This is a genomic window from Comamonas denitrificans (assembly GCF_042654745.1).
Lineage (GTDB): Bacteria > Pseudomonadota > Gammaproteobacteria > Burkholderiales > Burkholderiaceae_C > Comamonas > Comamonas denitrificans.
In genome coordinates this window covers 1-55,014 of the sequence record NZ_JBHSEY010000015.1, presented here as the reverse complement: position 1 = coordinate 55,014, position 55,014 = coordinate 1, and the positions used below count along the sequence as shown (strand labels likewise).

Genomic DNA, 55,014 nt, shown 5'->3' with positions numbered 1-55,014 from the left:
TGAGTTCGATGGCGAAGACGACCACGTTCACCTGCTTGTGAACTACCCGCCCAAGGTTTCGGTATCGATCTTGGTGAATAGCCTCAAGGGCGTGTCCAGCCGGATGATTCGCAAGAAAAATTACCCCAGCGTCCAAAGAAAACTTTGGGGTGGAGCGCTGTGGTCGCCCAGCTACTTTGCCGGTAGCTGTGGTGGCGCACCGATTGCTGTCATTCGCCAGTACATCGAACAGCAGCAGACGCCGCATTAAAACCAATCCAATCCACCAGGACGGCTTTGCCGTCCGCGCTCTTGACCCTGCCCTGAACGGCAGGGTTTGCCGCGCATCGGATCAACACATTGCGCTGCTTGTCGGCATTGGCATCCAGCACCTGTGCCAGCCGATCGGCCCCGCTGATGCGCACCGCGTTGATGGCATCGATGGTTTGCGTCAGTTTGTTGAAGTAATCGCTGGCCGGGTATTGCAGCAGATCGATTTCAAGCACCTCGGTGCGGGCCAAATGGTTGCTTTCATTGAGTAATTCTGTTGCTGTTTTGACCAAGCCACCCAGTTCTTGCTGGTAGGCCGGGTTCAAGGTCATGGCCCGCTGAATAAAGCGCCCGACTTGCTTTTGGAACGTCGTGGTTTGGCTGATCAAGGCCCGAAACGCGCCCCGATCGTCCACACTTAAAAACGCCTGGGTCAAAAACCCCGTGCCCATGGCCTGCATTTGCCCCACCCCTTCGGTGAGCTGCGGCGCTTGCACCAAGGCGGCCTGCAGCAGCGCCACATTGGCCGGGTCTTCGTTGGACTGCAGGCGGTAGGCCACCAGCAGTTCTTCGTTGATCATCATCAGCTCGGCGATCAAATCGGTATGGCGGGCAAAGCTATCGGCCACCTCAACCTTGTTGGCGGCCACCGCCTGCTCCAGCGCCTGCCAGGTGGTCTGCCATTTTTGCAAGCGCTGCTGCTCTTGCACCGGCGCATTGTTTTGCACCAGTATCGCTGCGGCATTGCCCAGGGCCTGGTTCACGGCCTCTTTGGCCGTTACGCGCCGCTGCTGCATGCCCTCATTGCCACTGAGCACCCCGGCCGACAGCCCCCGATGCACCTGGGTGTGCTGTATGACCATGTTCAGCGCCATGAGCACCGGCACCCCCTCAGCCTGGCGGTGGGCCTGGCGCACGTCGGTGATGGTTTGTTTTAAATACAGCGCTGAAGGAAAGGCCACCATCGCCAAGGTGAGTAACCCCAGCAAAGTAAATTTTTGTGCCAACCGCAGTTGAGTGAGCCAGTGCAACATAAAGCATCGCTCCCAAAGAAATAATTCCAATCCTTAAGTATAGAGAGGACGGTGCCAAAGGCCCCCACAAACAAAAGCGGGACGGTATTATTTTCTAGGTATAAAAAGAGCAAGCAGGCTCTAGGCTCACACGCGCATATCGCCCGTATCCAGGAAGCGCTGGTGCCAGGAGAGCGCCTCGGTCAGGAGGTGCGGCGTGTGCAGCGCCCCTTTGGCGCAGGCGCGGTCGAAGTAGTCCTGCAGCATGGGGCGGTAGCTGGGGTGGGCGCATTTTTCAATCACCACCTTGGCGCGTTGCTTGGGGGAGAGGCCGCGCAGGTCGGCCAGGCCCTGTTCGGTGACGATGATTTGCGTGTCGTGCTCGGTGTGATCGACGTGCGAGCACATGGGCACGATGCAGCTGATCTTGCCGCCCTTGGCCACCGACGGCGTGACGAAGAACGACAAATAGCCGTTGCGCGCAAAGTCGCCGCTGCCGCCGATGCCGTTCATCATGCTGCTGCCCATCAGGTGGGTGGAGTTGATGTTGCCGTAGATGTCAGCCTCGATCATCGAGTTCATGGCGATCACGCCCAGGCGGCGCACCAGCTCGGGGTGGTTCGATATTTCTTGCGGGCGCAAGATGATGCGGCTGCGGTAGAAGTCCAGATTCTTTTCAAAATCCTCAAACGCCTGGGCGGAGAGCGAAATCGCCGTGGCCGAGGCGCGGCTCATCTTGCCGGCGCGCAGCAAATCGAGCATGCCGTCCTGCAGCACCTCGGTAAAGCCCAGCAGCTGCTCGAACGGGCCGTGCAGCAGCCCGGCCAGCACGGCATTGGCGACATTGCCCACGCCGGATTGGATGGGCAGCATCTGCTTGGGCAGGCGGCCGGCCTGCATCTCGTGCGTCAAAAAGTCGATGATGGCGCTGGCAATCAGGTTGGAATCGGCATCGGGCGCGTTGAACACGTTGTTGCGGTCGCTGCCGTGCGTTTCCACCACGGCAATCACTTTGGCCGGGTCCACCTTCAGGTAGGGCTCGCCAATGCGGTTGTCGGCGTGCGTCATGGAAATGGGCATGCGCCGGGGCGGGATGGCCGTGCCGTAGTAAATGTCGTGCATGCCCTCCATCGCGCCGGGCAGCTTGGTGTTCACTTCCAGGATCACCTGGTCGGCAATCTCCAGCCAGGTTTTGTTGTTGCCAATCGCCGTGGAGGGGATGAGCAGGCCATCGGCCGTTACGCCCAGCACCTCGATCACCGCCACGTTCATCTTGCCGAAGAAGCCAAACCAGGCGTGCTGGGCCACGTGCGACAGGTGCATGTCGATGAAGTCGATCTCGCCCGCATTGATCTGCTGGCGGGCGAGGGGGTCGGTGTTGAACGGCAGGCGCTGACCAATGGCGTGGGCTTGCGACAGCGCCCCATCGCACTCCGGCGCGGTGGACGCGCCCGTCCAGAGGTTGATCTTGTACGGCCTGCCCTGCGCGTGCTCGGCTTGGGCGCGCTCGGCCATGGCTTGGGGCAGCGCCTTGGGGTAGCCCGCGCCGGTAAAGCCGCTCATGCCAACCGTGGCACCGTGGGGGATGAGGGCGGCTGCCGCAGCAGCGTCCATGATGCGGTTATGAAATTGTGAAAAGCGCACGCGCTCGGCGATACCCATAGAAGTCTCCAATCCAAAAAAAAGCCAAGCCGCCTTAAAAGGCGGCTTTTATAGGGAGAAATACTATCGGTACTAACCCGTATTTGCCAGCGCTTCCGATTCCTTAAGTAGCTGTTATTGCCCAGACCTCTGGATGCGTTTGCCTTCCATATCCTCACGCAGCTTTTGTGCTGAGACATGCACGATGCGCCCATCTTGCACGATGACGATACCGGTATCGGTCTGAATCGCTGTTTGACGCGCCAGCGCCGCTGCACGGTGTATCGCGGCCATGGAGGCGCGCAAATCCGGATTTTTAGCAGTGGAAATATCAACCGGCTTCATGTGTTTTCTCCCCATTCCAATAACTGTGGTGCAGGGCCTGCTGCTCCCAATCGACGGCCCATCATCAAGCAGTCCTTCCCCGGCTCAGCAGCCAATGCAGGAGGATCGCCCCGAAGGTTGCCGTGCCGATGCCGCCCAGGGCGAAATCGCCAAATTTCAGCGTGAACTCCCCGGTGCCCAGAATCAGCGTGATGGCGGCGACGACGAGGTTTTTGGTGTCGGAAAAATTCACCCGGTTGTCCACCCAGATGCGGGCCCCGGCGACGGCGATCAGGCCGAAGACGACAATAGAGACCCCACCCATCACCGGCAGCGGAATGGCCTGGATCAGCGCCCCAAACTTGGGCGAAAAGCCCAGCAGCAGCGCCAGCAGGGCCGCCACCAGGAACACGGCGGTGGAATAGATGCGCGTGGCCGCCATCACGCCGATGTTTTCGGCATAGGTGGTCACGCCGGTGCCACCGCCCGCACCGCTAACCATGGTGGCGATGCCATCACCGATGAAGGCGCGGCCCATGTACTGGTCGAGGTTTTTGCCCGTCATGGCGGTAACGGCCTTGATGTGGCCCAGGTTCTCGGCCACCAGGATGATTACCACCGGCACGATGAGCAGCATGGCGTTGGCGCTGAACACCGGCGTATGCAGACTGGGCAGGCCCAGCCACGGGGCGGCAATGACACCGCCCATGTCCACCGGCTTGCCCCAGCCCAGGCCGTTGGTGAACACGGCGTAGAGCAGGCTGGCAACAATCAGCCCCAGCAAGATCAGCAGCCGCTGCAGCATGCCGCGCGTGAACACGGCCACCAGCGCCACGCAGGTGAAGGTCATGGCCTGCATCCAGGCCTCGAAGTTGTTGGCGGCCATGTTTTTAATGGGAATGGCTGCCAAGTTCAGGCCAATGATGGCCACGACAGCGCCCGTCACTACCGGCGGCATGAGTTTTTCAATCCAACCGGTGCCGATGGCCTGCACCAGCAGCCCCACCAGGGTATAGACCGCGCCGCAGGCAATGATGCCGCCCAGCGCCAGGCCGATATTGGCGTTAGCCCCCTGGCCTGCGTAGCCGGTGGCGGCAATCACCACGCCAATAAAGGCAAACGACGAGCCCAGGTAGCTGGGCACCTTGCCGCCGGTGATCAAAAAGAAAATCAGCGTGCCAATGCCGCTCATCAGCACGGCCAAATTGGGGTCAAACCCCATCAGGATCGGGGCCAGCACGGTGGAGCCAAACATAGCGATGACGTGCTGCACGCCCATCAGGCCGGTTTGCGCCCAGGGCAGGCGCTCATCGGGGCCGATGACCCCACCGCCCTGCAGTGCCGAGGAAGGTTTTTCTGACCAGGTAAACAGGCCCATTGCATTCATCCTTGAAAAAAAGTGGCGCGATATTAAACCGGCAGATGCACTTTTTGGGACTGTGCCCCGGGGTGGCCCTGGGTTCCCCAATCTTTCTGAACGCAACGCTCTGAACGCAAACGGGCGCGGCCCTTTGCAGAGCCGCGCCCGCCAGACAGGGCGTGTGGTTGCGCCCTGAAACGCAAGTCCGTGCTTACTTGGCCACGGCTTCCAATGCAACGGTGATGGTCACCTCGTCGCCCACGTTGGGGACGTACTTGCTCAGGTTGAAGTCAGAGCGCTTGATCACGGTTGTGGCATTAGCACCCACGGCTTCTTTTTTCATCATGGGGTGCAGCTTGGTGGCGAAGTGGGTCACCTTCAGCGTCACGGGCTTGGTGATGCCTTTGATGGTCAGGTCACCTTCAATGGTGGTGGGCTGGTCGCCTTCAAACACCACTTTGGTCGATTTGAAAGTGGCGGTAGGGTATTTGGCAGTGTCAAAAAAGTCTTCGCCCTGGATGTGGCCGTTGAACACGGTCGAGCCGGTGTTCACCGAGGTGGTGTCAATCACCACATCCACCGAAGCCGTTTTGGCCGCTTGGTCCAAGGTGATCGTGCCGGTGGTTTTGTCAAATTTTGACAACTGCATCGACAAGCCCATGTGCTGGTACGAGAAGTTGGGGAAAGAGTGGCCGCTATCGACGGCGTAAGTCACGGGGGCCGCAATGGCCGAGGTTGCAAAAGCGCCAGCCAGGGCCAGGGCAGCGGTCAGTTTTGTCAGATGACGCATGGTTTTCCTTTTCAAAGGGTTGCAAAAAAAGAGAGGAATAAACAACCAGGGGGTTATTTGGCAGTGAGCTGGAAATGCACCACCACATCATTGGCAACAATGTCAAACGCTTTCCAAGCCCCCTCGCCAATGGAGAAAGCACCGCGTTGAATGGTCAGCTTGCCTTCAAACACGCCCTGGCCCGCTTTTTCCGTGAAACGGGCGGGCACGGTGACGGTTTGCTTTTGGCCTTTGATGGTCAGGGTGCCCACCACTTCGTACTGGCCGGCCGTGGGCAGGGCTTTGACGCTGGTGGATTCAAACCGGGCTTTGGGAAAGGCGGGGGTGTTGAACCAGGTCTTGGTGGCCAGCTCGTCATTGGCCTCGTCGTTATCGACATCGACGCTGGCCAAATCCACTTCCAGCACGGCGCTGGCTTTGTCGGCATGCGCGGGGTCAAAGCGCAACTGGCCGCTAAAGGTTTTGAACACGCCTTGCATGCCCACACCCATTTGTTGGTAGTCAAAAGTGATTTTGCTGGCCTGGGGCTGCAGCTGGGTGTATTCGGCCGCTTGGGCGCTGGTGGCAAAAAGCAGGCCGACCGCCCAGGCAAAGCTAAAAATACGGAACGGTTTGAGTTTTTGCATAAAAAATCCTTTTCAAAATAGACGGCTGGCCGGGCGAGAAAAGCCCCAACCGCTGTTTTACGTGCGCCGTGGCAGCATGCGGGTGAGCACATCGTCTTTGTCAAACCAATGGTGCTTGAGCGCTCCGGCAACGTGGGCCAGCAGTACGGCAATCAGCGTCAGATTCAAAACGGCGTGCAAAGTTTGCAAGGCATTGCCAATTTCTTTGTTTTTCTCCAACAGGTCGGGCAGCGGCAGCACGCCAAACCATACCGTCTGGATGCCTTTGGCCGAGCTCATCAGCCAGCCCGACAGCGGAATGGCCACCATCAGCGCGTACAAAGCAAAATGGCCCAGCTTGGCACCCCAACGCTCCAGCGTGCTCATGTGGCCAGGCAAGGCCGGCGGTTGGTGGGTGGCCCGCCAGACCAGGCGCAGCAGCGCCAAGAAAAACACCGTCACCCCAGCCCATTTGTGCCAGGAATAAAACTGCAATTTTTGCGGCGACAGCGGCAAGCCTTGCATGTAAAAGCCCAAGCCCAACAGGCAGAAAATCATCAGCGCCATCAGCCAATGCAAGAGTTTGGCAGTGGCGTCGTAATGGGCGGAAGGGGTGTGGAACATAAGCACAGATCGCAACGATAACAGTTAAAAAGAGTTGAAACTATAGAGGATTCAACTTTAAAGAAATAGAGGACAATCGCCAAAACTTTATTGCCAGGGTAGCAACAATGAGCCGCTTCGATGCCATGCAACACTTTATCCGGGTGGCCGATTTGGGCAGCTTTGCCGCCGCCGCTGACCAATTGGGCGTGGCCCGCTCGGTGGTCACCCGGCGCATTGCGGCGCTGGAAGAGCATTTGGGGGTCAAGCTCATTACCCGCACCACGCGCAAACTCACGCTGACCAGCGCTGGGGTGGTGTACTTAGAGCGCTGCCGGCGCATTTTGCAGGCCATCGATGATGCCGAGTCCGAGGTCATGGCCTCCAGCCAAACCCCGCGCGGCCAAGTGCACATGGGCGTGCCGGTCAGCTTTGGCGTGCGCTGCATTGCCCCGCTGCTGGCGCGGTTTCACCAAGCCTACCCGCACATGGTGCTGACGCTGGACTTCAACGACCGCACCAGCGATTTGATCGATGAGGCCATGGACTTGGCCATTCGTGTCAGCACCGAATTGGCCCCCGGCATCGTGGCGCGCAAACTCAGCCAAGGGCGGCTGTTTACGGTCGCCTCGCCGGGGTATTTGGCCCAGCACGGCACCCCTGAGCACCCCGATGATTTGCTGCACCACCGCTGCCTGGGTTACACCGGGCGGGCCCATAACCGGCCCTTGTTGTTCCAAGTCAATGGCCAAGCGCATACGGTGGCCCCGCCCTATGTGCTGCAAGCCAACAATGGCGATGCCCTGGCCTTGGCCGCCGAGCAAGGCATGGGCGTGACCACACAGCCGGACTTTATCGTTGAAGAGGCCCTGGCCAGCGGCACACTGCAACCCATCTTGCAAGACTTTGCCCCGCCACCGTTTGGCATTTATGCCGTGCTGCCCAGCAATCGCCTGCTCACCCAGCGCCAGCGGGTGGTGATGGACTTTTTGGCCCAGGCCCTGCGCCCCGCAGGTCACGGGGCATAATTGCGGGTTTACTCGGAAATTGTTCGAGCTTGTTTAGAGAACTCACCATGGATCCCTACCCCAGTTGGTAGCTTCCTAGGCTCTTGGCGCATGGTTGCACGGGGTCTGGGAAGCGCATTCACCTTTTCGCCCCCTTGCCCCTTTTTTCCTCACTCTCTCACAGCCTTGGAGGAGAGCGCCATGCTCAACGTCTTTACCCTGTCCAACGGACGGCTGGTTCAAGTTGAAATCGACCAACTCAGCGATCTGGAGCAGCTGCAGCCCATTTGGGTGGACATGGAGTCGCCCACACGCGAAGAAAAACGCTGGGTCAAGCAGCACTATGGCCTGTCCATTCCCGAAGATGCCACCGGCGAGGACATCGAAGAGTCGGCCCGCTTTTACGAAGAAGACAACGGCGAGCAGCACATTCGCAGCGACTTTTTGATCGACGACGAAGACGAAAGCCGCAGCGTGCGTGTGGCGTTCATCTTGAACCAGCGCAACACCGAGCTCAAAAGCTGCGGCGTGCTGTTTTCGATTCGCGATGAAGACATCCCCGTGTTTCGCCTGCTGCGCATGCGCGCGCGGCGCGTGCCCGGCCTGATTGACGATGCCAAGGATGTGCTGCTGGCGCTGTTTGATGCCGACGTGGAATATTCCGCCGATGCGCTGGAAGGCATTTACGACGATCTGAAAAAGGTCAGCGCCCAGGTGCTGGAGGGCAGCATCACCGACACCTACGCCCAAGAAGTGCTGGCCGACATTGCCTGGCAGGAAAACTTGAACGGGCGCGTGCGCCGCAACATGCTGGACACGCGCCGCGCCGTCAGCTTCATGATGCGCAGCAAGATGCTGGATGCCGAGCAGTTCGAGGATGCGCGCCAAATCCTGCGCGACATTGAATCGCTGGACAGCCACACGCAGTTTTTGTTCGACAAGATCAACTTCCTGATGGACGCGCTGGTGGGTTTTTTGAACATCAACCAGAACAAGATCATCAAAATCTTCTCGGTGGCCAGCGTGGCGCTGCTGCCGCCCACGCTGATTGCCAGCGTGTACGGCATGAACTTTCGCTTCATGCCCGAGCTGGAATGGAAATACGGCTACGTGTACGTCCTCTTGCTGATGGTGGCCAGTGCCGTCGGCCCCATGATGTATTTCCGGCGGCGCGGATGGTTGAAATAATATAGCTGCTTGCGCTTGTAATACGCCATATTTTTGGTTAAATATCAAAAATATGGCGTGAATTAAGCGCAATCAGCTATGTAATTCGCCGCACATCCACCAGGGCAATGCGGCGCTTGTCCATTTCCAGCACTTCAAAGCGCAGGCCTTCGGCCTCCACCACCTGGCCCACGGCGGGCAACTGCTCCAGATGGTCCAGCAAAAAGCCCGCCAAGGTGCTGTAGTCCTCGCTGTGCGCCAGGGTGTAGATTTCGGTCGCCGTCTCCAGCGCGTGCAAATCCACCTGGCCATCCACCACCCAGTGACCGGGGGCCTGGGGCTGGATATCGGGCAGTTCACCCTCTTCCGGGAATTCGCCGGCAATGGCTTCGAGCAGGTCGATGGGCGTGACCAGGCCCAAAATAGAGCCAAACTCATCACTGACCAGCGCAATTTGCGCCCGCGAATGGCGCATTTGCTCCACCAGCTTGATCACATTCACCGAGGTCGGCACCACCAGCGGCTGGCGCAGGCTGCGGCTTAAATCAATCGACCCGGTTGCCAGCACATCGGCCAACAGATCGCGGGCGCGGGCCACGCCGCTGAGCTTGTCCAGCTCTCCGCTGGCCACGGGGAACAGGCCGTGGCGGGCCTGCAGCAATTGCTCGCGCAGGGCCGCGCTGTCTTGCTCCAGGTCGATCCATTCAATGTCGGAACGCGGTGTCATGACCGATTGCACACTGCGCTCGGCCAGCGACAGCACGCCGCTGACCATGTGGCGCTCTTGCTGGCCAAAGGCCTGCTGTGCCTCTTCGGCACCGACGGGGCCATGGCCATCGCCAGTGGCGCTGGCGCTGGAGCGGCCCCCCAGCATGCGCAAGATGGAGTTGGCGGTGCGCTCGCGCAAGGGAATGCGTGCCTGGTAGCGGCGCAGGTTGCGCTGGGCCCATTGGTTGAAGAACTCGATCATGATCGAGAAGCCAATCGCCGCGTACAGGTAGCCCTTGGGCATGTGAAAGCCCAAGCCTTCGGCCAGCAGGCTCAGGCCGATCATGAGCAAAAAGCTCAGGCACAGCACGACCACGGTGGGGTGGGCATTGACAAAATCGGTCAGCGGCTTGGAGGCCAGCAGCATCACGCCCATGGCAATGATGACGGCGGCCACCATCACCGGCAGGTGATCGACCATGCCCACGGCGGTGATGACCGAATCGAGCGAGAACACCGCGTCCAACAGCACGATTTGCGTGACCACAACCGAAAAACTGGCCCAAACGCGCGGCCCGTTGTGGGTGTGGCTGACCCCTTCCAGGCGCTCGTGCAGCTCCGTGGTGGCCTTGAACAGCAGGAACAGGCCGCCCACCAGCAAAATGAGCGCGCGCCCGGAAAACTCGAGCGTGCCAATCGAGAACAGCGGCGTAGTCAGTGTGACCAGCCACGAAACGATGGACAGCAGCCCCAGGCGCATGAGCAGGGCCAAGGTCAGGCCAATGACGCGGGCGCGGTCGCGTTGCTCCGGGGGGAGTTTGTCCGCCAGGATGGCGATGAAGACCAGGTTGTCCACCCCCAGGACAATCTCCAGCACGATCAGGGTTAAAAGCCCCAACCAAATCGAAGGGTCAGACACCCAGGCCAGGCTCAGCGCATCCATGCGTGGCCTCCTGCCAAGGGGCTAAAGAAAAGAGGGGGAGTGGCTGCAGCAGCCAAAGAAGGTGAAAAAAAATTAACACGTAGCGCACACGGGCGCGAGGGAGGAGGTTTCATAGGGGGTGTATCTTAGCGAAGATGAAAAAATCTTACCGTACTCAACAACGAGAGAACAACCAGGGTTACGACTGCGCCATGCGCTGAAACAGGCCGCCTGGCAAGCTGGCGACCAGGCCTTCGAGCTCCAGTTCCAGCAGCTGTGCTTGCAACAGCGCAGCGCTCCAACCCGTGCGGGCGGCCAGGGCATCCAGGCCCACAGGATCAAAGCCCAGCGCCTCCAACAAGCTGGCTTGCTCGGCCGTGCAACGGGCCACGGCCAAGGACGGTGCCGCTGGCACCGGTGGCGCCAGCGGCAAAGCCGCCGTGTGGGCCAAGGCCTGGGTGCGCGGCAAGCTGGTCAGCTCTTCCAGAATATCTTGGGCGGTTTCGACCAGTTTGGCCCCTTGCCGAATCAAGGCATGACAGCCTTTGGCCTGCGGGGCGTGAATGGAGCCAGGAATGGCAAACACCTCGCGCCCTTGTTCGCTGGCCAAGCGGGCGGTAATTAAAGAGCCGGAAGCCAGGGCCGCCTCCACCACCAAGGTGCCGCACGACAGGCCCGCGATGATGCGGTTGCGTTTGGGAAAGTTGGCCGCCAGCGGCGGCGTGCCCAAGGGAAATTCGCTCAGAATCAATCCGTGTTGGGCAATGCCTTGCGCCAGTGCTTGGTGCTGGCGGGGATAGATTTGGTCCAAGCCCGTGCCGACCACCGCAATGGTGGCCAAGGCGGTGGTGCCGTGGGGCACCGCTGCCAAGGCACCGGCATGGGCCGCCGCATCAATCCCGGCGGCCAAACCCGAAACCACGGTCCAGCCTTGCTGCACCAGATTGTGGGCAAAGGCATGGGCGTTGCTGCTGCCTTGCGCCGTCGGGTGGCGTGAGCCAACAATGGCCAAGCACTGCGCCATCTGCACCAAGGGGCCACCACGGTGGGCCAACACGCCAGGGTGGCCCTGCACGTACAGCAGCAGCGGCGGGTCTTCAATTTGCAGCAGGCTGGGCGGGTAGCGCGGGTCGGCCAGGGTGATGATGTCGCGCCCCACCCCGGCTGGGGCATTGTGCAGCCAGGCCCACGCTGCCGAGCAGCGTTGGGCAAATTGCTCGGGCAACTGGCCCAGGTGGCTCGCTTGCCGGGCGGTGATGCATGCCTCCCAGGCTGCACGCGGTGCCGCAAAAATCTGCTCGGGCCCGCCAAACCGGGCCAGCAGGCGGCGCGCGCTGGCATTGCCAATGCTGGGGGTCAGCAACAGGCGCAGCCAAGCGGCCAGCTCCTGGGCATCCCATTGCGCAACCACCATGGCCAAGCGCGGCGGGGGCCGGTGTTACTGGGGGTTGATGAGCTTGTCGCCCACCAACACGCCCCGGCGCACGTCCATCACCAAAACGTAGGAGATGCGGTCAAACACGCGAAACACCATGCCCGTGCCGTTGGCCTGGTCGGGCAGTTGCACGGTGTCTTTGCGGCCCTCGGTTTTATCGAGCATCTGGCGGCCTTGCGAGATCAGCGACAGCACCATGCCCGGCTCCATGCCATCGACCTCGCCTTTGTTGATGCTGACCACCTGGTTTTCGGTGCCATAGCGCAAGGCGTTGCTGGTGTACAGGCTGACCACCCGCGCCTCCACGGGGTCTGCAGGCGCGTGCGGGGTAAAGCTGTGGTACTGGCGCGGCGGCTCCGGCAACAGGCGGTCGCCTGGGCGCATTTCTTCTTTCACTTGCGCAACATGCAAGATGGCCGGGGTGTAGGCGAGCTCGGCGGCCTTGGCAGCTTCGGTATTGGTATTGGCGGTATTGGCAGCCTCGGGCGTGGCAGCAGCGCTGACGGGCGTTTCCGGCGCTTGCAGCTCGACCTTGCCCAGGTACTGCGCCTCGTAGCCCAGCACTTGCTGGGTGAGCGGGTCTTTGAGCGGCTTGGCATCGCGAAATACGCGGTACAGGCGCTGGTCGTCATCCAGCGCCGTAAAGGGCTGGCCCGTCGGACCACGGGCATAGACCTCATCGCCCGGGCTCATCAAGAGGCGCTCATCTGCGCTGGCAATCAGGCGCGGGGCCTGCTGCAAGGTCAGCTCTTGCACGATCAGGGGTTCGGCCAGGAAGGGCTCGATCAAATGCATCTGGATGGTGGGAATGGCCAGATCGGCCAGACTTTCCGAGCGCACGCGCGGCGACAGCTTGACGGTTTCATTGCCACTGCGGCTGGTGCGCAGGCGGGCGTAGCCACCACTGCGCTCCAGGTACAGGGTTTGGCCAGGGTAAATGCGGTGGGGGTTGGCAATGGCCTGCATATTCATGCCCCACAGCTCGGGCCAGCGCCAAGGCTGGCGCAAAAACAGGCCAGAGATGCGCCACAGCGTATCGCCCTTGCGCACGGTGTAGCTGTCGGGGGCGTTGGCCGCCAAAGCCGAAAGCGGCACCCCTTGCTGCGCCACTTGCTGGGCAATGGCTTGTTGCTGGGCGGTGACCGGGTGGCTTTGCGCCCCGGCGTTGCCGGCGCAGACAGCGGCAACGATGGACAGTGCGCACGTAGAGGCAATGGCTTTCATCGAATTTTCTTTCCTTAGCAAACTCACAACGGCGACAAAAACGCGTGCATACACAGTGTCCGTTGCAACAGAGCAACCGCAGATTCTGTGGGCAAGGCCCAGATAGGGCAATGATTATCCGGGTCAGTTTCTGCATCCTGTGGGGAAAGTGGCCAAAATAACGACAGTATTTGTTTGAAACTGTTATGGCACTGCTCCCTATTCTTTCGTATCCCGATCCGCGCTTGCACAAAGTCGCAACCCCCGTGGCCCAGGTTGATGCGCGCATCCGTGCGCAAATTGCCGACATGTTCGAGACCATGTACGACGCGCACGGCATTGGCTTGGCGGCCACGCAAGTGGATTTTCACGAGCGGCTCATCGTCATCGACGTTTCGCAAGAGCGCGACCAGCCGCTGGTGCTAATCAACCCCGAAATCATTTGGGCCAGCGAGGAAACGCAGATCAATGAAGAAGGCTGCCTGTCCGTGCCCGGCATTTACGACGGGGTCGAGCGCCACAGCGCCGTCACCGTGCGGGCGCTGGACGAAAACGGTGTCAGCCGCGACATTGCCGCCACAGAGCTGCTGGCCATTTGCATTCAGCACGAGATGGACCACCTGATGGGCAAGGTGTTTGTCGAATACCTCTCGCCACTCAAGCGCAACCGCATCAAAACCAAGCTGATCAAGCAACAAAAAGAAGCGGCCAAAGCATGAGGGTCGGTTTTGCCGGTACGCCGGAATTTGCCAGCACCGCGTTAGAGCGCATTGTGGCGGCCGGTTTTACCGTGCCCTTGGTGCTCACCCAACCCGATCGCCCGGCCGGGCGCGGCCTGCAGTTGCAAGCCTCGGCCGTGAAGCACACCGCCCTCGCCCACGCCATCCCCGTGGCCCAACCGCGCAGTCTGCGCTTGGATGGTAAGTATCCGGATGAGGCCCAAGCGGGCCAAGCCGCCTTGCAGGCCGCCCAGCTTGATGTGCTGGTGGTGGCCGCCTATGGCTTGCTGCTGCCGCAATGGGTGCTGGATTTGCCCCGGCTGGGCTGCCTGAACATCCACGCCAGCTTGCTGCCGCGCTGGCGCGGTGCCGCGCCCATCCACCGGGCCATTGAAGCGGGCGATGCCCACACCGGCGTGACCATCATGCAAATGGATGCAGGCCTGGATACCGGTGCCATGTGCCTGGTCGAGCGCCTGCCCATCGCCCCCGATGACACCACGGCCAGTCTGCACGACAAACTGGCCGCGCTGGGGGCCGAGATGATTGTGCAAGCCCTCACGCAAGCGCAAACCGCCCCCTTGCCGCAAACGCCCCAGCCCCTGGACGGCATCACCTACGCCCACAAAATTGCCAAGGACGAGGCCTGGCTGGACTGGTCGCACAGCGCCCAGGTGCTGGAGCGCAAAATCCGCGCCTTCACCCCGTTTCCGGGTGGCGCGGCGCAGTACAGCGGCGAGACCTTAAAAATCTGGCAAGCACACGCCCAAGCGCAAGCCCACAACGCCCCGCCCGGCCAAGTGCTGGCCGCCGATGCGCACGGCGTGGTCGTGGCCTGTGGCAGCGGCGTTTTGTGCCTGACGCAGTTGCAACGCGCCGGGGGCAAACGCCTGGCGGCGGGCGATTTTTTGCGCGGCTTTGCCCTGCCGGTGGGCAGCCAGTTGCAGCGCCCATAAGCAAAACACGTGACAGGGTGGGCCGCTGGCACTGCCCCGCCAGCCCGGGGCGGCGCTTACCCCTGATCGAGCAAGGCCAGCGCCGCCAAGGGCGCAGTTTCGGCCCGCAGCACGCGGGGGCCGAGCGTAATCGGGGCAAAGCCTGCGGCCAAGGCGGCGGCTTCTTCTTGCGGGCTTAAACCGCCTTCGGGGCCAGAGAGCACCACCACCGACCCCGCTCCCGCTGGCACCGCTTGCAGCAAGGGCCGACTGCCTGCGGCCAGCGACAGCACAGCGCGGCTTTCATGCGGCGGCTGCGGGTGGGCGGCCAGCCACTGCGCCAGCGTGACCGCCGGGTGAATCACCGGCACCTGGTTGCGCCCGCACTGCTCGCAGGCGGCCACGGCCACGGCCTGCCAATGGTCGCGTTTTTTCTCGCCGCGCTCGCCTTTGAGTTTGAGCACGCTGCGCTCGGCCAGCAGCGGGGTGAGGCTGGCCGCGCCCAGCTCGGTGGCTTTTTCTACCAGCCAATCCATGCGCTCGTTGGCAGTGATGCCGGCCAGCAAATGCACCGGGCGGCGGTGCTCGCACTCCAGCGCCTCGTGTGCCACCAGGCGCACTTGCACATGGCTGCGGCCCATTTCGACAATCTGCGCTTGCCATTGGCCGTGGGCAGCGGCGCCGTTGAACAAGGTGATGGCATCGCCAGGCTGCAAGCGCAACACTTGCACATGGCGGGCGGCACCCGCAGGCAGGTCGAACTGGGCACCAGCGACCAAAGGCAAGGGGCAATGAAAGCGGGGCATATAAAAAAGGAGCGTTTACCGCTTGTATTTCATCGTTTTAATGATGTTTATATAGTTAAATGCTTTATTTGCAAGCGCAAATAGCTATTTAATTTAAACCCTGCCGTAGGCGTAGCCCACTTGCGGCTGGATATTTTCAATCTGGTCAATCAAGCGCAGCAGCGGGCCCAGCTCGCGGTAGCGGCTGCAGGTGCTGCGCAGGTAGTGGATAAAGCGCGGCGCGTCCTGCAGGTATTTGGGCTTGCCGTCGCGCAGCGTCAGCCGGGCAAAAATGCCGGCCACTTTCAGGTGGCGCTGCAGGCCCATCCATTCAACAGCGCGGTAAAACTCGCCAAAGTCTGCGCCCCAGCCGCTGGCACTGGTTGCGCCCACCAGGCCGGCCTTGCGGGCTTTTTCCCAGTAGCGCACGGTGATGTCGATAACAAAATCCTCGTCCCAGCTGATAAAGGCATCACGCAGCAGGCTGGCAATGTCGTAGGTGATGGGGCCGTACACCGCGTCCTGAAAATCAAGCACGGCCAGCGGTTGGGTGCGCGGGTCGGTGGGCACCATGAGGTTGCGCGTCATAAAGTCGCGGTGGACAAATACGCTGGGCGCGGCCAGGTTTTCCGCCACGATGCGCTCAAACGCCTGGGCCAGGGTGGCGCTTTGCTGGTCATCCAGCGTGTACTGGCGATGCTGGGCGATGTACCAATCGGGGAACAGTTGCAGCTCGCGGCGCAGCAGGGCCTCGTCGTACGCCGGCAAAACATCGGGGCGCGAGGACAGCTGCCAGGGCAAGAGCAAATCGCTGGCGTGGCGGTACCAGGCCTGGGCCTCTTGGGGCTGCTGCTCGTCCAGAATGTCGATCAGGGTTTGCGTGCCCACATCCGAGAGCAGCATGAAGCCCTGGGCCTCGTCCCAATCGAAAATTTCGGGCACGCGCAAACCGGCGGCCTGCAGCAGTTGCTGCACCTGCACAAAGGGGCGGCAGTTTTCTTTATCGGGCGGTGCATCCATGACGATGCGGCTGGTGCCTGCGCCCGTATCAATGCGCAGATAGCGCCGAAAACTGGCATCGGCCGAGGCCAGGCGCAGCGTGTCGGGCCGCAAATCTTGGGCCGGCGCAATGCGCTGCAGCCAAGCCGCAAAAGCGCTGGCGCGTTGCGAATCCGCCCAAACAACGGCGGGGGAGTGATTTTGAAGGGGGAGGGTGGTAGTGCTCATGGATAATCGGCATTCTACAAACCCACTTTGCGCCCTGGGCGCAGCCCGGCCGCCTCCACGATCGCCTCCCACCGTTGTTCACCATTTTCCCCACCGTGCTTGTTCGTCCACGCCCCCAGCCTCCTGAGCGTTCTGTGCGCCGCCACCTGCGCCGCACCGCCGTGGCTTGCGCAGCGGCCGCTGCCCTGACCGCCCAGGCCAGCACTTGGGATGCTCCCCTGCCCCCGCCCCAGCTCAAAGCCAGCCCCCGGCTGCAGGAAACACTCCCCCCAGAAACCCGTGGCCAGCTGCCCACCTATGTGCAAGCCGATCACTTTGAGGGCCAAACCGACATCCGCGCCCGATTGAAAGGCCATGTGCAGCTGCGCCGGGGCGACACCGTCATCCGCGCCGACGAGGCGCAATACACCCTGGCCGACGACACCGTCACCGCCCAGGGCAACGTCCACATCAACCGGGGCGGCAATATTTACCAGGGTGCCCAGCTCAAACTGCAAGTCGATGCCTTTCAGGGCGACTTCACCGAAGCGTCCTACCAATTTCTCGATACCCAGGGCCATGGCGATGCCCAGCGCGTCGAGTTTCTCAGCCGCGAGCGCTCGACCATCCACCAGGCCACCTACACCACCTGCCAGCGCGATGACAGCGACAGCTGGGCCCCCGACTGGGTGCTGCAGGCCCAGCGCATCGAACTGGACCGCGCCACCGATACCGGCGTGGCCCACGGGGGCGTGCTGAAATTCAAAGGCATTCCCCTCTTGCCCGTACCACGGGTGAGCTTTCCGCTATCGGACAAGCGCAAATCCGGCCTGCTGCCGCCCACCATTGGCATCGACAGCGTCAGCGGTTTTGAAGTGAGCCTGCCCTACTACTGGAACATTGCCCCCAACCGCGATGCCACCCTCACCCCCACCCTCATGAGCAAGCGCGGGGTGAATCTGGGGGCTGAATTTCGCTACCTGGAGCGGGACTTCAGCGGCGACCTCACCCTCAACCACATGGCCAACGACCGCCTGCGCCAGCGCGATCGCTGGTCGGTGGCGTGGCGCAACCAGGCCCATTTAGCGTCCCTGCTGCCCGGCTTGCAGGCCGATTGGAAAATCCACCGCGTCAGCGACAACGACTATTGGCGTGACTTTTCTCTGCCCAACCGCAACAACCTAATCAACGAACGCCTGGTTGAAAGCTACGGCACCCTGTCCTGGGGCCGCGATGGCCACAGCCTGCTGGCACGGGCGCAAAAATGGCAAACCCTGCAGGACGTGGACTCGCCCATCGCCCCGCCGTTTGACCGCCTGCCCCAGTTGCAATGGCGCTACAGCCCACAGGCCCTGCATGCCCCGCTGGGGCTGGACTGGAGCTTAGAGGCCGACACCACCCGCTACCGCGCCCGCACCATCGACGAGCGCCAGCACCCCGACAACGGCCAGCGCAGCTACTTCACGGCGCAAGTGGCCCGCCCCTTTCTGCGCCCCGGTAGTTTTGTCACGCCCAAGCTCAAAATGCAGGCGGCCAACTACCGCTTTGACAACGCGCAACCGGGCCGGCCCAGCAGCCGCTCGCTCATGGTCCCGACGGTCAGCGTCGATAGTGGTTTGATTTTTGAGCGCCCCACCCAGGTGCGCGGCCGCAACTACGTGCAAACACTCGAACCCCGGGCCTTCTACACCTACACGCCCTACCGCGACCAATCCATGCTGCCGCTGTACGACGCGGCACTGTCCGACTTCAATCTGACCAGCATCTACAGCGAAAACAGCTACACCGGCCACGATCGCATTGCCGACAACCACATGGTCACCGTCGGCCTGACCACCCGCTACCTGCAAACCGACACCGGGGCCGAAGTAGCCCGCTTTGGCATCGCACAACGCCTGCGCCTGGCCGACCAGCGCACCACGCTGGGCTACGACCCCGCGGGGCAAAAAGGCTGGTCCGATCTGTTGGTTGGCGCGGGCGTGAAGTGGGGCCGCCGCTGGGCCACCGATGCCACCGTGCAGTACAACCGCGATCTTCAGCGCACCACCCGCTCGGCCCTGACGGGGCGCTACAGCCCCGAGCCCTTCAAAGTCATCAGTGCCGCCTACCGCTACCAGCGCCAAAATGCTGCCCAAATTGCCAACCAGGGCAGCGAGCAAATCGACCTGGGCTGGCAATGGCCACTGAACGCCGCCGCCCAAGCCTTTACCACCAACCCCAGCGCCGCCCCCAAAGGCCGCTGGTTTAGCGTAGGCCGCTTGAACTACAGCCTGCACGACAAAAAACTGGTGGACACCGTGGTCGGTTTTGAATACGACAGCTGCTGCTGGATTGGCCGCGTGGTCATTGAGCGCCTGCAAAGCAGCCTCACCCAGGCCAATACGCGCCTGCTGTTTCAGCTAGAGTTTGTTGGCTTCTCGCGCCTGAGCCTGGGGGCCGACCCCTTGTCCAGCCTGCAAGAACATGTGCCCGGCTACCAAAGTCTGCGCAGCCAAAACCCGGCAGCACCCAGCCGCTTTAGCAACTACGATTAACCCCCTTTTGCTTTTACCGCTTTTTGCCCACCACGATGCTTTGCTTGAAAACCCTGCCCCATCAGATTGCTCTGGGCTTTGCCTGCCTGACCCTGGCCTGTGCCAGCACCGCCGCCCCGGCAGAAAAAACAGCAAAAGGGGCCAAAACTGGTGCCGCCACCCCCACCCAGGTGCAGCACGCCCTGCAACAATCGGCCACCCCCACCCCGGTGGCCGGCCCACGCACGGCCGACTTTATTGTGGCGGTGGTCAATTCCGAGCCCATTACCCGCAACGATGTGCAAACCCGCACTGAGCGCGTTCTGCGCGCCATGCAAGACCAAGGCGTGCAAACGCTGCCCACCCCCGAGCAGCTGGCCCCCGAAGTGCTCGAGCGCCTGATTGTCGAAAAAGCCCAGGTGCAGCATGCCCTGGAAACGGGCATTCAAGTCGATGACCTGGCCGTAACCCAGGCCGTCACCAACGTGGCCCAGCAAAGCGGGGGCACACTCGCGGACTTGCAGGCTGAATTGCGCCGCCAAGGCATCAGCGAAGCGCGCTTTCGCCGCGAAATTCGCGACCAGCTGCTGATGCAGCGCCTGCGCGAACGCGATGTCGATAGCCGTGTCAAAGTCACCGAGCAAGACATTGACCAATACCTGGCCAAACAAAACCAGCGCCCCGACCAAGGCCCAGCGCAAGCGCTCAACCTGGGCCACATCCTGGTGGCGGTGCCTGAAAACGCCAGCGCCGCCCAGGTGCGCGAGCTGGAGCAACGCGCCGAACAGGCGGTGCAAGCACTGCGCAATGGCGTGGATTTGGCCACGGCGGCCAAGCGCTATTCCGACGCGGGCGAACCCGAAATGGGCCTGCGCCCGCTGGAGCGTTACCCGCAAGCCTTTGTGCAAGCCGTGGGCACTACCCCCGAAGGCGGGCTGGTCGGCCCCCTGCGCACGCCCGCAGGCTTTCATATCTTGGTGGTGCTCGATAAACGCACCGCTGGCGTGCCCAGCGTGGTCACACAAAACCACGCCCGCCACATCTTGCTGCGCCCTTCCGCCCAGCTGACCGAAACCCAGGCGGCCGCCCAACTGCAAGAACTGCGCCAGCGCATTGAGCGTGGCCAGGCCAGTTTTGCCCAATTGGCCCAGCAGTACTCCCAAGACGGCAGTGCCCCCCAAGGCGGCGATCTGGGCTGGTCCAGCCCAGGCCAATTCGTGCCCGAGTTTGAAGACGCGCTCAACCGCCTGCAGCCCGGCGAAATCAGCCAACCCATCGTCTCGCGTTTTGGCGTGCATTTGATTACCTTGGAAGAGCGCCGCCAAGTCACCTTGAACCCCCGCCAACAGCGCGAAATGCTGCGCAACGTGGTGCGCGAAGAAAAAGTTGAAAAAGCCTACGCCACTTGGCTGCAAGAGCTGCGCAGCCAAGCCTACGTGGAATACCGCAACACCGAGGAACGCGGCCTGTGAGCCAGCCCAAGCACATCGCCCGCAAGCGCTTTGGCCAGAATTTTCTGGTCGATGGGGCCATCATTGACAACATCGTGCGCGCCATTGCACCGCAAGCGGGCCAGCCCATGGTGGAAATTGGCCCTGGCCTGATGGCCCTGACCCAGCCCTTGCTTGAGCGCCTGGGGCAACTGACCGTGATTGAGCTGGACCGCGACCTGGCCACCCGCCTGCGTGGCCGCCAGGGCCTGAATGTGGTGGAAAGCGATGTCCTCAAAGTCGATTTCACCGCCTTGGCGCACACCCTGGGCGCACCCAAACTGCGCGTCGTGGGCAATCTGCCGTACAACATTTCCAGCCCCATCTTGTTCCACCTGCTCGACCATGTCGATGCGGTGCAAGACCAGCACTTCATGCTACAAAAAGAGGTAATAGACCGCATGGTGGCTGCGCCAGCTACCAGTGACTATGGCCGCCTTAGCGTGATGCTGCAATGGCGCTACGCTATGGAAAACGTACTGTTTGTGCCCCCGGAAAGTTTCAATCCCCCGCCCAAAGTCAATAGCGCCGTGGTGCGCATGCTGCCGCGCAGCGCCCCGGCCGTGCTCAACCGCGCCGTCCTGGAAGAGTTGGTGCAGGTGGCCTTTAGCCAACGTCGAAAAATTTTGCGCAACACCTTGGGGCGCTGGTTGGATGAAAAATCTTTTTCGGGCGCTTTCGATCTGCAGCGCCGTGCCGAAGAAGTCAGCGTTACCGAATATGAAACCTTGGCCGCGGCCCTGAGCTAAGCACTGGGTCTAAAACGCCATGCATTGCCGTGCCGGCACACTACGCTTCTTCGCTGGCGGGTGCCTCGATCGTGGCCAGGCGCACCGTCATGCAGGTGCCCGGCGGCTTTTTCCCTGGGTGGGCATCCAAAATGAGCAGCTCCCCCCCATGCTGGGCCGCAATCTCTTGCACGATGGGCAGGCCCAGGCCTGAGCCATCAGCCTCATTGCCCAGGGCACGGTAAAAGGGCTGCAGTACCAGCTCTTTTTCTTCGGCACCAATGCCCGGGCCGTTGTCTTCCACCTGGAGCACCACATGGGCGCTAAAACGCTCGGGCAGCACCCGGGCGGTCACCACGGCCGGGCGCTCGGGGGTGGAGGGGCTGTAGTGGATGGCGTTGGTAATCAAATTGCTCATCATCTCTTGCAGCAGCGTGGGGTTGCCCATGACCCAAACGCCGGGGTCGTCCTCCTCGGCCCCCTCGTAGCCCAAATCGGTATTTTTGGCCGAGGCCAGGGGCAGCACCTCTTGCACCACGGTCACCATCAGCGCGACCAAATTGCACGGCTCATGCTGCAAGCTGGCGCTGCCCACTTCGGCACGGGCCAGGGCCAGCAATTGGTTCACCGTGTGCGTGGCCCGCATGCTGGAGCGGCCAATGAGCTGCAAAGAGCGCTTTAACTCCTCGGCGCTCACATCCAGGCGCAAGGCCAAATCGGCCTGCATGCGCAGCCCGGCCAAAGGTGTTTTGAGCTGGTGCGCCGCATCGGCCAAAAAGCGTTTTTGCGTGCCCAGCGATTCATTCAAGCGCTGCAGCAAATCGTTCACCGCCTCCACCAAGGGCAGCACCTCTTGCGGCACCGCGCGGGAATTGAGCGGCGAGAGGTCCTCGGGTTTGCGGGCACGAATGCGCTCCTCCAGCCGGTGCAGGGGCTGAATGCCCCGCGCCAACGCCAGCCACACCAGCAGCACGGCCAGCGGCAGGATGGCAAATTGCGGCAGCATCACGCCTTTGATGATTTCAGCGGCCAGCATGCTGCGCTTTTCCCGTGTTTCTGCCACTTGCACCAGCACCTGCCCCCCCGAGGGCAAGGGCAGCGCAATCCACAAGGCGGCAATCCGGATGGGGATGCCGCGCAACTCATCATCGCGCAGCTGCACTTGCCCCAGGGGGGGCAGGCTGGGGCTGCGCTGCACACTGGGAAAGTCATGCTCACCGGCAATCCAGGTGCCATCCAGATGGCTGATTTGGTAGTACATCAAATCGGCATCGTCCGTGCGCAGCACTTCGTAGGCCGCCAAAGCTTGGTTAAAACCAACGCGGCCATCGGACTCGATGCGCACCTGCTGGGCCAAGGCATGGGCGTTGTATTCCAAAGCCCGGTCAAACGGCTTGTTGGCCAAGGATTGCGCCACCAGCCACGTCAGCGCCAAGCTCAGCGGCCACAGCAATAACAGGGGCGTGAGCATCCAATCCAAAATTTCGCCAAACAAGGAACGCTGTTCCCGCTGGAAAATTTTGAGAACATTTTTTTTAGTATTTTTGCGCTTTTGCACTGGTGAATGAAGCGGTTACAGCTATCAATATTTTAGCGTATGCGCAGCAAGGCCCGCCGCAGCAAACGGGCCGCCCGGTCACGAATCTGAAAGGGGCTGTGGCTGCGGGCCGGGCGCTGCTTGGCCAAGGCACAGGCGGCCAAAAAATCATCCAGCAAAGGCCGGCTGTTGAGCGTGGGGCATTCCGCAATTTCAAACTCTGGGTGCCATTGGGTCGCAGCCACATAGCTTTTGCTGCGGTTTTGGCGGTAAATCGCCTCGGCAATGCCATCGGGCATGCTCCAGGCATCCACGGCAAAGCCCGGGGCCACGTCCTTAATCGCTTGGTGGTGGATGCTATTGACCCGCGCCGTGCGCACGCCGGGATAGAGCCGGGCCAAGTGCGAGCCGTCCACCACCTCAATATCGTGCTGGTGGCGGTCGTAGGCATGGGCATTGCGGTGTACCTGGGCCCCAGGCACCTGGGTCAAAATATCTTGGTAGAGCGTGCCGCCAAACGCCACGTTGATGAGTTGCAAGCCCCGGCACACGCCAAAAATGGGCTTGCCGGCCTGGCTGAAGGCCTCGACCACCGCCAGATCGTACAAATCGCGCACCCGGTCGCCCAACCACTCGGGGCGCAGGGGCTCTTCGCCATAGCTGCCGGGCCACACATCGGCGCCGCCGTGCATGACCACGCCATCGAGCCAATCGGCGTAATGCGCCAAACTGACATCGCCCTTGGCCGTTTCTCCGGTCGGGCAGGGCACCATCACCACCATGGCCCCGGCGGACATAATCCAGTGGGCAATCGACTGCTCGACGTACTGCAGCGTTTTGCCCGTAAACAACGGCCGCGTGGCATCGGCATGGGAAAAGCAGGCCGAGAGGCCAATTTTTAAACGATGAGAAGCAGGTGCAGACATTCGGTAAACCCGGCAAAGCGGTGCGTTGGTTGTAACCCGAGGAAGGGGTTTTGTCACCTCAGGGCAATTCTTCTGCAAGATGGCTTGCGTCCGGGTATTTTGGGTTTAGGATGTACCCAGGTCGGTGGAAAAGCCGCTCATCCCACAGGCTCCACCGGTTTTGGCACTGCGCCATGGTGTGCAGTGCAGCAAGCACAAGGAGGATATGCATGCAAGTACAAGTTCATGCCGACGATTCCATCCAGGGCGGTGACTCCCTGGCGCAATGGGCCCAAGAGGAGATCAATGCCAAGCTCTCCCGCCTGAAAGAATACGTAGTGCGCGTGGAGGTCTTCCTCTCCGAGGTCGATGCACTGAAAGGCACAGGCGGTCCCGGGAAAAAATGCGTACTCGAGACCCGCGCCAATGGCCGTCCACCCATTGCGGTGAATGCCGAGGCCGAGAAGGTGAAAGATGCTTTCACCGCCGCCCTTGAGAAACTGCGCCGCGCCGTAGAAACCGACCTTGACAAAGTCAAAGACAAAAACGGGCGTGAAAGCGTTCGCGGGGTGGAAGACACGGTGTAAAACAACCGCCCAGCCTTAACCATAAGGCACCGGTAAACAAACAGGCCCTCTTGCGAGGGCCTGTTTTTTTATAGCAATTGACCTCAGCTAGCGCGCAGGGCCCCAGGGGCGGTCAGCGTATCGACCACCAGCAGCGCCTGCATTTTCTCCCGGCTCATGATGCCCAGGTCTTCGGCCACCTCGGCAATGGGCTTGCCCGTGGCAATGGCGGCTTTGGCAATCTTGGCGGCTTTTTCGTAGCCAATCAGCGGGTTCAGCGCCGTGACCAGGGTGACCGATTCGTTGATGCGCGCATCCAGCAGCACCGTGTTGGCCTCGATGCCTTCGACGCAATTGATTTGCAGCGTGCGGCAGGCGGCGGCCAGGTGGCGCAGGCTTTTGTGCAGGGCCCAGGCCATGAGCGGCTCAAACGCGTTGAGCTGCAATTGCCCAGCTTCGACGGCCATGGTGATGGCGGCATCGTTGCCAATGGCTTCAAAGCAGGCAATGCTCACCACTTCCGGAATCACCGGATTGACCTTGCCGGGCATGATGGACGAGCCCGCCTGGCGGGCCGGCAGCTTGATGTCCCCCACGCCGGCCTGCGGGCCGGACGACAGCAGGCGCAAATCGTTGCTGATCTTGGAGAGCTTGACGGCGATGCGCTTCAAAATGCCCGAAATATCGGCAAATACCCCGGTATCGGCGGTGGCGGCAATCATGTCCTCGGCTTTGACGACGGGCACACCGGAAAACTCGGCCAACTTGGCGGTGACCACATCGGCGTAGCCCACGGGGGCGTTGATGCCGGTGCCAATGGCGGTGCCGCCCATGTTGATTTCGCACAGCAAGCTGGCCGATTCGCGCAGGCGTTTTTCGTCGGCGGCAATCATCGAGGCGAAGGCGGTAAATTCTTGGCCCAAGGTCATGGGCACGGCATCTTGCAGCTGGGTGCGGCCAATTTTTAGAATATTTTTAAACTCTTCCGCTTTCACCTGGAAAGCCCCGCGCAGCGCGGCCAAGGCGGCCAGCAAATCTTGAATGCCAAAGTAAGTGGCCAGCTTCACCGCCGTGGGGTAGGTGTCGTTGGTCGATTGCGAAGCGTTCACGTGGTCATTGGGGTGAATCACGTCATAAGCGCCTTTGGGTTGGCCGATGATTTCCAGCGCCCGGTTGGCAATCACTTCGTTGGCATTCATATTGGTCGAAGTGCCTGCGCCGCCTTGCAGCACGTCCACGACGAAATGCGCATCCAGCATGCCGGTGGCCACGTCATCGCAGGCTTGGGCGATGGCCTGGGCCTGCTGGGCATTGATGGTGCCCAGGCTCAGGTTGGCCGCAGCCGCCGCTTTTTTCACATAGGCAAACGCGCGGATCAGGTGGGGCATTTGCGCCACGCTGTGGCCGGTGATGGGGAAGTTCTCCACCGCACGGGCCGCGTGCACGCCCCAGTAGGCGGTATCAGGCAAGTCTTTGGAACCGAGGAAGTCGCTTTCTTGGCGCATGGTGTGTTTCTCACTGTCAAAAAATAAAACCAACGGACGCTGCGCTGCAGGCCCAGCCTGACGTAGCAACGCCTTGTTCCTCTGGGTCGTTCGGCGTTGCGCAGGCAACGGCCCAGAGGGACAAGGCGGAAGCTGAATTATCAAACCCCTGGCGCATGAGCTGCACATGTTTGGTGCATAACCTTGGGTGATTGGGTTCAGTATGGTGCAAAAGTCAATTTATTGCCTTATTTATAATCACAACTATTCTTAAAATGCATTATTGAGTTGTTTTTCTCGCATTTCCCTGCAAGACAGTGCGATAAAAATTAGCCCTGCCATAAAAAAAGAGCTGCGCTCGCGCAGCTCTTTTGCAAGGGCAGCAGCCATCTGCTGGATCAGTGCGCCGCAGCGCTGGCCGCCCCTACGCCGGTTTGGGCGCGCACGTACTGGTCGTCAAACGCAGCCCGTTCGGCCTGGGCCTGGGCGCTGGTGTCCAGCTTGGAGAACACATAAATCGCCAGGAAAGCCAACGGCATGGCAAACAGGGCCGGTTGGGTGTAGGGGAACAGCGGGGCGGGGTTGCCCAGCACATCCACCCAGACCGATTTGGAGAACACCACAAACAGCACCGAGCTGATCAAGCCGGTGTAGCCTCCCACCAAAGCACCGCGCGTGGTCAGCCCCTTCCAGTACATGGACATGAGCAGCACGGGGAAGTTGGCACACGAAGCCACGCCAAAGGCCAGGGCCACCATAAAGGCCACGTTCATCTTTTCAAAGGCCATGCCCAGCAGCACCGCCACCACGCCCAGACCCAGCGTGGCGATCTTGGAGACGCGGATTTCGCTGGACTCGCTGGCCTTGCCTTTCATGATCACGCGGGCATACAGGTCGTGCGAAATGGCCGAGGCACCGGCCAACGCCAAGCCCGCCACCACCGCCAAAATCGTCGCAAAGGCCACCGCAGACAAAAAGCCCAGCAGCAGGTTGCCACCAGCGGCCTTGGCCAGGTGCAGCGCCACCATGTTGCCGCCGCCAATCAGCTTGCCGCCGACCACGCCACCCTCAAAAAACTCGGGGTTGGTGCCCACCAGCACGATGGCGCTCAGGCCCATGATGGCAATCACGTTGAAGAAGAAGGCGATGATGCCCGAGGCGTAGAACACCGATTTGCGCGCCTCTTGGGCGTTGGTCACGGTAAAAAAGCGCATCAGAATGTGCGGCAGACCAGCGATACCAAACATCAGGCCCAGGCCCATGGACAGGGCGGTGACCGGATCGGCCAGCAGCTTGCCGGGCGAGAGCATGTTGGTGCCCAGGCGATGCACTTCCATGGCCTTGGTCAGCAGCGTATCCAGGCTAAAGCCAAACTGCGCAAACGCCAGCAGCATGATGGCCGTGCCACCGGCCAGCAGCATGCAGGCCTTGATGATCTGAACCCAAGTCGTGGCCACCATGCCGCCAAAGATCACATAGACCATCATCAGCACGCCCACCACCACCAGGGCCACGTTGTAGTCCAGACCAAACAGCAGCTTGATCAGCTGACCAGCCCCCACCATTTGCGCCACCAGGTAGAAGCACACCACCGTGAGCGAGCTGATGGCCGCCATGGTGCGCACCGGGCCTTGACTCAGGCGGTAGGCAGTGATGTCGGCAAAGGTGAACTTGCCCAGGTTGCGCAGGCGCTCGGCCATCAAAAACAAGATGATGGGCCAGCCCACAAAAAAGGCCACCATGTAGATGTAGCCATCCACACCATCGCCATAGATCATGGCCGTCAGGCCCAGCAGCGTGGCGGCTGACATGAAGTCACCGGCAATCGCCAGGCCGTTTTGCTTACCGGTGATGCCGCCACCGGCGGTGTAGAAGTCCGAGGCCGATTTAGAACGCCCAGCCGCCCAGTAGGTGATGCCCAGCGTCATCAGCACAAAGACAAAAAACATGCCAATGGCGTGCCAGTTGAGCGGCTGCTTCTGGGCCGTGCCCAGGTCGGGGGCGGCCAGCGCCAGGGCAGGCGTGGCCAGCAGGGCCACGGCGGCCGCGCTGCGCAGCCAGGAATGCGTGCGTAAGCGGGTCATGCGGTTTTCCTCAGGGCATCTTGCACAATTTGTGCGTTCAGAACGTCAAATTCGCCATTGGCGCGGCGCACGTACACCCAGGTCAGGGCGCAGAAAAAGACAAACTGCGCAAAGCCCAGCGCGATGCCCACCGTCAGGTGGCTCCCCTCAAACAGGCGGATGGCAATCACCTGCGGGGCAAACGCCACCAGCAGCACAAAGCTGAAAAAAACCACGATCACCAGCAGCGCCAGCGTGGCGGCAAAGCGCCCGCGCCGCTGCACCAGCTCGGTGTAGCGCGGATCGCGCTTAATGTGTTCGTACAAAGGATTGGACATAGGGCTCCCTGGATGAATGACTGTTCTCGGTATCACAGCAAATTGCTGCAGTGCAGCAATGTCGCGCAGGGGATTCTATGGTGTCAATCTTTGGGGTTTTTTGGACATTTCCAGGGGTTTACCCGCATAAAAAAAGCCAGCACTTGCGCACTGGCTTTTTTTTGCGATCTTTTAGCGCTTTGCTTATAAGGATTTCAATATGTTTTGATGTTGAAATCCTTTATTTACAAGCGCAACAAGCTATGGTTTTATATTGACCACGGTGCCGGCTTACTTGGCAATCACGCGCACCATTTCCAGGCACTTGTTGGAGTAGCCCCATTCGTTGTCGTACCAGGCCACGACTTTCAGGAAGGTTTTGTCCAGGGCAATGCCGGCTTCAGCGTCGAACACGCTGGTGCAGCTTTCGCCACGGAAGTCGGTGGCCACCACTTTGTCTTCGGTGTAGGCCAGCACGCCTTTCAAAGCGCCTTCGGACTGGGCTTTCATTTCAGCGCAGATGTCTTTGTAGTCAGCTTCTTTTTCCAGCTCGACGGTCAAATCGACCACCGAAACGTCGGAGGTGGGCACGCGAAAGCTCATGCCGGTGAGCTTTTTGTTCAGCGCCGGAATCACCACGCCCACCGCCTTGGCCGCGCCAGTGCTGCTGGGGATGATGTTTTCCAGAATGCCACGGCCACCGCGCCAGTCTTTGTTGCTGGGGCCGTCCACGGTTTTTTGCGTGGCAGTGGCGGCGTGCACGGTGGTCATCAGGCCGCGCTTGATGCCCCATTTGTCGTTCAGCACCTTGGCCACGGGGGCCAGGCAGTTGGTGGTGCAGCTGGCGTTGGAGACGATGTCCTGGCCGGCGTAGGTGGCATGGTTCACGCCAAAGACGAACATGGGGGTGCTGTCCTTGGAGGGGGCCGACATCAGCACCTTTTTGGCACCGGCAGCAATGTGCTTGCGGGCGCTGGCATCGTCCAGGAACAAGCCGGTGGCTTCGATGACCACATCGGCACCGACTTCGCCCCACTTCAGATTGGCCGGGTCGCGCTCTTGCGTCAGGCGGATGGTTTTGCCATTCACCACCAGGTTGCCATCTTTCACGGCCACATCGCCCTTAAAGCGGCCATGCACGCTGTCGTACTTGAGCATGTAGGCCAGGTAGTCGGGTTCGAGCAGGTCGTTGATGCCGACCACTTCGATGTCCGAGAAGTTCTGCACGCACGCGCGGAACACCATGCGGCCAATGCGGCCAAAACCGTTGATACCAATCTTGATAGCCATAGTTGCCTCTACTTTCTGGATAAATGGCGATGTAAAAAAACCGAAAAACCGAAAACCGAAAAAACTCAGGCCAACACGTGCTTGACGGTGGCGGCCACGTTGGCGGCGGTAAAGCCAAAGTGCTCAAACAGCACCGGCGCGGGGGCCGAGTCGCCAAAGCGGTCGATGCCCACCACTGCACTCACGCCGTACTTCCACCAGCCATCGCTGCTGCCCATTTCCACGGCAATGCGCGGAATGTTGTCGGGCAGCACGGCGGCCTGCACTTCGTCGCTTTGGCGGTCGAACACGCTGGTGCTGGGCATGGAGACCACGCGCACGCGAATGTTTTCAGCCGCCAGCAGTTGCTGCGCCTGCAGCGCCAGCTGCACTTCCGAGCCGGTGGCAATGATCACGGCCTGCGCTGCGCCGCCTTCGGGCTCGGACAGCACGTAGGCACCGTTGGCAATCTGGTCCAGGGCCGCTTCGCTCTTGGCCAGGTAGGGCAGGTTTTGGCGCGACAGCAAAAGCGCCGTGGGGCGGTTGGCCTGGGCCAGGGCCAGCGTCCAGGCCACGGCGGTTTCGGCGGTGTCGGCGGGCCGCCACACGTCCAGGCCCGGAATCAGGCGCAGGCTGGCGGCGTGCTCGATGGGCTGGTGCGTGGGGCCGTCTTCGCCCAGGCCAATCGAGTCGTGCGTGAGCACATGGATGACGCGCTGGCGCATCAGCGCGGCCATGCGGATGGCGTTGCGGCTGTAGTCGCTGAACGTCATGAAGGTGCCGCCGTAGGGGATGTAGCCACCGTGCAGGGTGATGCCGTTCATGATGGCGGCCATGCCAAATTCGCGCACGCCGTAGTTGATGTGGCGGCCAATCTGGCCGTCTTCGGTTTTCACCACGTTGCCCTTGTCATCCACCCGCAAAGCGGGGGTGCTCTTGGTGTTGGTGAGGTTGGAGCCGGTCAGGTCGGCGCTGCCACCCAGCAGCTCGGGCAGGGCGGCGGTCAGGCCTTCCAGCGCCAGCTGGCTGGCTTTGCGCGTGGCCACGGTGGCGGCTTCATCGTGTGCCTGCGAGGCAATTTGCGCGGCAATTTCGGCAAAGTTGGCGGGCAGCTCGCCGCGCATGCGGCGGGTGAAGGCAGCGGCCTGCTCGGGGTAGGCGGCGCTGTAGGCGGCAAAGCGCTCGTTCCAGGCGGCTTCGCGCTGGGCACCGGCGGCCTTGGCATCCCAATCGGCGTACACCTCGGCGGGAATTTCAAACGGGCCATGGCTCCAGCCCAGGGCAGCGCGGGTCAGGGCGATTTCTTCGGCCCCCAGCGGCTCGCCGTGCGCCTTGGCGGTGCCAGCGCGGTTGGGCGAGCCAAAGCCGATGCTGGTTTTGCAGCAGATCAGCGTGGGTTTGTCGCCGCTTTGCTTGGCCTGGGCAATGGCGGCGCTGACGGCGGCGGTGTTGTGGCCATCCACGGCGCGGATCACGTTCCAGCCATAGGCCTCGAAGCGGGCGGGGGTGTCGTCGCCAAACCAGGGGGTGACCTGGCCGTCGATGCTGATGCCGTTGTCGTCCCACAGGGCGATCAGTTTGTTCAGCTTCCAGGCACCGGCCAGGGCGCAGGCTTCGTGGCTGATGCCTTCCATCAGGCAGCCATCGCCCAAAAAGACATAGGTGTGGTGATCGACGATTTCATGGCCGTCGCGGTTGAACTCGGCAGCCAACAGCTTTTCGGCCAGCGCCATGCCCACGGCGTTGGTAATGCCCTGGCCCAGCGGGCCGGTGGTGGTTTCCACGCCGGGGGTGTGGCCCACTTCAGGGTGGCCGGCGGTTTTGCTGCCCAGCTGGCGGAAGTTTTTCAGCTCTTCAATGGGCAGGGCGTAACCCGTCAGATGCAAGAGTGCGTAAATCAGCATCGAGCCGTGGCCGTTGGACAGCACAAAGCGGTCGCGGTTGGCCCACTGCGGGTTGGCCGGGTTGTGCTGCAGATGCTGGCCCCACAGCGCCACGGCCATGTCGGCCATGCCCATGGGGGCACCGGGGTGGCCGGATTTGGCTTGTTGAACAGCGTCCATAGCCAAGGCGCGGATCGCGTTGGCCATCGTCTGGGTGTTTGCCATGGGAGAAAAGCTCCGAGTGGATGGAAGTGAATGGAGAGAAAACCCCGGATTTTAACGGCGCAAAGCCTTCGGGTTTCCACGCGGTTACAGAGCCCAGGTTCTTAGAACGTGTTCATGATCTCAAATGAAGGTGTGGGGGATGCGGTTCGGGATGGGTTGCGAGGCGCAAACCACAGCAATAGCTTGGCTATTGCGAGGATTTGCAACGACGCAGACCGCCCGAAGTCGCGCCCGCACACCCATGAGGAGATCGTGAACACGTTCTTAGGGGTAGTAAGTGAGGATACTGGGCAACCACTACATTCACGGCTCTTGCCGTATCCATTGCTTTGTTCCTTGCTGGTATGACTCCTTCTTTTTCCTCGCCGGCGGCCATGCTGCTGGCCGCCGGCCGCGGTGAGCGCATGCGCCCGCTGACCGACCACACCCCCAAACCCCTGCTGCCCGTGCAGGGCCGAGCGCTGCTGGATTGGCACATCGCCGCGCTGCTGCGCGATGGCGTGGCGCAGGTGCTGATCAATACCGCCTGGCTGGGCGCACACATTGCGCAGCACCTGGATGCCACTTGGCGCGGCAGCCCGCTGCAATTGCGCTATTCGCATGAGCAGGACGATTTTGGCCATGCGCTGGAAACCGCGGGCGGCATTGCCCGCGCCCTGCCCCAGTTGCCGCCGGTGTTCTGGCTGGCCGCGGGCGATGTGTTTGTGCCAGACTTTGTGTTTGACCCGGCCGCCCATGCCGCCTTTGCTGCCAGCGACGATCTGGCCCACCTGTGGCTGGTGCCCAACCCGGCGCACCACCCGCAGGGCGACTTTGGCCTGGCCGCTGGCCGGGCGCTCAACCTTCCTGCCGACAGCTCCATGCCGCGCTACACCTACAGCACCATTGGGCTGTTCAAAGCGGCACTGTTTAGCGCTCCGTGGTGTGCGCTGGCCCCCGGCAACCCCACCGGCCAGGCCGCCCCCCTGGCCCCACTGCTGCGCCGCGCCATGGATGCCGGGCGGGTGGGGGCCAGCCTCTACACCGGCCGCTGGACCGATGTGGGCACGCCCCAGCGCTGGGCCGAGTTGCAACAATAGGCGCAAAATTTTCAACCCTCTTCTGCACACTTTTGCGCATTCCTGCGCACAACGGACTTCACCATGACGCACTCCCCCCTCAACCCCAGCCAGGCGCTGGCGCAAGTGAGCCACCAGTGGGACAGCAGCATCCTGCCCCAGCTCAAGGACTACATTGCCATTCCCGCCAAATCGCCCATGTTTGCGCCCGACTGGCAGCAGCAAGGCCTGCTCGACCAAGTGGTGCGCAACGCCGCCCAGTGGGTGGAGGCGCAAAAGGTGGCGGGCCTGAAGCTAGAAATTTTGCGCCTGCCGGGGCGCACGCCGCTGTTGTTTTTTGAAGTGGCGGGCACGCAAGAGAACGCCGCCAGCCGCCCCACGGTGCTGATGTATGGCCACCTCGATAAGCAGCCCGAGTTTGACGGCTGGCGCCGCGATCTGGGGCCGTGGACCCCCGTGCTTGATGGCGACAAACTCTACGGCCGGGGCGGCGCAGACGATGGCTATGCCATTTACGCCAGCATTGCCGCCATCCAGGCGCTGAAAAGCCAGAACACACCGCACCCGCGCATCGTCGGCCTGATTGAAACCAGCGAGGAAAGCGGCTCGGGCGACCTGCTGCCCTATATCGACGCACTCCAACCCCAGCTGGGCGAGGTTGGCCTGGTGATCTGCCTGGACAGCGGCGCGGGCAACTACGACCAGCTGTGGCTGACCACCAGCCTGCGCGGCATGGCCAGCGGCACGCTCAAAGTGCAAATCCTGACCGAAGGCGTGCACTCGGGCGATGCCTCGGGCGTGGTGCCCTCGTCGTTTCGCATCCTGCGCCAGGTGCTGGACCGGCTGGAGGACAGCGCCACCGGCCGCATCCTGCCCGCCAGCCTTCACTGCGCCATCCCCACCGAGCGCGTGCAGCAGGCGCAGGCCACTGCCGCCATTTTGGGCAACACCACCTGGAACACCTTCCCCTGGGCGCAGCACGAATGCGGCAGCGGCAGCCCCCGTTTTGCCCTGCCCATGACGGACGACCCCGCCCAGGCGCTGCTGCAACGCACCTGGCATCCCACCCTGTCCGTCACCGGCGCCGAAGGCCTGCCCGCCCTGCGCGATGCGGGCAATGTGCTGCGGCCCTACACGGCGTTTCAACTGAGCCTGCGCCTGCCGCCGCTGGCCGATGCCGCCACCTGTGTGGAAGAACTCAAAACCCTGCTGGAAGACAACGCGCCCTACCACGCCAAAGTCACCTTTGAAGGGGCCTCAAGTGCCAACGGCTGGAACGCCCCCGGCATGGCCCCGTGGTTTGAAACCGCCCTGCACGCCGCCAGCCGCGCCCACTTTGGTGCCGACTGCGGCTACATCGGCCAAGGCGGCACGATTCCGCTGATGAACATGCTCAGCCAAGGCTTTCCTAAAGCGCAAATGATGGTCTGCGGCGTGCTCGGCCCCAAAAGCAACGCCCACGGCCCGAACGAGTTTTTGCATGTGCCCTATGCGAAAAAGCTGACCGCCGCCGTGGCGCAGGTGGTGGCGGCCATGGCCGCCAACGAGGCAGCCACAGCCACGGGGTAAAGCAGCAAAGCTTCAAAAAAGAAAGCACCTTGCGCAGGTGCTTTCTTGGTTTTTGGCGTTAAGACCGTAAAAACGGCGTTTTTAAAGCGGTAGCAGCTCTTGGTTTTTTACAAATACGAATAAAAACACCGAAACGCCACGCCCTGCTCAGCCCAGAAATCGGCCGCATCCTGAAAGCAATCGAGCAATTGCTCGCGCACGGTTTTGTCAAACTTGGCGGTGACGGGCAGTTGGTCCAGCACCACGACAAAGCCCGGCTGCTGGCAGGCGCGGGCCAGGGGGGTGGTCAGGCAGTCGTACAAGGCATCAAAGTTTTTGCCGAAGTAGGCAGGCAGGTGAAAGGCTTGGCCAATCAGCTCCAGGGCCTCGGCCTTGGTTTCGATGTGGGCCAGGTTGGCGTACAAAAAATGCTGGCCGCTGGCCTGCGCGGCGGCTTGCAAGTCGGGCACGCGAAAGGCGCGGATGGACTGCACCACCTGGGGTGGGAGGTTGCTCAGTAAATGGGCGGTATCAGCAGTCATGGCAGGAGGTGGGCTTAAGGGGTGATGCGGGCAAAACTGGCGTAGTGGTCGGCGGTGTAGTAGCAGGCATCGGGCCGGGTGGCTTGCCAGCCGCCGCAGACGATGCGCCGCGCCCCCCGGCTGCGTTCGCGCGGGGTTTTGACGGTGTATTCGCGGTAGTAGCCGCGTTTTTCGGCGGGCAACAGGCGCTCGCGGTTGCCAAAGATGCTGCCGTCTTTGTCGTAGGGAAAGGGGCCACCGTTGTGGATGCGCTCATAGGTGGTGCGGGCCTGCACGGGCAGCTGGGCCAGGCTGACTTGGCTGGCCGTTTGGTCGGCGCAGGCGGTGTGCAACACGCTGGCTGCCAGCGCGGCCGCCACCAGCCGCCAGCGGCGGGGTGCTACAAGGTTTGCAGTACGCTGCGCAAGTGAAATAAGAGATTTCACAGATAAAGGCTTAAAAGTAAGGTGAAATGTGCGCGAGCAGCTCTTAAAAACAAACTCGCGCCCAGGTTGTGCCAGCGGGGTTTAGCGTGGTTTAACGCGGATTAGCGCCCCACGTTGGCATCGGCCACGGTCAGCGCGGTCATGTTCACGATGCGGCGCACGGTGGCGCTGGGGGTGAGGATGTGTACCGGGCGGTTGGCCCCCAGCAGCACCGGGCCGATGGCGATGCCGCCGCCAGCGGCTTGCTTGAGCAGGTTGTAGCTGATGTTGGCCGCGTCGATGTTGGGCATGACCAGCAGGTTGGCATCGCCCTCCAAGGTGCTGCGCGGCATGAGGGCGCGGCGGGCATCGCCATCCAGGGCGACATCGCCGTGCATCTCGCCATCGACTTCCAGCCACGGGGCTTTGCTGCGCAGCAGCGCCAGGGTTTGGCTCATTTTGACGGCGCTGGGCTGGGTGCTGGAGCCAAAGTTGCTGTGCGAGAGCAGGGCCACCTTGGGCTTGATGCCAAAGCGGCGCACTTCTTCGGCGGCCATGATGGTGATCTCGGCCAGCAGCTCGGCGCTGGGGTCGTAATTGACGTGGGTATCGACGATGAACACCTGGCGCTCGGGCAGCAGCAGGCAGTTCATGCAGGCGTAGGTGTGCGCCGTGGGGCTGCGGCCAATGACTTGGTCGATGTACTGCAGGTGCAGCTGGGTGGTGCCCCAGGTGCCGCAGATCAGGCCATCGACTTCGCCCTTGTGCAGCAGCATGGAGCCGATCAGCGTCAGGCGGCGGCGCATTTCGATCTTGGCCATGGGGGCGGTCATGCCCTTGCGCTCGGTCATCTGGTGGTAGGTCTGCCAAAAGTCGTGGTAGCGCGCGTCGTGCTCGACATTGACCACGTCGTAATCGCGCCCTTCTTGCAGGCGCAGGCCGAATTTTTCGATGCGCTTGGCAATCACGCTGGGCCGGCCAATCAGGGTGGGGCGGGCGATGCGCTCGTCAATCACCACCTGGGCGGCGCGCAGCACGCGCTCTTCTTCGCCTTCGGCGAAGGCGACACGTTTTTTGGTCGCCTTTTTCGCGGCCATGACGATGGGTTTCATCATCGTGCCCGAGGCATAGACAAAGGTTTTGAGCTGCTCGCGGTAGGCGGCCATGTCGGCAATCGGGCGCTGGGCCACGCCGCATTCGGCCGCCGCTTGCGCCACGGCCGGTGCCACGATGAGCATCAGGCGCGGATCAAACGGTTTGGGAATCAGGTATTCGGGGCCAAAGCTCAGGGTGTGGCCAATGTAGGCGGCGGCCACTTCTTCGCTTTGCTCGGCCTTGGCCAAATCGGCAATGGCGTGAACGGCGGCCACTTCCATCTCTTTGGTGATGGTGGTGGCACCACAGTCCAGCGCGCCCCGGAAGATGTAGGGGAAGCACAGGACGTTATTCACCTGGTTGGGGTAGTCGGTGCGGCCCGTGGCGATGATGGCATCGCTGCGCACGGCTTTGACATCCTCGGGCAGGATTTCGGGCGTGGGGTTGGCCAGGGCAAAGATGATGGGCTTGGCGGCCATGGTGGCCACCATCTCTTTTTTCAGCACATTGCCCGCCGACAGGCCCAGGAAGACATCGGCCCCCTCAATCACCTGGGCCAAGGTGCGCAGCTCGGTTTTTTGGGCAAACAGGGCTTTGTCCTCGTCCATCAGCTCGGCGCGGCCCTCATAGACCACACCGGCCAGGTCGGTGACAAAGACGTTTTCGCGCTTCAGGCCCAGCACCAGCAGCAAATTCAAGCAGGCCAAGGCCGCCGCACCGGCACCAGAGGCCACCAGTTTGACCTCCTCAATTTTTTTGCCCGCCACGGTCAAGGCATTGACCATGGCCGCCGCCACGGTGATGGCGGTGCCGTGCTGGTCGTCGTGGAACACGGGGATGTTCAGGCGCTTGCGCAGCTCGCGCTCGACGTAAAAGCAGTCGGGCGCTTTGATGTCTTCAAGGTTGATGGCGCCAAAGGTGGGCTCCAGCGCGGCAATCACTTCCACCAGTTTTTGGGGGTCTTTTTCATTGATTTCGATGTCAAACACATCAACCCCGGCGAACTTTTTGAACAGCACGGCCTTGCCCTCCATCACCGGCTTGGAGGCCAGCGCACCAATGTCGCCCAGGCCCAGCACGGCGGTGCCGTTGGAGATCACGCCCACCAGATTGCCCCGGCTGGTGTAATTGAAGGCGGCGGCGGGGTCTTTCACGATTTCTTCGCACGGCGCAGCCACACCGGGGGAATACGCCAGCGCCAAATCGTGCTGGTTGGCCATGGGTTTGGTGGCCGCAATGGCCAATTTGCCGGGCTTGGGAAACTGGTGGTACTCCAGTGCGGACTGGCGCAACAGTGCTTTTTTATCAACCAGGGCGGGGGAGGTGGTGTTTTGGGGCATGGCAGGCGGGCGGTGTCTGCGCCTGGGACCATTGAGCACAGTCCAAGACGCAGGCAAGTCAATGAAACAAAAACAGCTTGGCATTGTAGGCTGCTGCCCAAAGAAATGCCCTTGGGTAGGCGGCTTGCCCTTGAGAAAGATTTCTGCAAAACGCCCGGTAGAACCAGCAGGTTCTAAGAACGTGTTCACAATCTCCTCGCGGGTGTGCAGTCGCGGCCTCGGGCGGTCTGCGGCGTTGCAAATCCTCGCCATAGCTAGCGCTATGTCTGTGGTTTGCGCCTTGCAGCCCATCCCGATCCGCATCCCGCACCCCTTCGCGCGCAGATCGTGAACACGTTCTAAACAAAAAAAGAGCTATTAGCGCAGTAAATACAATAAAAATATCTATTAATGCACTAATTCAATGGTGTGGCTTGCGCAACATGCTCTTTATTTTTTCGATCCCATAATTTTTCGTGGAGAAAAAAGAACAGCATCTGCACCGTTGGCTCCAGCAAACTCAAGGTCATGGCCACCCACCAATTGCCGGTGACCACATAGGCCACCGCAATGGCCACGGTGATGTGCAGGCAGTAATAGCTCAAGGTTTTCAGCAGGGTGTGCCGGTGGCGGCGCAGCAAGGCGCTGATACCTGTCACGATGGGGGCGGTGGCAGTGGTGGCAGTGGCGGTGTTCATGGCGATCTCCTCAAGGTGTTCAAATAATAATGATTCTTATTGACTGATGGATCTTTTTTCCCTATCTCCAAAATCTGCAAATTCGATTACGCTTGCCCGGTGCCTGTTTCTTGTGCTTCGCTCCCCACTTTCGCATGCCTGCTGACCTGCTTTTGCCTACCGTACCCTGGACACTTCGGCCCTTAACCCCTGCCGATGTGGGCGACGTGATGCGCATTCAAGCGCAAACCTATGGCGCTGCATTTCAAGAGGACAAGGCGGTCTTTGCGCGGCGACTGGCCGCGCGGCACCAATGTTCGCTGGGGGTGCAGCGCACCACCGATGCCAGCCTGCTGGCCTATGCGGCAGCGTATTGGTCGGCACCGGGCCACATTACGCCGTTGAATGGTGATTTTGAGCTGCCGATTGCAGGCCCATCGTCCTTGTATTTGCACGATATTTCAGTGCTGCCCGCGCTGGCAGGGCAAAAAGTGGCCCACGCCTTGGTGGTGCACCTGATTGAATTGGCACGCTCCAGGCACATGACCTCTATGGGCTTGGTTGCCGTGCAAGGCTCGGCCCGGTTTTGGCAGCGGTATGGCTTTGCGGAACACAAAATCACCGATCCAACGCAGCGCCAGCACCTGGCCAGCTACGGCGCCGGGGCGCACTACATGGTGCAGCGCTTGTAGCGTGTGTTGTGAGCGCAGGTGCGCCATGCGCGCTGGCGCATAGCACAGCAAAAAGCCTGACCTGCATCAAAGCTATCCTTGCTTTTTGCGACTTTTTCTGTTGCCCCCAGCGCCCCCTATGACCGCCGATGTCCCCACCCTGTTGTTGATGATCATTGTGACCTCGCTGGTAACTTCTGGGGCCTTGCTGGTACTCAACGGCAACCAGCGCAATGACGGTTTGCAGTATTGGGCCGGCGGCCTGCTGCTAAGCGCCTTGGCCCACACACTGCTGCTGTTGTATGGGCGTATTCCAAACCTATTGACCGTTGTGCTGGGCAACGTGCTGCTGTCCTCGGCCTTGGCCAGTTTTTGGCTGGCGGTGCGCCGCTTTCATGACTTGGCACTGCATTGGGCCCGCACGCTGGCACTGCTTGCCGCCATCGCGCTACTCATGTGGCTGTTTCAACACCAGTTTGCCAGCCGTGTGGTCGTCAGTGGGTTCACGTTGAGTTTGCAAGCGGCGTTGGTGCTGTGGGTGCTGCGCCAGCGCGCGTTGGGTGCAGAGCAGCAGCGCAGCCGGGGGGCGTTGCTGCTGGTGGACATCGACCACTTCAAGCGCGTCAATGACCACTACGGCCATTTGGCCGGCGACCACGTGCTGCGCCACATCGTCGGCGTGCTGCGCCAGCGCCTGCGTGCGTCCGATGTGCTGGGCCGCTACGGCGGTGAAGAATTCATGGTGCTGCTGCCCGGCACCGACCTGCACGGCGCGGCGCAACTGGCCGAGCAACTGCGCCAAGCCGTGCAAGCCGCGCCCTGCGAATGGCAAGGCCAGCGCATCCCGTTTACTGTCAGCATTGGCGTGGCCGCCAGCGCCGACACGCCGACCGACCCCAGCCGCACCAGTGAGGCCCTGCTGCAAGCGGCCGACCAAGCGCTGTACCGCGCCAAAGACGATGGGCGCAACCGGGTCGCGCTGGCTTAGAACGTGTTCACAATCTCCGCGCGAAGGGGTGCGGGATGCGGATCGGGATGGGCTGCAAGGCGCAAACCACAGACATAGCCATAGCTATGGCGAGGATTTGCAACACCGCAGACCGCCCGAGGCCGCGACTGCACACCCGCGAGGAGATTGTGAACACGTTCTTAGCCGCGCCCCACCGTCTTGCCCTGGCCACACCAGATGCAAGGGCGGCACGCCAAACAATTTCTGCATTTTTCAGCGGCCTGGGGGTTGGACTGCCGATAATGCCCGGCTATGCCTGATCGCTGGAAACCCAATGTCACGGTGGCCGCCATTGTGCAGCGGCACGACCGCTTTCTCTTGGTCGAAGAGCACACCCGCGACGGTCTGCGCCTGAACACCCCGGCCGGCCACCTGGACCCTGCCGAAACCCCGCTGCAAGCCTGCGTGCGCGAGGTGCTGGAAGAGGCCGCTTACGACTTCACCCCCACCGCGCTGGTTGGCGTGTACATGAACCGCTTTGTGCGCACCCGCACCGGCGCAGACATTACCTATTTGCGCTTTGCCTTCACCGGCGACCTGGGCCAGCACCATGCCCAGCAGCGGCTGGACGAGGGCATTGTGCGCACCGTCTGGCTCACCTACGAAGAGCTGCAAGCCAGCGCCCACCTGCACCGCAGCCCCGTGGTGCTGCAAAGCATTGGCGACTACCTGGCCGGTCAGCGCTTTGACCTGAACCTAATCCAAGCCGATGCCAGCATTTTTAGCCCGCCTTCGGCCATGGCGCTGCCGGTCTGAGAACGTGTTCACAATCTCCGCGCGAAGGGGTGCGGGATGCGGATCGGGATGGGCTGCAAGGCGCAAACCACAGACATAGCCGTAGCTATGGCGAGGATTTGCAACGCCGCAGACCGCCCGAGGCCGCGACTGCACACCCGCGAGGAGATTGTGAACACGTTCTGAGGGGTGGCGGCCTGGTGCTGATGCGCTACAAACAATAAAGCGCCTACCGCAGGCGCTTTATTGTTTTTAAGGTACTTTTTAGTTCAAAGCCATACTGAGCTTGCGGCGGTAGCTATTGATAAGCTGAGTCACGGTGTCTTGCTGGGCGGCATTTTTGCCCAGCAGCTCGATGCCACCGGCGGTTTTTCCGGGCACGGCATCTTGCTTTTTCGGCTTGGGCGGGGTGAGCAATTCCAAAATAGCAATAAACAGCTTGCGCGCGGCCTGCTCGTTCCAGGTTTTGTCGCGCAGGATGATTTCCAGCAACTCGTCCATGCTGTCGGTCCACTGCCCGGCCGCAGCCAGCAGCTGGGCCTTGGCAAAGCGGGTGTCAAAGTCACGCTTGTTGTGCTCAATGGCGGCGTCAAACTGCGCCAGTGGCCAGTCGGCGCGGGGGTCGGTTTGGGCAAAGGCCACACACTGCAGCCATTCTTGCAAAGCGGCAAAGCGCAGCGGCTGAGGGATGCGCTTGAGCGGCTCGTGCAGCAGCGCACTGGCTTCTTCCAGGCCGCCGCTGGCGATCAACAGGCGCACGTAGTCAAAGCGGGCATCGTCGTTGCTGGGATCGGCGGCCACGGCTTCGGCCAGTTTTTGCAGGGCGGCCTCGGTGTCGCCCTCCTGCATGAGCTGCTGGGCCTCTTGCGCATCGGCTTCGGCGTGCAAAGCGTCTTCGCTGGGCAGGTGTTTGTCCAAGAATTGGCGCACCTGGCCCTCGGTTTGTGCGCCCATAAAACCATCCACGGGCTGGCCGCCGACCATCAGCACACAGGTGGGCACGCTGCGCACGCCAAACATGGCGGCAATTTGCTGGTTGGCATCGACATCGACTTTCGCCAAGATAAAGCGCCCGCCGTAATCGGCCTCCAGCTTCTCCAGCACGGGCACCAGCGTTTTGCAGGGGCCGCACCAAGTGGCCCAAAAATCGACCAGCACCGGGGTGTGCATCGAGGCGGCGATCACCTCGGTTTCAAACGTCTCTAGCGTGATGTCAATCATTTTTTTACTCCTGGGGATAATGGCGGGATTCTCTCGGATATATCGAGGCACTGCGCCGTTTTGCCAGACACCGAGGCAAACATTCATAAAAAACGTAAAAAACTTGTAAAGCGCTGGAACTTCTGCCTTCACGCCCCACCTTACGCTGGGTAAGACCTCTGGTTTTGCGGACTTTCTCGCTGTGGGGCACGGTCATCGTCTTGAATGCCAAGCCTGGGGGTGTCTCTCCTCCCTCCCTCTCTTAAATTGCCCACGGGTTGCCCTGCAGCGTTTTTTTATTCTTGGCCCCAGCTTGTTTCGCGCAGGCTGGGGCCTTCGCTTTTCTGGGGTGGCATTTACAATCGCCGCCCATGAACCTGTCTGCCCTTACCGCCCTTTCTCCGCTGGACGGCCGCTACGCCGCCAAACTTGCCACCCTGCGCCCCATCATGAGCGAATACGGCTATATGCACCGCCGTGTTCAGGTGGAGGTGACGTGGTTCATCGCCCTGTCCGATGCCGGGCTGCCCGAATTTGCGCCGCTGTCCAGCGCGGCCCGTGATTTTTTGCTGGGCCTGGTGGCCAACTTCAGCGAGGCCGATGCCCAGGCCATCAAGGATGAAGAAAAGGTCACCAACCACGACGTGAAAGCCGTCGAGTACTGGATCAAAAAGCAATTCAAAGGCCATGCCGAGCTGGAAAAAGCCGCCGAATTTGTCCACTTTGCCTGCACCAGCGAAGACATCAACAACACCAGCCACGCCCTGCAAATGCGCGCTGGGCGCGAGGTGGTGGTCAGCGGCCTGAACGCCATCACCGCCAAGCTGCGCAGCATGGCGCACCAGTTTGCCGCCGTGCCCATGCTCAGCCGCACCCACGGCCAAACGGCCAGCCCCACCACCGTGGGCAAAGAGTTTGCCAACGTGTTTGTGCGCCTGAGCCAAGCCATCGAGCAGATCGAGGCCGTGCAAATTTTGGCCAAAATGAACGGCGCCGTGGGCAACTACAACGCCCACCTGAGCGCTTACCCCACGCACGATTGGGAGGCCTTCAGCCGCCATGTGGTGGAAAACGCTGAACCCGTCGGCCTGGGCCTGACCTTCCAGCCCTATTCGATCCAGATCGAACCGCACGACTACATGGCCCAGGTGTTTGATGCTGTGGCCCGCGCCAACACCATCTTGATCGACCTGTCGCGCGACATCTGGGGCTACGTCAGCCTGGGCTACTTCAAGCAAAAGTTGAAGGACGGCGAAATTGGCTCTTCCACCATGCCGCACAAGGTCAATCCCATCGACTTTGAAAACGCCGAGGGCAACCTGGGCCTGGCCAACGCCATGCTGCGCCACCTGGCCGAAAAACTGCCCATCAGCCGCTGGCAGCGCGACCTGACCGACTCGACCGTGCTGCGCAACATCGGCGTGGCGCTGGGCTACGCCACGCTGGCCTACAACTCGCTCATGACCGGCCTGAACAAGCTCGAACTCAACGAAGAGCGCCTGGCCGAAGACCTGGATGCCGCCTGGGAAGTGCTGGCCGAACCCATCCAAACCGTCATGCGCCGCTACGGCGTGGCCGGGGCCTACGAAAAGCTCAAGGAAGTCACCCGAGGCAAGAGCGTGCTGGCCGAGGATTTGCACCAACTCATCCGCAGCCTGGACATCCCCGAAGCCGACAAACAGCGCCTGCTGGCCATGACCCCGGCCAGCTACATCGGCAAAGCCACCGAGCTGGCCCAACGCGTTTGAAGCCCTATTTAATAGCTCCAACCGCTGGTTAAATAATCATTTCAATCCATAAAGAGCTGCTAAACCAGGTATAGCCTGCGCTAGCAGCTCTTATTTTTTTATATACCCCCACGCCTTATGGCCCTGAAATCCACCATCTTCAAAGCCAACCTGTCGATTGCCGACATCGACCACGGCTACTACGCCGACCACAACCTCACCCTGGCGCGCCACCCCAGCGAAACCGACGAGCGCATGATGGTACGGCTGGTGGCGCTGGCGCTGAATGCCTGGCAACTGCAGGCGCTGTGCAACGGCGACGGCACGCTGGCCTTTGGCACGGGCCTGTCTGACCCGGACGATCCGGATGTCCACATCACCGACTTCACCGGCGCCAAGCGCCTGTGGATTGAAGTGGGCCAGCCCGAGGAAAAACCCCTGAGCAAAGCCTGCAGCAAAGCCGACCACGTGCTGCTCTACCCCTTTGGCCCGGCGGCCGAAGTGTGGTGGAAGGGCATGGAGGGCAAAGTGGCCCGCCAAAAAAAACTGGCCGTCTGGCGCATCCCGGCCGACACCGCGCAGGAACTGGCCGCCTTGGCGCAGCGCAGCATGCAGCTGCAAGCGACGATTCAAGAGGGCGAGCTGACCCTGTCCAGCGAGCAAGGCATGGCGGTTGTGGCACCGGTGCTGTGGAAGTAACCTGCCCGTAACCGGGCGGGACTACGCTCTACAATACCGCGCAAAAATTTTTTCACTTTCTCTATCGAGCTGCCATGCACATCCTGCGTTTTTCCGACCTCTGCGCCCAGGGCCAAGCCCAAGGCAAGCGTGTATTTATCCGTGCCGACCTGAACGTGCCCCTGAACGATGCCGGCCAGATCACCGAAGACACGCGCGTGCGTGCCTCGGTGCCCGCCATTGAAATGGCCCTGAAAGCAGGCGCTGCCGTCATGGTCACCAGCCACCTGGGCCGCCCCACCGAAGGCGAGTTCAAAGCCGAAGACTCGCTGGCCCCCGTAGCCAAGCGCCTGTCCGAGCTGCTGGGCCGTGAAGTGCCCCTGGTGGCCAACTGGGTCGATGGTGTGCAAGTGGCACCCGGCCAGGTGGTGCTGCTGGAAAACTGCCGCGTGAACGTGGGCGAGAAAAAGAACAACGAGGCGCTGGCGAAAAAGCTGGCCGCCCTGTGCGACATCTTCGTGCACGATGCCTTTGGCACCGCCCACCGCGCCGAGGGCACGACCTACGGCATCGCCCAGTTTGCCCCGATTGCTTGCGCGGGCCCGCTGCTGTCGGCCGAGATCGACGCCATTCAAACCGCCCTGGCCAACCCGGCACGCCCGCTGGCAGCCATCGTGGCCGGCTCCAAGGTATCGACCAAACTGACCATCCTGCAATCGCTGGCCAAAAACGTCGATCAACTGATTGTGGGTGGCGGCATTGCCAACACCTTCATGCTGGCGGCGGGCCTGAACATCGGCAAATCTTTGGCAGAACCCGATTTGGTCGGCGAGGCCAAAGCCGTCATCGCCGCCATGGCCGCGCGCGGCGCCGAGGTGCCGATTCCCACCGACGTGGTGACCGCCAAAACCTTTGCCACCGATGCCGTGGCCACCGTGAAAAAAGCCACCGAAGTGGCCGACGACGACCTGATCCTGGACATCGGCCCCGAAACCGCCGCCAAACTGGCCGCGCAACTCAAGGCGGCCGGCACCATCGTCTGGAACGGCCCCGTGGGCGTGTTCGAGTTCGACCAATTTGCCGGAGGCACAAAAGCCATCGCCCAGGCGATTGCCGAGTCAAAAGCCTTCAGCATCGCCGGTGGTGGCGACACCTTGGCCGCCATTGCCAAATACGGCATCGAGGACAAGGTGGGCTACATCTCCACCGGCGGCGGTGCCTTCCTGGAAGTGCTGGAAGGCAAAACCCTGCCCGCGTTTGAAATTTTGCAGAAACGCGCTGCAGGCTAACAACCGCCTTGCATACACCCAAAAAAAAGCCGCTTGCAATAACCAAGCGGCTTTTTGCATCTAAACCAGAAAAATGTTGTTTTGCAACGTCATTTGGCAACATGATGTTTAGAAATTCTATCTTTTGGATTGGACGTGCTCAAAGCCAAAAACCTGCCAATATTTTCGATTTTGCAAAAACGTGCCCAGAGGTAAAAACTGCCTTGCCATCCTAAAAAAAGCCGCTTGCAATAGCCAGGCGACTTTTTTAGCTGAGCCTGAGAAATGTTGTTTTGCAACGTCATTTCTCAGCAATATGCTTAGAAACCCTATCCTTTTCCTAGAATAATAGCCAGCTTAATGCGTCGCCAGCCTAGCGCTGCGCGTCTCCTTGCGGGCCATCAAACCATGCCCTGCATTCTTCAGGGCAGAAGCCCAATTTAGTACAAGGAAAATCTATGCGCTTATGGAAAAGCATTGGTCTTATGGCCTTGGTGGGCGGCAGCGCCACCGTCTTAACTGCCTGCGGTTCGGCACCCATTCCAGTGGCCACCAACTTTGACTACTCCACCCAACAAAAAGCCCGTTCGGCAGGGCATTGGGATGTCATGTCGCGTGACGTTGTCGTGCAGAGTTTGCAGACGCTTGAAGGTATTGGCATTCAGCGCAACACCCCTGTGTATGTTGCTCTACCCAAGCAAGCCAGCGAATTTGATCAAGGTTTTCGAGAAATGCTGCTGACCAAGTTAGTGCAAAGCGGCGTAAGCGTGCTGGACAACAACCGCGGTGCTGATTTGCAAATTTCTTATGCCACCCAGGTGGTAGTTCATAAGAGCGATCGTCCCTACTTCATCCCCGGCCAGTTCACCATGCTGGCCGGCGGCTTAATGGCCGCATATGGTTTGCGCACGGAGCATTTAGATGTCAAGTTGCTGGGCACGTTGGGCTTGGCCGGTGCTGCTGATTTTGCAGCCAGCGTCAATGCTGGCGGCCCCACCCACACGGAGGTAATTTTGACCACTTCAGTCAAGCGTGGCGATCAATATCTCGCCCGCAAAACCGATGTGTATTACCTAGAAGATGCCGATGCCCCGCTGTTCTGGAAGCAGGTGCCCGCTACTCGCTTTAACGTGGTAGATCGATAATGAAAAAACAAGCATTTTTGACAATTTTTCTGGCTGCTGCGCTCGCCGGTTGTGCAACCCAAACCGTGCAAAGCCCAGCCTACGTGGGTCCAACATATACCGCTGCGTCCAGCAACCCGTTTATCAATAGCAGCCGTGAAGCGGTGGATACCCTGATGAACGGATTTGATCCAGGATCACTGGGCAAAGCTCCGGTTCTGGTAGCCACAGTCGTCAATATCAACGACTTGAAAAACTCGGCCCCTTTAGGCAGGACGTTGGGTGAGATGTATGCATCTCAACTGGCCAACAAGGGCTTGAACGTCACGGAAATGAAACTGCGCGGCGATGTTTATGTGCGGGAAGGAACCGGGGAGTTGCTGCTGTCACGCGAAATTCGTGAAATTGCCGCACAACACGCTGCGGGGTTGGTTTTGGTAGGTACATATTCTCAAGCCAGCCAATACACCTATATCAGCATGAAACTGGTACGCACCACGGACAGTCGCATCATGCGCAGCCACGATTACGCGATTCCGAATGACATGGATGTGCGCCGCATGCTGAAATAATCAGCAGCACATAATTCACGATTTAAAAAAACTTGTACTGAACTCACCCCAAAGCTTGGATGCATTCCAAGCTTTGGGGTGTTTTTTCATGACGCAACGCGATCAGACATTCAAGTTTGCGATGGTTCCGGCCTACGAAGTGGGAGTAGGCGGTTTTTTTACGCCCTCTACTGTGCCAAGCGGGTGCGGTCTTCTAGGCGGAACGCGGCCACGGAGTGCAGCAGCTCTTGGCCCTGGGTCTGCAGGCTGGTCGCAGCGGCGGCGCTTTCTTCGACCAGGGCGGCGTTTTGCTGCGTCACCTGGTCCATTTGCATGATGGCCTCGCCCACCTGGGCCACGCCGGTGCTTTGCTCGCTGCTGGCGACGCTGATTTCGCCCACGATGGCCGTTACCTGGCGGATGGCGCTGACCACCTCGTCCATGGTGGCCCCGGCCTGATCGGCCAAGGTGCTGCCCTGCTCGACGCGGGTCACGCTGGCGGAAATCAAATCCTTGATCTCTTTGGCGGCCTCGGCGCTGCGCCCGGCCAGGGCGCGCACTTCGGAGGCCACGACGGCAAAGCCGCGCCCCTGTTCGCCGGCGCGGGCCGCTTCGACGGCCGCATTCAGCGCCAGGATGTTGGTTTGAAAGGCAATGCTGTCGATCACGCCAATGATGTCGGCAATCCGGTGCGAGCCCTCGTTGATGCCGCGCATGGTTTGCACGACCTGCTCGACCACTGCCCCGCCCTGCGCGGCCACGCTGGAGGCGTTCACCGCCAGCGCGTTGGCCTGGCGGGCGTTATCGGCGTTTTGCCGCACGGTGGCGGTCAGCTCTTCCATGGAAGCGGCGGTTTGCTGCAAGGCACTGGCCTGGCTTTCGGTGCGGGCCGACAAATCATGGTTGCCTTGCGCGATCTCGGCGGAGGCGTGGCCAATGCCCACCGCAGCATCGCGCACCTGCGCCACCAACTGGCGCAAGCTGGCCTGCATGCGCCCCAGGTCGGCCATCAGCCCCAGCGTGGCCGGCCCGCCCTGGTCGGCTGCGCCCAGCGTTAAATCGCCCTCGGCCACGCGGCGCAAGGCGCTGCGCGCCTGGGCCAGGTCACCGCCCAATTCGCGGCGCAGGGTGCGCAGCATGACCCCAGTAAGGGCCAGCGCGGCCACTGCCGCCCCCAGGGCCAAGGCGGCGGCCAGCAGTTGCATGCGCTGGGCCTGCGCCTGGGTGGCGGCATTGGCGGTGGCGGCGGCCGTGCGGGCGGTCTCCAGCTGCTGCAGCAAGGCCGAGCGCAGTGCCCGCCAGGCCGGCGTTTCTTGTGTGTTGAGCAAGGCGGCCGCCTGGGCCGCATCGCTTTGCGCCAGGGCCTGCACTTGCTACTGGGCGGCAAACTGGTGGTTGCGCAGCGCCAGCAGGGCCTGCACATCGGCCTCGAAGGCGGTGCCACGGGCGCTGGCCAGCGTGGCGGTGTGCGCCTGGGCAAAGGCGGACTGGGCGGCATCAAAGTTGGTGTACGCGGTGCGGTTGGCCGGGTCGAGCAAGATGTTGCGCAGCGCCTGGCCGCTTTGCAGGCCCTGGGCATACATCTCGGACAGGCCGGTGACCACCGCCTGCTTGGACAGTTTAGAAAAAGCAGAAGTTTAGCCAGATATAAAAACAAAGCTGCTAGCGCTTAAGTTTCAACAAATTCAGAGGTTTAAGCCTTGAAATTGTTTTTAACTAAGCGGTAGCAGCTATTGATTTAGGAGTAAATTTTTACCCCCTCAAGGCCCCGAGCACTTCATCGAGCATTTTTTTCGCATCGCCAAACAGCATGCGGTTGTTCTCTTTGTAGAACAGCGGGTTGTCCACCCCGGCGTAGCCGCTGGCCATGCTGCGCTTCATGACGATGCTGGTCTTGGCCTGCCACACCTCCAGCACGGGCATGCCGGCGATGGGGCTGTCCGGGTCGTCCTGGGCGGCGGGGTTCACGATGTCGTTGGCACCGATGACGATGGCCACGTCGGTGTCCGGGAAGTCGTCGTTGATCTCGTCCATCTCCATCACGATGTCGTAAGGCACCTTGGCCTCGGCCAGCAGCACGTTCATGTGGCCGGGCATGCGGCCGGCGACGGGGTGGATGGCAAAGCGCACTTGCACACCTTTGTCGCGCAGGGTTTTGACGATGTCATTCACGGTGTGCTGCGCCTGCGCCACGGCCATGCCGTAGCCGGGGACGATGATGACGCTCTTGGCTTCGCGCAGCAGTTCGGCGGTATCGGCAGCGCTGACGGGCACCACCTCGCCTTGCGGCTGGGCCGGTTCGCCCGCGGCGGCTTGCTTTTTGGTCGGCGCACCGCCGCCAAAGCCGCCGGCAATCACGCTGATGAAGTTGCGGTTCATGGCGTTGCACATGATGTACGACAGGATGGCGCCGCTGGAGCCCACCAGCGCCCCGGTAACGATGAGCAGGTCGTTGGACAGCATGAAGCCCGTGGCCGCCGCGGCCCAGCCGGAGTAGCTGTTGAGCATGGAGACCACCACCGGCATATCGGCCCCGCCAATGGCCATGACCATGTGGATGCCAAACAGCAGGGCAATCACCGCCATAACGATCAGCGGCACCATGCCGGACTGCACATCGGGCGCGTTGAGAAATTCGCGGCCAAAGTAAATCACCACCAGCAGCGCCACCAGATTGAGCCAATGGCGGGCGGGCAGAAGCAGCGGTTTGCCACCGATCTTGCCGTTCAGCTTGCCAAAGGCAATCAACGAGCCGCTGAAGGTGATGGCCCCAATGAGGATGCCAATGTAGATTTCCACCTCGTGGATGGTTTTCTCCACCCCTTCTAAAAGAATAGCTGTATCCACATAGCTGGCAAAGCCTACTAGGCAGGCAGCCAGGCCAACCAAGCTGTGCATCAGCGCCACCAGCTCGGGCATTTGCGTCATCTTCACCACGCGAGCGGCGTACAGGCCAATGCCGCCGCCAATGGCCAGGGCCCCCACAATCCAGGCCAGGCCCGAGGGGCCGACCCGGGGGCCGAACACCGTGGCCAGCACCGCCAGCGCCATGCCAACCATGCCCAGCAGGTTGCCCCGGCGCGAGGTTTCGGGGTTGGACAGGCCGCCCAAGCTCAGGATAAAAAGAATGGCCGCCCCCAGGTAGGCCACGGTTGCAAGACTTTGGGACATGTCGATGTTTCCTTCTTGTTGATCTTCTTACTTGCGGAACATGGCCAGCATGCGGCGCGTGACGGCAAAGCCGCCAAACATGTTGATGGCAGTCAGCACCAGGGCGGCAAACGCCAGCCAGGCAATCAAGCCATCGGGGCGGCCTGCCGTGCCCATTTCGGGCGGCGCAATTTGCACCAGCGCCCCAATGGCGATGATGCTGGAGATGGCGTTGGTCACGCTCATCAGCGGCGTGTGCAGGGCGGGGGTGACGTTCCACACCACCATGTAGCCAATAAAGCAGGCCAGCACAAACACCGTGAAATGCCCTAAAAAGGCTGCCGGGGCGTAGGCACCAATGACCCAGAACAGCCCCGCCAGCACAGCAAAAACAATCGACAAGGTTTTGCCCGACATGGGTTGGCCCGGGCCGTGGGCGGATTTTTTCTCGGCCACCGGGGCCGCAGCCGCCTTGGGGGCTGGGGCCGGGGCGGTTTTGAGCGGGGGCGCGGGCCAGGTGAGGGCGCCGTCTTTGACCACGGTCAGGCCCCGAATGGCGTCATCTTCCATGTTCACCACGGCCACGCCATCCTTGGCCTTGCACAGCTCTTCCAGCAGGCGCAGCAGGTTGGTGGCGTACAGCGTGGACGATTGCTTGGCCAGGCGCGAGGCCAGATCGGTGTAACCAATGATGGTCACGCCATGGCGCACCACGGCCTCGTTGGGCACCGTGAGCTCGCAATTGCCGCCTTGCTCGGCGGCCATATCGACGATGACGCTGCCGGGCTTCATGCTTTGCACCATCTCGGCGGTGATCAGCTTGGGCGCGGGTTTGCCCGGAATGAGCGCGGTGGTGATGATGATGTCGGCGTTTTTGGCCTCTTGCGCGTACATCTGGCGCTGCGCGGCCTGAAAACCCTCGCTCATGACCTTGGCGTAGCCGCCACCGCCTGCGCCGTCTTCCTCGTAATCGACCTTGACAAACTCACCACCCAGGGATTTGACCTGGTCGGCCACCTCGGCGCGGGTGTCGTTGGCGCGCACGATGGCGCCCAGGTTGGCCGCCGTGCCAATCGCGGCCAAACCGGCCACGCCGGCCCCGGCAATGAATACCTTGGCCGGGGGCACTTTGCCTGCGGCGGTGATCTGGCCATTGAAATAGCGGCCAAAGGCATTGGCCGCCTCAATCACGGCGCGGTAGCCGGACACCCCGGCGGTGGAGGTGAGCGCATCCATTTTCTGCGCCCGGCTCAGGGTGCGCGGCAGGCAGTCGATGGCCAGCACGGTGGCCTGCTTGGCCTGCAGCGCTTCCATCAGCGCCGGGTTTTGCGCGGGCCAGATAAAGCCAATCAGCAAGGTGCCGGGGCGCATCAGCGCGACCTCGTCCGCCGTGGGCGGGCGCACCTTGAGCACGATGTCCGACGCTGCCCACAGCGTGGCCGCATCGGGCAGCACCTCGGCCCCCACGGCCTGGTAGGCCGCATCGTCGCAGTGGGCGGCCACACCCGCACCCGATTGCACGGCCACGGAAAAGCCCAGTTGCACCAGCTTGCTGACCACCTCCGGCACGGTGGCAACCCGCTTTTCCAGCGGCAGGATTTCGCAGGGGATACCAATTTTCATGTTCGCCATCCTTTTTATGCGTTTTAAGCATAAATATTTACATTCTCTTAATAAAAGCTTACATGAAAATTGCAGATTATTTTCCGCACGGTCGTTTCTTTTGTAGAAATACGACATCGCGTTTGCCTACGCCTGTCGCACCAAAAAAAGCCCGCTGTGTGGGGCACAGCGGGCTTGCAGTGGGGTTTGCCGTTGGCTTTAGCGGCCGTTTAGCGGCCGTTTAGCGGCTGCTCAGGGGCCGAACGCGCGCTTTAGTTCACGGTTTGTTTGAGTTCACCGGCCGCGTATTTCTTGGCCATTTGCTCCAGGGTGTAGCCCTTGATTTTGCCGCCCTGGCCTTCGCAACCAAATTCCAGGTAACGCTGCTTGCAAATGGCCTTGGCCGCTTCGCGCGCGGGTTTCATCCATTCGCGCATATCGAATTTCTCGGGGTTTTCAAACTGGAATTTGCGCACCGCGCCGGTCATGGCCATGCGGATGTCGGTGTCGATGTTTACCTTGCGCACGCCGTGTTTGATGGCTTCTTGAATCTCTTTGACGGGCACGCCGTAGGTCTGCTTCATCTTGCCGCCAAACTGGTTGATGATGGCCAGCAGGTCTTGCGGCACCGAGCTGGAGCCGTGCATGACCAAATGGGTGTTGGGCAGGCGGGCGTGAATTTCTTTGACGCGCTGGATCGAGAGCACATCGCCTGTGGGCGGGCGGGTGAATTTGTACGCGCCATGGCTGGTGCCGATGGCAATCGCCAGGGCATCGAGCTGGGTGGCTTGCACGAACTGGGCGGCTTCTTCGGGGTCGGTCAGCATTTGGCTGTGGTCGAGTTTGCCCACGGCCCCCACGCCGTCTTCTTCCCCGGCTTCACCGGTTTCCAGGCTGCCCAGGCAACCGAGTTCGCCCTCCACGGTGGCACCAATTTTGTGGGCCATGGCCACCACTTCCTGGGTGACGCGCACGTTGTAGTCAAAGTCGGAGGGGGTTTTGCCATCGGCCAGCAAGCTGCCGTCCATCATCACCGAGCCAAAGCCCAGCTCCAAAGCGCCCTGGCAGATGGCGGGGCTGGTGCCGTGGTCTTGGTGCATGACCAGGGGAATGTGGGGATAGGCTTCGGTGGCGGCCAGGATCAGGTGCTTGATGAAGGATTCACCAGCGTATTTGCGGGCACCGGCGCTGGCCTGCAGGATGACGGGGGCACCCACTTCATCGGCCGCGGCCATGACGGCTTGCACCTGCTCGAGGTTGTTCACGTTGAAAGCGGGAATGCCGTAGCCGGCTTCGGCGGCGTGGTCGAGCATTTCGCGCATGGAAATCAAAGGCATGGTCGTGTCCGATCAAAAAAGAAGAGAGAAAACTGGTAACTAGGCGGTAACCGGCGATTTTAGCGGGCTGCTGCATGCACGGGGTCGGCTTGGCTATTCCTGGGCGGGGTTAAGCCACCCGGCAAATTTGCAGCATATTCGTGCCGCCGGGCTGGCCCATGGGTTCGCCGCAGGTGATGGCATACACATCGCCGGGCTGCACAATGCCGCGCTCGCGCAGGTGGTTTTCGGCCTGCTGCAGGGCCCGGTCGCGCTCGGCGCTGGTGTCCATCAGCAGGGGGCTGACGTTGCGGTACAGCGCCATCTTGCGCTGGGTGGCTATTTTTGGGGTCAAGGCATAGATGGGAATGTGGATGCGGTGGCGGCTCATCCACAGCGCGGTCGAGCCGCTATCGGTCATGGCCACGATGGCTTTGGCCCCCAGGTGGTGGGCGGTGAACAGCGCCCCCAGGGCAATGGATTGGTCGATGCGGGTCAGGTGCCGTGGGGCAAAGTTGCCGTCTGCGCCAATGTCTTCGGCAGCCTCGGCGGCGGCGCAGATGTGGGCCATTTCGCGCACGGTTTCCAGCGGGTATTTTCCCACCGCCGTTTCGGCGCTGAGCATGACGGCATCGGTGCCATCGAGCACGGCATTGGCCACGTCGCTGACCTCGGCGCGGGTGGGCAGGGCGTTGGTGATCATGCTTTCCATCATCTGCGTGGCGGTGATGACCAGTTTGTCCATCTGCCGCGCCATGCGAATCATTTTTTTCTGCAGTGCGGGCACGGCGGCGTTGCCCACTTCCACCGCCAAATCGCCCCGGGCGACCATGATGCCGTCGCTCACGCGCAAGATGTCTTCCAGGTGCGGGATGGCTTCGGCGCGTTCCATTTTGGCAATCAGGCCGGGGCGGTGGCCGGTGCCGGCGGCGGCCACGGTACACAGCTGGCGGGCCATTTCCATATCGGTGGCGTTTTTAGGGAAGCTCACCGCCACATAGTCTGCGCCCAGTTGTATGGCGGTTTCGATGTCTTTCATGTCCTTGGCGGTCAGCGCCGGGGCCGTCAGGCCACCGCCTTGTTTGTTGATACCTTTGTTGTCGGACAGCTCACCGCCCACCACCACTTCGGTGTGTACCGCCTCGCCCAGCACCCGCTGCACGCGCAGCACGATCAAGCCATCGTTGAGCAGCAGCACATCGCCCGCGCGCACATCGCGCGGCAGCTCTTTGTAATCCAGCCCCACGCCGCCTTGGTCACCGAGGGTGCTGCGGGCCGCATCGAGGGTAAAGCTGGCCCCTTCCTGCAACTGCACCTTGCCCTGGGCAAACTTGCCCACGCGGATTTTGGGCCCCTGCAGGTCGGCCATGATGGCCACCTCGCGCCCAGCGCGGCGCGAGGCTTCGCGCACGACCTCGGCCCGGGCAAGATGGTCTTGGGCGCTGCCATGGCTAAAATTGAAGCGCACCACGTTCACCCCTGTTGAGATCATGCGGGTTAGAACCTCTAAATCACTTGAAACAGGGCCGAGAGTAGCAACGATTTTGGTAGCACGACGGATATACATCGCGGGGGGCATAGGCAGGCTCCGAAGGTTAGGGAAAAGTAGCCCGCCTATCCTAGCCCGGATATTTCACCGTAGTAGAGCCACAAACGAGTACGGCATTGCCCTTGTGTGCCCGAAAATC

At 61.4% G+C, this 55,014-nt stretch carries 49 protein-coding genes; 19 read left to right on the top strand and 30 right to left on the bottom strand.

Translation table 11 applies throughout. From position 1 onward, the window contains the following. On the top strand, positions 1-250 hold a 250-nt coding region (gene tnpA, locus ACFO24_RS04090), incomplete at its 5' end, for an IS200/IS605 family transposase (RefSeq protein WP_377736968.1). Here the strand turns inward: tnpA and ACFO24_RS04085 are convergent. The 7 genes from ACFO24_RS04085 to ACFO24_RS04055 form a co-directional block, all read right to left on the bottom strand. Further along, positions 210-1,283: a nitrate- and nitrite sensing domain-containing protein gene (locus tag ACFO24_RS04085; protein ID WP_377736967.1), complete on the bottom strand. Its 1,074-nt coding sequence runs from the start codon at positions 1,281-1,283 to the stop codon at positions 210-212. The two genes, tnpA and ACFO24_RS04085, sit on opposite strands and share 41 nt — an antisense overlap. A 126-nt stretch (positions 1,284-1,409) precedes the next feature. Further along, on the bottom strand, positions 1,410-2,924 hold the full coding sequence (locus ACFO24_RS04080; RefSeq protein ID WP_377736966.1) for an acetyl-CoA hydrolase/transferase family protein: 1,515 nt from the start codon (positions 2,922-2,924) through the stop codon (positions 1,410-1,412). A 114-nt stretch (positions 2,925-3,038) separates the two neighbouring features. Continuing rightward, complete coding sequence (locus ACFO24_RS04075) at positions 3,039-3,197, bottom strand: hypothetical protein (RefSeq protein ID WP_377736965.1); 159 nt, start codon at positions 3,195-3,197, stop codon at positions 3,039-3,041. A gap of 115 nt (positions 3,198-3,312) precedes the next feature. Next, positions 3,313-4,605 (bottom strand): solute carrier family 23 protein, encoded by a 1,293-nt coding sequence (locus ACFO24_RS04070; RefSeq protein WP_377736963.1) that lies wholly within the window; start codon positions 4,603-4,605, stop codon positions 3,313-3,315. Between the two features lie 193 nt (positions 4,606-4,798). Further along, on the bottom strand, positions 4,799-5,368 hold the full coding sequence (locus ACFO24_RS04065) for a YceI family protein (RefSeq protein WP_377736973.1): 570 nt from the start codon (positions 5,366-5,368) through the stop codon (positions 4,799-4,801). Between the two features lie 62 nt (positions 5,369-5,430). After that, positions 5,431-6,003: a YceI family protein gene (locus ACFO24_RS04060; RefSeq protein ID WP_377736962.1), complete on the bottom strand. Its 573-nt coding sequence runs from the start codon at positions 6,001-6,003 to the stop codon at positions 5,431-5,433. Positions 6,004-6,060: 57 nt separating this feature from the next. Further along, complete coding sequence (locus ACFO24_RS04055) at positions 6,061-6,606, bottom strand: cytochrome b (protein WP_377736961.1); 546 nt, start codon at positions 6,604-6,606, stop codon at positions 6,061-6,063. Between the two features lie 125 nt (positions 6,607-6,731). Between ACFO24_RS04055 and ACFO24_RS04050 the strand changes: the two genes are divergently transcribed. Together ACFO24_RS04050 and corA are read left to right on the top strand one after the other, a co-directional pair. Continuing rightward, entirely contained in the window at positions 6,732-7,613 is an 882-nt protein-coding gene (locus ACFO24_RS04050; RefSeq protein ID WP_242700324.1) for a LysR family transcriptional regulator, read from the top strand. Positions 7,614-7,793: 180 nt separating this feature from the next. Next, positions 7,794-8,780 carry a magnesium/cobalt transporter CorA gene (corA, locus tag ACFO24_RS04045; RefSeq protein ID WP_207573970.1) on the top strand — a complete coding sequence of 329 codons (987 nt, stop codon included), beginning with the start codon at positions 7,794-7,796 and terminating at the stop codon, positions 8,778-8,780. 76 nt (positions 8,781-8,856) lie between these two features. Here the strand turns inward: corA and ACFO24_RS04040 are convergent, their stop codons facing one another. The 3 genes from ACFO24_RS04040 to ACFO24_RS04030 all read right to left on the bottom strand — a co-directional run bounded on the left by ACFO24_RS04040 (position 8,857) and on the right by ACFO24_RS04030 (position 13,048). Then, positions 8,857-10,395 carry a TerC family protein gene (locus ACFO24_RS04040; RefSeq protein WP_377736972.1) on the bottom strand — a complete coding sequence of 513 codons (1,539 nt, stop codon included), beginning with the start codon at positions 10,393-10,395 and terminating at the stop codon, positions 8,857-8,859. A 193-nt stretch (positions 10,396-10,588) separates the two neighbouring features. Continuing rightward, positions 10,589-11,803: a DNA-processing protein DprA gene (dprA, locus tag ACFO24_RS04035; RefSeq protein ID WP_207573969.1), complete on the bottom strand. Its 1,215-nt coding sequence runs from the start codon at positions 11,801-11,803 to the stop codon at positions 10,589-10,591. A 24-nt stretch (positions 11,804-11,827) separates the two neighbouring features. Then, complete coding sequence (locus tag ACFO24_RS04030) at positions 11,828-13,048, bottom strand: LysM peptidoglycan-binding domain-containing protein (protein ID WP_377736958.1); 1,221 nt, start codon at positions 13,046-13,048, stop codon at positions 11,828-11,830. 185 nt (positions 13,049-13,233) lie between these two features. Between ACFO24_RS04030 and def the strand changes: the two genes are divergently transcribed. Both def and fmt read left to right on the top strand, forming a co-directional pair. Continuing rightward, positions 13,234-13,746 carry a peptide deformylase gene (gene def, locus ACFO24_RS04025; protein ID WP_377736957.1) on the top strand — a complete coding sequence of 171 codons (513 nt, stop codon included), beginning with the start codon at positions 13,234-13,236 and terminating at the stop codon, positions 13,744-13,746. Then, positions 13,743-14,702, top strand: coding sequence for a methionyl-tRNA formyltransferase (fmt, locus tag ACFO24_RS04020; protein ID WP_377736955.1), 960 nt, complete (start codon positions 13,743-13,745; stop codon positions 14,700-14,702). The genes def and fmt overlap by 4 nt, the downstream gene beginning before the upstream one ends. Before the next feature lie 56 nt (positions 14,703-14,758). Here fmt and ACFO24_RS04015 read toward each other — a convergent pair whose 3' ends face one another. Both ACFO24_RS04015 and ACFO24_RS04010 read right to left on the bottom strand, forming a co-directional pair. Then, positions 14,759-15,487, bottom strand: coding sequence for a 16S rRNA (uracil(1498)-N(3))-methyltransferase (locus tag ACFO24_RS04015; RefSeq protein ID WP_377736953.1), 729 nt, complete (start codon positions 15,485-15,487; stop codon positions 14,759-14,761). Between the two features lie 93 nt (positions 15,488-15,580). Then, positions 15,581-16,693, bottom strand: a complete 1,113-nt coding sequence (locus ACFO24_RS04010) for an aminoglycoside phosphotransferase family protein (protein ID WP_377736952.1) — start codon at positions 16,691-16,693, stop codon at positions 15,581-15,583. 95 nt (positions 16,694-16,788) lie between these two features. Here ACFO24_RS04010 and ACFO24_RS04005 point away from each other — a divergent pair, with 95 nt between their 5' ends. From ACFO24_RS04005 to rsmA, 3 genes are read left to right on the top strand one after another with little or no spacing between them, the layout of a single operon-like run. Further along, on the top strand, positions 16,789-19,206 hold the full coding sequence (locus tag ACFO24_RS04005) for an LPS-assembly protein LptD (protein WP_377736950.1): 2,418 nt from the start codon (positions 16,789-16,791) through the stop codon (positions 19,204-19,206). A 35-nt stretch (positions 19,207-19,241) separates the two neighbouring features. After that, positions 19,242-20,657, top strand: a complete 1,416-nt coding sequence (locus ACFO24_RS04000) for a peptidylprolyl isomerase (protein WP_377736948.1) — start codon at positions 19,242-19,244, stop codon at positions 20,655-20,657. Further along, positions 20,654-21,424 carry a 16S rRNA (adenine(1518)-N(6)/adenine(1519)-N(6))-dimethyltransferase RsmA gene (rsmA, locus tag ACFO24_RS03995; protein WP_377736947.1) on the top strand — a complete coding sequence of 257 codons (771 nt, stop codon included), beginning with the start codon at positions 20,654-20,656 and terminating at the stop codon, positions 21,422-21,424. The genes ACFO24_RS04000 and rsmA overlap by 4 nt, the downstream gene beginning before the upstream one ends. 40 nt (positions 21,425-21,464) lie before the next feature. On the opposite strand, the gene ACFO24_RS03990 is transcribed toward rsmA, so the two are convergent. Then, entirely contained in the window at positions 21,465-22,874 is a 1,410-nt protein-coding gene (locus ACFO24_RS03990; RefSeq protein WP_377736970.1) for a sensor histidine kinase, read from the bottom strand. Between the two features lie 119 nt (positions 22,875-22,993). Further along, positions 22,994-23,866 carry a gamma-glutamyl-gamma-aminobutyrate hydrolase family protein gene (locus ACFO24_RS03985; protein WP_207575468.1) on the bottom strand — a complete coding sequence of 291 codons (873 nt, stop codon included), beginning with the start codon at positions 23,864-23,866 and terminating at the stop codon, positions 22,994-22,996. A gap of 209 nt (positions 23,867-24,075) precedes the next feature. Between ACFO24_RS03985 and ACFO24_RS03980 the strand changes: the two genes are divergently transcribed. Then, positions 24,076-24,432, top strand: a complete 357-nt coding sequence (locus ACFO24_RS03980; protein WP_377736945.1) for an HPF/RaiA family ribosome-associated protein — start codon at positions 24,076-24,078, stop codon at positions 24,430-24,432. 83 nt (positions 24,433-24,515) lie between these two features. On the opposite strand, the gene ACFO24_RS03975 is transcribed toward ACFO24_RS03980, so the two are convergent. The 5 genes from ACFO24_RS03975 to tkt form a co-directional block, all read right to left on the bottom strand. Further along, entirely contained in the window at positions 24,516-25,916 is a 1,401-nt protein-coding gene (locus tag ACFO24_RS03975) for an aspartate ammonia-lyase (RefSeq protein WP_377736944.1), read from the bottom strand. A 377-nt stretch (positions 25,917-26,293) separates the two neighbouring features. Further along, entirely contained in the window at positions 26,294-27,979 is a 1,686-nt protein-coding gene (locus ACFO24_RS03970) for a cation acetate symporter (protein ID WP_377736942.1), read from the bottom strand. Further along, positions 27,976-28,296 carry a DUF485 domain-containing protein gene (locus ACFO24_RS03965; RefSeq protein WP_207575464.1) on the bottom strand — a complete coding sequence of 107 codons (321 nt, stop codon included), beginning with the start codon at positions 28,294-28,296 and terminating at the stop codon, positions 27,976-27,978. The genes ACFO24_RS03970 and ACFO24_RS03965 overlap by 4 nt, the downstream gene beginning before the upstream one ends. Before the next feature lie 270 nt (positions 28,297-28,566). Beyond that, on the bottom strand, positions 28,567-29,565 hold the full coding sequence (gap, locus tag ACFO24_RS03960) for a type I glyceraldehyde-3-phosphate dehydrogenase (protein ID WP_377736940.1): 999 nt from the start codon (positions 29,563-29,565) through the stop codon (positions 28,567-28,569). A 65-nt stretch (positions 29,566-29,630) separates the two neighbouring features. After that, complete coding sequence (gene tkt / locus ACFO24_RS03955; RefSeq protein WP_377736939.1) at positions 29,631-31,652, bottom strand: transketolase; 2,022 nt, start codon at positions 31,650-31,652, stop codon at positions 29,631-29,633. Between the two features lie 344 nt (positions 31,653-31,996). Here tkt and ACFO24_RS03950 point away from each other — a divergent pair, with 344 nt between their 5' ends. Beyond that, positions 31,997-32,731: a nucleotidyltransferase family protein gene (locus ACFO24_RS03950; RefSeq protein WP_377736938.1), complete on the top strand. Its 735-nt coding sequence runs from the start codon at positions 31,997-31,999 to the stop codon at positions 32,729-32,731. Positions 32,732-32,794: 63 nt separating this feature from the next. Next, the gene (locus ACFO24_RS03945) at positions 32,795-34,279 is read left to right on the top strand and encodes a M20 family metallopeptidase (protein ID WP_377736937.1); all 1,485 of its coding nucleotides are present in this window, start codon (positions 32,795-32,797) and stop codon (positions 34,277-34,279) included. 107 nt (positions 34,280-34,386) lie between these two features. Here the strand turns inward: ACFO24_RS03945 and ACFO24_RS03940 are convergent, their stop codons facing one another. From ACFO24_RS03940 to ACFO24_RS03925, 4 genes are all read right to left on the bottom strand, one after another. Beyond that, positions 34,387-34,800 (bottom strand): barstar family protein, encoded by a 414-nt coding sequence (locus ACFO24_RS03940; protein WP_377736936.1) that lies wholly within the window; start codon positions 34,798-34,800, stop codon positions 34,387-34,389. A gap of 14 nt (positions 34,801-34,814) precedes the next feature. Beyond that, positions 34,815-35,147 carry a guanyl-specific ribonuclease gene (locus tag ACFO24_RS03935; protein WP_242700477.1) on the bottom strand — a complete coding sequence of 111 codons (333 nt, stop codon included), beginning with the start codon at positions 35,145-35,147 and terminating at the stop codon, positions 34,815-34,817. A 179-nt stretch (positions 35,148-35,326) separates the two neighbouring features. Next, entirely contained in the window at positions 35,327-37,639 is a 2,313-nt protein-coding gene (locus tag ACFO24_RS03930) for an NADP-dependent malic enzyme (RefSeq protein ID WP_377736935.1), read from the bottom strand. Positions 37,640-38,034: 395 nt separating this feature from the next. Then, positions 38,035-38,316, bottom strand: a complete 282-nt coding sequence (locus ACFO24_RS03925; protein WP_377736934.1) for a DUF2061 domain-containing protein — start codon at positions 38,314-38,316, stop codon at positions 38,035-38,037. Between the two features lie 152 nt (positions 38,317-38,468). On the opposite strand from ACFO24_RS03925, the gene ACFO24_RS03920 reads away from it, so the two are divergent. The 3 genes from ACFO24_RS03920 to ACFO24_RS03910 all read left to right on the top strand — a co-directional run bounded on the left by ACFO24_RS03920 (position 38,469) and on the right by ACFO24_RS03910 (position 40,731). Next, entirely contained in the window at positions 38,469-38,987 is a 519-nt protein-coding gene (locus ACFO24_RS03920) for a GNAT family N-acetyltransferase (RefSeq protein WP_377736933.1), read from the top strand. 118 nt (positions 38,988-39,105) lie between these two features. Then, complete coding sequence (locus ACFO24_RS03915; RefSeq protein ID WP_377736931.1) at positions 39,106-39,954, top strand: GGDEF domain-containing protein; 849 nt, start codon at positions 39,106-39,108, stop codon at positions 39,952-39,954. A 273-nt stretch (positions 39,955-40,227) separates the two neighbouring features. Further along, positions 40,228-40,731, top strand: a complete 504-nt coding sequence (locus ACFO24_RS03910; RefSeq protein ID WP_377736930.1) for an NUDIX hydrolase — start codon at positions 40,228-40,230, stop codon at positions 40,729-40,731. Positions 40,732-40,974: 243 nt separating this feature from the next. Here ACFO24_RS03910 and trxA read toward each other — a convergent pair whose 3' ends face one another. After that, positions 40,975-41,931: a thioredoxin gene (gene trxA, locus ACFO24_RS03905; RefSeq protein WP_377736928.1), complete on the bottom strand. Its 957-nt coding sequence runs from the start codon at positions 41,929-41,931 to the stop codon at positions 40,975-40,977. A gap of 350 nt (positions 41,932-42,281) precedes the next feature. Here trxA and purB point away from each other — a divergent pair, with 350 nt between their 5' ends. The 5 genes from purB (at position 42,282) to ACFO24_RS03880 (ending at position 47,279) form a co-directional block, all read left to right on the top strand. Further along, positions 42,282-43,658, top strand: a complete 1,377-nt coding sequence (gene purB, locus ACFO24_RS03900; protein ID WP_377736926.1) for an adenylosuccinate lyase — start codon at positions 42,282-42,284, stop codon at positions 43,656-43,658. 117 nt (positions 43,659-43,775) lie between these two features. Next, positions 43,776-44,336 (top strand): YaeQ family protein, encoded by a 561-nt coding sequence (locus ACFO24_RS03895; protein WP_207575451.1) that lies wholly within the window; start codon positions 43,776-43,778, stop codon positions 44,334-44,336. A 74-nt stretch (positions 44,337-44,410) separates the two neighbouring features. Continuing rightward, complete coding sequence (locus ACFO24_RS03890; protein WP_377736925.1) at positions 44,411-45,604, top strand: phosphoglycerate kinase; 1,194 nt, start codon at positions 44,411-44,413, stop codon at positions 45,602-45,604. 464 nt (positions 45,605-46,068) lie between these two features. Next, the gene (locus tag ACFO24_RS03885) at positions 46,069-46,728 is read left to right on the top strand and encodes a hypothetical protein (RefSeq protein WP_377736923.1); all 660 of its coding nucleotides are present in this window, start codon (positions 46,069-46,071) and stop codon (positions 46,726-46,728) included. Then, positions 46,728-47,279: a FlgO family outer membrane protein gene (locus tag ACFO24_RS03880; protein ID WP_207575448.1), complete on the top strand. Its 552-nt coding sequence runs from the start codon at positions 46,728-46,730 to the stop codon at positions 47,277-47,279. Before ACFO24_RS03885 ends, ACFO24_RS03880 begins: the two co-directional genes overlap by 1 nt. Before the next feature lie 167 nt (positions 47,280-47,446). Here ACFO24_RS03880 and ACFO24_RS03875 read toward each other — a convergent pair whose 3' ends face one another. The 6 genes from ACFO24_RS03875 to pyk all read right to left on the bottom strand — a co-directional run bounded on the left by ACFO24_RS03875 (position 47,447) and on the right by pyk (position 54,893). Beyond that, entirely contained in the window at positions 47,447-48,628 is a 1,182-nt protein-coding gene (locus tag ACFO24_RS03875) for a methyl-accepting chemotaxis protein (RefSeq protein ID WP_377736922.1), read from the bottom strand. Positions 48,629-48,631: 3 nt separating this feature from the next. Beyond that, positions 48,632-48,862 (bottom strand): hypothetical protein, encoded by a 231-nt coding sequence (locus tag ACFO24_RS03870; RefSeq protein WP_377736921.1) that lies wholly within the window; start codon positions 48,860-48,862, stop codon positions 48,632-48,634. A 148-nt stretch (positions 48,863-49,010) separates the two neighbouring features. After that, positions 49,011-50,429 carry a Re/Si-specific NAD(P)(+) transhydrogenase subunit beta gene (gene pntB, locus ACFO24_RS03865; RefSeq protein WP_377736919.1) on the bottom strand — a complete coding sequence of 473 codons (1,419 nt, stop codon included), beginning with the start codon at positions 50,427-50,429 and terminating at the stop codon, positions 49,011-49,013. 27 nt (positions 50,430-50,456) lie between these two features. Next, positions 50,457-52,031, bottom strand: coding sequence for a Re/Si-specific NAD(P)(+) transhydrogenase subunit alpha (locus ACFO24_RS03860; protein WP_377736918.1), 1,575 nt, complete (start codon positions 52,029-52,031; stop codon positions 50,457-50,459). Positions 52,032-52,282: 251 nt separating this feature from the next. Then, positions 52,283-53,347 (bottom strand): class II fructose-bisphosphate aldolase, encoded by a 1,065-nt coding sequence (gene fba, locus ACFO24_RS03855; protein ID WP_207575444.1) that lies wholly within the window; start codon positions 53,345-53,347, stop codon positions 52,283-52,285. A 109-nt stretch (positions 53,348-53,456) separates the two neighbouring features. After that, positions 53,457-54,893: a pyruvate kinase gene (pyk, locus tag ACFO24_RS03850; RefSeq protein ID WP_377736969.1), complete on the bottom strand. Its 1,437-nt coding sequence runs from the start codon at positions 54,891-54,893 to the stop codon at positions 53,457-53,459. Positions 54,894-55,014: the final 121 nt, after the last annotated feature.

Coding starts and splice junctions, on each gene's coding strand:
- ACFO24_RS04085 (WP_377736967.1), bottom strand. CDS start 1,283: ATGTTGCACTGGCTCACTCAACTGCGGTTGGCACAAAAATTTACTTTG.
- ACFO24_RS04080 (WP_377736966.1), bottom strand. CDS start 2,924: ATGGGTATCGCCGAGCGCGTGCGCTTTTCACAATTTCATAACCGCATC.
- ACFO24_RS04075 (WP_377736965.1), bottom strand. CDS start 3,197: ATGGCCGCGATACACCGTGCAGCGGCGCTGGCGCGTCAAACAGCGATT.
- ACFO24_RS04070 (WP_377736963.1), bottom strand. CDS start 4,605: ATGGGCCTGTTTACCTGGTCAGAAAAACCTTCCTCGGCACTGCAGGGC.
- ACFO24_RS04060 (WP_377736962.1), bottom strand. CDS start 6,003: ATGCAAAAACTCAAACCGTTCCGTATTTTTAGCTTTGCCTGGGCGGTC.
- ACFO24_RS04055 (WP_377736961.1), bottom strand. CDS start 6,606: ATGTTCCACACCCCTTCCGCCCATTACGACGCCACTGCCAAACTCTTG.
- ACFO24_RS04050 (WP_242700324.1), top strand. CDS start 6,732: ATGCAACACTTTATCCGGGTGGCCGATTTGGGCAGCTTTGCCGCCGCC.
- corA (WP_207573970.1), top strand. CDS start 7,794: ATGCTCAACGTCTTTACCCTGTCCAACGGACGGCTGGTTCAAGTTGAA.
- dprA (WP_207573969.1), bottom strand. CDS start 11,803: ATGGTGGTTGCGCAATGGGATGCCCAGGAGCTGGCCGCTTGGCTGCGC.
- ACFO24_RS04030 (WP_377736958.1), bottom strand. CDS start 13,048: ATGAAAGCCATTGCCTCTACGTGCGCACTGTCCATCGTTGCCGCTGTC.
- def (WP_377736957.1), top strand. CDS start 13,234: ATGGCACTGCTCCCTATTCTTTCGTATCCCGATCCGCGCTTGCACAAA.
- fmt (WP_377736955.1), top strand. CDS start 13,743: ATGAGGGTCGGTTTTGCCGGTACGCCGGAATTTGCCAGCACCGCGTTA.
- ACFO24_RS04015 (WP_377736953.1), bottom strand. CDS start 15,487: ATGCCCCGCTTTCATTGCCCCTTGCCTTTGGTCGCTGGTGCCCAGTTC.
- ACFO24_RS04010 (WP_377736952.1), bottom strand. CDS start 16,693: ATGAGCACTACCACCCTCCCCCTTCAAAATCACTCCCCCGCCGTTGTT.
- ACFO24_RS04000 (WP_377736948.1), top strand. CDS start 19,242: ATGCTTTGCTTGAAAACCCTGCCCCATCAGATTGCTCTGGGCTTTGCC.
- ACFO24_RS03990 (WP_377736970.1), bottom strand. CDS start 22,874: ATGCTCACGCCCCTGTTATTGCTGTGGCCGCTGAGCTTGGCGCTGACG.
- ACFO24_RS03985 (WP_207575468.1), bottom strand. CDS start 23,866: ATGTCTGCACCTGCTTCTCATCGTTTAAAAATTGGCCTCTCGGCCTGC.
- ACFO24_RS03980 (WP_377736945.1), top strand. CDS start 24,076: ATGCAAGTACAAGTTCATGCCGACGATTCCATCCAGGGCGGTGACTCC.
- ACFO24_RS03975 (WP_377736944.1), bottom strand. CDS start 25,916: ATGCGCCAAGAAAGCGACTTCCTCGGTTCCAAAGACTTGCCTGATACC.
- ACFO24_RS03970 (WP_377736942.1), bottom strand. CDS start 27,979: ATGACCCGCTTACGCACGCATTCCTGGCTGCGCAGCGCGGCCGCCGTG.
- ACFO24_RS03965 (WP_207575464.1), bottom strand. CDS start 28,296: ATGTCCAATCCTTTGTACGAACACATTAAGCGCGATCCGCGCTACACC.
- gap (WP_377736940.1), bottom strand. CDS start 29,565: ATGGCTATCAAGATTGGTATCAACGGTTTTGGCCGCATTGGCCGCATG.
- tkt (WP_377736939.1), bottom strand. CDS start 31,652: ATGGCAAACACCCAGACGATGGCCAACGCGATCCGCGCCTTGGCTATG.
- ACFO24_RS03950 (WP_377736938.1), top strand. CDS start 31,997: ATGACTCCTTCTTTTTCCTCGCCGGCGGCCATGCTGCTGGCCGCCGGC.
- ACFO24_RS03945 (WP_377736937.1), top strand. CDS start 32,795: ATGACGCACTCCCCCCTCAACCCCAGCCAGGCGCTGGCGCAAGTGAGC.
- ACFO24_RS03940 (WP_377736936.1), bottom strand. CDS start 34,800: ATGACTGCTGATACCGCCCATTTACTGAGCAACCTCCCACCCCAGGTG.
- ACFO24_RS03930 (WP_377736935.1), bottom strand. CDS start 37,639: ATGCCCCAAAACACCACCTCCCCCGCCCTGGTTGATAAAAAAGCACTG.
- ACFO24_RS03925 (WP_377736934.1), bottom strand. CDS start 38,316: ATGAACACCGCCACTGCCACCACTGCCACCGCCCCCATCGTGACAGGT.
- ACFO24_RS03915 (WP_377736931.1), top strand. CDS start 39,106: ATGACCGCCGATGTCCCCACCCTGTTGTTGATGATCATTGTGACCTCG.
- ACFO24_RS03910 (WP_377736930.1), top strand. CDS start 40,228: ATGCCTGATCGCTGGAAACCCAATGTCACGGTGGCCGCCATTGTGCAG.
- trxA (WP_377736928.1), bottom strand. CDS start 41,931: ATGATTGACATCACGCTAGAGACGTTTGAAACCGAGGTGATCGCCGCC.
- purB (WP_377736926.1), top strand. CDS start 42,282: ATGAACCTGTCTGCCCTTACCGCCCTTTCTCCGCTGGACGGCCGCTAC.
- ACFO24_RS03895 (WP_207575451.1), top strand. CDS start 43,776: ATGGCCCTGAAATCCACCATCTTCAAAGCCAACCTGTCGATTGCCGAC.
- ACFO24_RS03890 (WP_377736925.1), top strand. CDS start 44,411: ATGCACATCCTGCGTTTTTCCGACCTCTGCGCCCAGGGCCAAGCCCAA.
- ACFO24_RS03885 (WP_377736923.1), top strand. CDS start 46,069: ATGGCCTTGGTGGGCGGCAGCGCCACCGTCTTAACTGCCTGCGGTTCG.
- ACFO24_RS03880 (WP_207575448.1), top strand. CDS start 46,728: ATGAAAAAACAAGCATTTTTGACAATTTTTCTGGCTGCTGCGCTCGCC.
- pntB (WP_377736919.1), bottom strand. CDS start 50,429: ATGTCCCAAAGTCTTGCAACCGTGGCCTACCTGGGGGCGGCCATTCTT.
- ACFO24_RS03860 (WP_377736918.1), bottom strand. CDS start 52,031: ATGAAAATTGGTATCCCCTGCGAAATCCTGCCGCTGGAAAAGCGGGTT.
- fba (WP_207575444.1), bottom strand. CDS start 53,347: ATGCCTTTGATTTCCATGCGCGAAATGCTCGACCACGCCGCCGAAGCC.
- pyk (WP_377736969.1), bottom strand. CDS start 54,893: ATGTATATCCGTCGTGCTACCAAAATCGTTGCTACTCTCGGCCCTGTT.